This window comes from Flavobacterium koreense (genome assembly GCF_054776075.1).
In genome coordinates this window covers 57,672-115,342 of sequence record NZ_BAAHCF010000029.1, presented here as the reverse complement: position 1 = coordinate 115,342, position 57,671 = coordinate 57,672, and the positions used below count along the sequence as shown (strand labels likewise).

General features: G+C 30.7%; 59 protein-coding genes, 3 tRNA genes and 1 riboswitch (2 of these 63 cut by a window edge). Of the genes, 47 read left to right on the top strand and 15 right to left on the bottom strand.

Annotated elements, in window-relative coordinates; translation table 11 throughout:
* Together ACYU7A_RS08715 and ACYU7A_RS08710 are read left to right on the top strand one after the other, a co-directional pair.
* Window positions 1-2,732, top strand: partial view of a PKD domain-containing protein gene (locus tag ACYU7A_RS08715; protein ID WP_460575803.1) — the 3' portion only. The gene continues 2,155 nt to the left of window position 1, outside the view; 2,732 of the gene's 4,887 nt are visible here — the last part of the coding sequence; its start codon lies off the left edge, out of view; the stop codon is at window positions 2,730-2,732.
* A gap of 5 nt (window positions 2,733-2,737) precedes the next feature.
* Entirely contained in the window at window positions 2,738-4,438 is a 1,701-nt protein-coding gene (locus ACYU7A_RS08710) for a T9SS type A sorting domain-containing protein (RefSeq protein ID WP_460575801.1), read from the top strand.
* Between the two features lie 79 nt (window positions 4,439-4,517).
* Here the strand turns inward: ACYU7A_RS08710 and ACYU7A_RS08705 are convergent, their stop codons facing one another.
* Together ACYU7A_RS08705 and ACYU7A_RS08700 are read right to left on the bottom strand one after the other, a co-directional pair.
* Window positions 4,518-5,213: an OmpA family protein gene (locus ACYU7A_RS08705; RefSeq protein WP_396144121.1), complete on the bottom strand. Its 696-nt coding sequence runs from the start codon at window positions 5,211-5,213 to the stop codon at window positions 4,518-4,520.
* 19 nt (window positions 5,214-5,232) lie between these two features.
* Entirely contained in the window at window positions 5,233-5,706 is a 474-nt protein-coding gene (locus ACYU7A_RS08700; RefSeq protein ID WP_460575799.1) for a lipocalin family protein, read from the bottom strand.
* 175 nt (window positions 5,707-5,881) lie between these two features.
* On the opposite strand from ACYU7A_RS08700, the gene htpG reads away from it, so the two are divergent.
* The 9 genes from htpG to ACYU7A_RS08655 all read left to right on the top strand — a co-directional run bounded on the left by htpG (window position 5,882) and on the right by ACYU7A_RS08655 (window position 14,245).
* Window positions 5,882-7,768 carry a molecular chaperone HtpG gene (htpG, locus tag ACYU7A_RS08695; protein ID WP_460575797.1) on the top strand — a complete coding sequence of 629 codons (1,887 nt, stop codon included), beginning with the start codon at window positions 5,882-5,884 and terminating at the stop codon, window positions 7,766-7,768.
* Window positions 7,769-7,862: 94 nt separating this feature from the next.
* Window positions 7,863-8,630 (top strand): hypothetical protein, encoded by a 768-nt coding sequence (locus ACYU7A_RS08690; protein ID WP_460575795.1) that lies wholly within the window; start codon window positions 7,863-7,865, stop codon window positions 8,628-8,630.
* 50 nt (window positions 8,631-8,680) lie between these two features.
* Window positions 8,681-9,481, top strand: coding sequence for a hypothetical protein (locus tag ACYU7A_RS08685; protein ID WP_460575793.1), 801 nt, complete (start codon window positions 8,681-8,683; stop codon window positions 9,479-9,481).
* 2 nt (window positions 9,482-9,483) lie between these two features.
* Window positions 9,484-9,891: a DUF2721 domain-containing protein gene (locus tag ACYU7A_RS08680; RefSeq protein ID WP_460575791.1), complete on the top strand. Its 408-nt coding sequence runs from the start codon at window positions 9,484-9,486 to the stop codon at window positions 9,889-9,891.
* Window positions 9,892-10,002: 111 nt separating this feature from the next.
* Complete coding sequence (locus ACYU7A_RS08675) at window positions 10,003-10,491, top strand: hypothetical protein (protein WP_460575789.1); 489 nt, start codon at window positions 10,003-10,005, stop codon at window positions 10,489-10,491.
* On the top strand, window positions 10,492-12,300 hold the full coding sequence (locus ACYU7A_RS08670; protein WP_460575787.1) for a tetratricopeptide repeat-containing sensor histidine kinase: 1,809 nt from the start codon (window positions 10,492-10,494) through the stop codon (window positions 12,298-12,300).
* Entirely contained in the window at window positions 12,297-12,908 is a 612-nt protein-coding gene (locus ACYU7A_RS08665) for a response regulator transcription factor (protein ID WP_460575785.1), read from the top strand. The genes ACYU7A_RS08670 and ACYU7A_RS08665 overlap by 4 nt, the downstream gene beginning before the upstream one ends.
* A 119-nt stretch (window positions 12,909-13,027) precedes the next feature.
* On the top strand, window positions 13,028-13,327 hold the full coding sequence (locus ACYU7A_RS08660; protein ID WP_460575783.1) for a hypothetical protein: 300 nt from the start codon (window positions 13,028-13,030) through the stop codon (window positions 13,325-13,327).
* Window positions 13,328-13,381: 54 nt separating this feature from the next.
* Entirely contained in the window at window positions 13,382-14,245 is an 864-nt protein-coding gene (locus ACYU7A_RS08655; protein ID WP_460575781.1) for a hypothetical protein, read from the top strand.
* A gap of 60 nt (window positions 14,246-14,305) precedes the next feature.
* Here the strand turns inward: ACYU7A_RS08655 and ACYU7A_RS08650 are convergent, their stop codons facing one another.
* Window positions 14,306-14,899 carry a murein L,D-transpeptidase catalytic domain-containing protein gene (locus ACYU7A_RS08650; protein ID WP_460575779.1) on the bottom strand — a complete coding sequence of 198 codons (594 nt, stop codon included), beginning with the start codon at window positions 14,897-14,899 and terminating at the stop codon, window positions 14,306-14,308.
* Between the two features lie 101 nt (window positions 14,900-15,000).
* Between ACYU7A_RS08650 and ACYU7A_RS08645 the strand changes: the two genes are divergently transcribed.
* From ACYU7A_RS08645 to ACYU7A_RS08585, 13 genes are all read left to right on the top strand, one after another.
* Window positions 15,001-16,398 carry a DUF1800 domain-containing protein gene (locus tag ACYU7A_RS08645; RefSeq protein WP_460575777.1) on the top strand — a complete coding sequence of 466 codons (1,398 nt, stop codon included), beginning with the start codon at window positions 15,001-15,003 and terminating at the stop codon, window positions 16,396-16,398.
* A 10-nt stretch (window positions 16,399-16,408) separates the two neighbouring features.
* Window positions 16,409-17,575 (top strand): DUF1501 domain-containing protein, encoded by a 1,167-nt coding sequence (locus tag ACYU7A_RS08640; protein ID WP_460575775.1) that lies wholly within the window; start codon window positions 16,409-16,411, stop codon window positions 17,573-17,575.
* A 70-nt stretch (window positions 17,576-17,645) separates the two neighbouring features.
* Entirely contained in the window at window positions 17,646-18,551 is a 906-nt protein-coding gene (locus ACYU7A_RS08635; protein ID WP_460575773.1) for a DMT family transporter, read from the top strand.
* A 77-nt stretch (window positions 18,552-18,628) separates the two neighbouring features.
* Window positions 18,629-19,000, top strand: a complete 372-nt coding sequence (locus ACYU7A_RS08630) for a DoxX family protein (protein WP_460575771.1) — start codon at window positions 18,629-18,631, stop codon at window positions 18,998-19,000.
* A 28-nt stretch (window positions 19,001-19,028) separates the two neighbouring features.
* Window positions 19,029-19,751, top strand: coding sequence for an aquaporin Z (gene aqpZ / locus ACYU7A_RS08625; RefSeq protein ID WP_460575769.1), 723 nt, complete (start codon window positions 19,029-19,031; stop codon window positions 19,749-19,751).
* Between the two features lie 65 nt (window positions 19,752-19,816).
* Window positions 19,817-20,419: an alpha-ketoglutarate-dependent dioxygenase AlkB family protein gene (locus tag ACYU7A_RS08620; RefSeq protein ID WP_460575767.1), complete on the top strand. Its 603-nt coding sequence runs from the start codon at window positions 19,817-19,819 to the stop codon at window positions 20,417-20,419.
* Window positions 20,420-20,453: 34 nt separating this feature from the next.
* On the top strand, window positions 20,454-21,281 hold the full coding sequence (locus ACYU7A_RS08615; RefSeq protein ID WP_460575765.1) for a sterol desaturase family protein: 828 nt from the start codon (window positions 20,454-20,456) through the stop codon (window positions 21,279-21,281).
* Window positions 21,282-21,384: 103 nt separating this feature from the next.
* On the top strand, window positions 21,385-21,660 hold the full coding sequence (locus ACYU7A_RS08610) for a TIGR03643 family protein (RefSeq protein WP_298306501.1): 276 nt from the start codon (window positions 21,385-21,387) through the stop codon (window positions 21,658-21,660).
* Between the two features lie 171 nt (window positions 21,661-21,831).
* Window positions 21,832-22,110: a DUF2089 family protein gene (locus ACYU7A_RS08605; RefSeq protein WP_460575763.1), complete on the top strand. Its 279-nt coding sequence runs from the start codon at window positions 21,832-21,834 to the stop codon at window positions 22,108-22,110.
* A gap of 2 nt (window positions 22,111-22,112) precedes the next feature.
* On the top strand, window positions 22,113-22,697 hold the full coding sequence (locus tag ACYU7A_RS08600; protein WP_460575761.1) for a YIP1 family protein: 585 nt from the start codon (window positions 22,113-22,115) through the stop codon (window positions 22,695-22,697).
* 5 nt (window positions 22,698-22,702) lie between these two features.
* Window positions 22,703-24,100 carry an alpha/beta hydrolase family protein gene (locus tag ACYU7A_RS08595; RefSeq protein WP_460575759.1) on the top strand — a complete coding sequence of 466 codons (1,398 nt, stop codon included), beginning with the start codon at window positions 22,703-22,705 and terminating at the stop codon, window positions 24,098-24,100.
* A 62-nt stretch (window positions 24,101-24,162) separates the two neighbouring features.
* Entirely contained in the window at window positions 24,163-26,022 is a 1,860-nt protein-coding gene (locus ACYU7A_RS08590; RefSeq protein WP_460575756.1) for a M61 family metallopeptidase, read from the top strand.
* 85 nt (window positions 26,023-26,107) lie between these two features.
* The gene (locus ACYU7A_RS08585; protein WP_460575755.1) at window positions 26,108-26,827 is read left to right on the top strand and encodes a DUF4369 domain-containing protein; all 720 of its coding nucleotides are present in this window, start codon (window positions 26,108-26,110) and stop codon (window positions 26,825-26,827) included.
* Between the two features lie 39 nt (window positions 26,828-26,866).
* Here the strand turns inward: ACYU7A_RS08585 and ACYU7A_RS08580 are convergent, their stop codons facing one another.
* On the bottom strand, window positions 26,867-28,006 hold the full coding sequence (locus ACYU7A_RS08580; RefSeq protein ID WP_460575753.1) for an FKBP-type peptidyl-prolyl cis-trans isomerase: 1,140 nt from the start codon (window positions 28,004-28,006) through the stop codon (window positions 26,867-26,869).
* 79 nt (window positions 28,007-28,085) lie between these two features.
* On the opposite strand from ACYU7A_RS08580, the gene ACYU7A_RS08575 reads away from it, so the two are divergent.
* The 3 genes from ACYU7A_RS08575 to ACYU7A_RS08565 are packed head-to-tail and all read left to right on the top strand — an operon-like array spanning window position 28,086 to window position 29,542.
* Window positions 28,086-28,472, top strand: coding sequence for an RNA-binding S4 domain-containing protein (locus ACYU7A_RS08575; protein ID WP_344815116.1), 387 nt, complete (start codon window positions 28,086-28,088; stop codon window positions 28,470-28,472).
* Entirely contained in the window at window positions 28,459-29,040 is a 582-nt protein-coding gene (locus ACYU7A_RS08570) for a methyltransferase domain-containing protein (protein WP_344815117.1), read from the top strand. Before ACYU7A_RS08575 ends, ACYU7A_RS08570 begins: the two co-directional genes overlap by 14 nt.
* A gap of 4 nt (window positions 29,041-29,044) precedes the next feature.
* The gene (locus ACYU7A_RS08565) at window positions 29,045-29,542 is read left to right on the top strand and encodes a phosphoribosyltransferase family protein (RefSeq protein WP_460575751.1); all 498 of its coding nucleotides are present in this window, start codon (window positions 29,045-29,047) and stop codon (window positions 29,540-29,542) included.
* Here ACYU7A_RS08565 and ACYU7A_RS08560 read toward each other — a convergent pair.
* Complete coding sequence (locus ACYU7A_RS08560; RefSeq protein WP_460575749.1) at window positions 29,534-30,052, bottom strand: shikimate kinase; 519 nt, start codon at window positions 30,050-30,052, stop codon at window positions 29,534-29,536. The two genes, ACYU7A_RS08565 and ACYU7A_RS08560, sit on opposite strands and share 9 nt — an antisense overlap.
* A 125-nt stretch (window positions 30,053-30,177) precedes the next feature.
* Between ACYU7A_RS08560 and ACYU7A_RS08555 the strand changes: the two genes are divergently transcribed.
* From ACYU7A_RS08555 to ACYU7A_RS08520, 8 genes are all read left to right on the top strand, one after another.
* Window positions 30,178-30,250 (top strand) — tRNA-Lys (locus ACYU7A_RS08555).
* A 29-nt stretch (window positions 30,251-30,279) separates the two neighbouring features.
* Window positions 30,280-30,352 (top strand) — tRNA-Lys (locus ACYU7A_RS08550).
* A 41-nt stretch (window positions 30,353-30,393) separates the two neighbouring features.
* Window positions 30,394-30,475, top strand: a tRNA-Leu gene (locus ACYU7A_RS08545).
* A 163-nt stretch (window positions 30,476-30,638) separates the two neighbouring features.
* Window positions 30,639-31,319, top strand: coding sequence for a hypothetical protein (locus tag ACYU7A_RS08540; RefSeq protein ID WP_460575747.1), 681 nt, complete (start codon window positions 30,639-30,641; stop codon window positions 31,317-31,319).
* A 243-nt stretch (window positions 31,320-31,562) separates the two neighbouring features.
* Entirely contained in the window at window positions 31,563-32,459 is an 897-nt protein-coding gene (locus ACYU7A_RS08535) for a MerR family transcriptional regulator (protein ID WP_460575745.1), read from the top strand.
* Between the two features lie 54 nt (window positions 32,460-32,513).
* Window positions 32,514-33,974, top strand: a complete 1,461-nt coding sequence (locus ACYU7A_RS08530; RefSeq protein WP_460575743.1) for a phytoene desaturase family protein — start codon at window positions 32,514-32,516, stop codon at window positions 33,972-33,974.
* 11 nt (window positions 33,975-33,985) lie between these two features.
* A complete protein-coding gene (locus ACYU7A_RS08525) occupies window positions 33,986-34,825 on the top strand; it encodes a phytoene/squalene synthase family protein (RefSeq protein ID WP_460575741.1) in 840 nt (279 codons plus the stop codon).
* 3 nt (window positions 34,826-34,828) lie between these two features.
* Window positions 34,829-35,275 (top strand): sterol desaturase family protein, encoded by a 447-nt coding sequence (locus ACYU7A_RS08520; protein WP_345089942.1) that lies wholly within the window; start codon window positions 34,829-34,831, stop codon window positions 35,273-35,275.
* 68 nt (window positions 35,276-35,343) lie between these two features.
* Here ACYU7A_RS08520 and ACYU7A_RS08515 read toward each other — a convergent pair whose 3' ends face one another.
* The 5 genes from ACYU7A_RS08515 to ACYU7A_RS08495 form a co-directional block, all read right to left on the bottom strand.
* Complete coding sequence (locus tag ACYU7A_RS08515; protein ID WP_460575739.1) at window positions 35,344-35,880, bottom strand: DUF4252 domain-containing protein; 537 nt, start codon at window positions 35,878-35,880, stop codon at window positions 35,344-35,346.
* Window positions 35,881-35,884: 4 nt separating this feature from the next.
* Window positions 35,885-36,400, bottom strand: a complete 516-nt coding sequence (locus tag ACYU7A_RS08510) for a DUF4252 domain-containing protein (RefSeq protein ID WP_345089949.1) — start codon at window positions 36,398-36,400, stop codon at window positions 35,885-35,887.
* Window positions 36,401-36,424: 24 nt separating this feature from the next.
* The gene (locus tag ACYU7A_RS08505; RefSeq protein WP_345089952.1) at window positions 36,425-36,877 is read right to left on the bottom strand and encodes a hypothetical protein; all 453 of its coding nucleotides are present in this window, start codon (window positions 36,875-36,877) and stop codon (window positions 36,425-36,427) included.
* Window positions 36,864-37,373, bottom strand: a complete 510-nt coding sequence (locus ACYU7A_RS08500; protein WP_460575736.1) for an RNA polymerase sigma factor — start codon at window positions 37,371-37,373, stop codon at window positions 36,864-36,866. The genes ACYU7A_RS08505 and ACYU7A_RS08500 overlap by 14 nt, the downstream gene beginning before the upstream one ends.
* A 136-nt stretch (window positions 37,374-37,509) precedes the next feature.
* Window positions 37,510-39,462, bottom strand: coding sequence for a TonB-dependent receptor plug domain-containing protein (locus tag ACYU7A_RS08495; RefSeq protein ID WP_460575734.1), 1,953 nt, complete (start codon window positions 39,460-39,462; stop codon window positions 37,510-37,512).
* 81 nt (window positions 39,463-39,543) lie between these two features.
* Window positions 39,544-39,883: riboswitch (cobalamin riboswitch) on the bottom strand.
* 175 nt (window positions 39,884-40,058) lie between these two features.
* Here ACYU7A_RS08495 and ACYU7A_RS08490 point away from each other — a divergent pair.
* The 5 genes from ACYU7A_RS08490 (at window position 40,059) to ACYU7A_RS08470 (ending at window position 44,945) form a co-directional block, all read left to right on the top strand.
* Window positions 40,059-40,925, top strand: a complete 867-nt coding sequence (locus tag ACYU7A_RS08490) for a T9SS type A sorting domain-containing protein (protein ID WP_460575732.1) — start codon at window positions 40,059-40,061, stop codon at window positions 40,923-40,925.
* A 228-nt stretch (window positions 40,926-41,153) separates the two neighbouring features.
* On the top strand, window positions 41,154-42,290 hold the full coding sequence (locus ACYU7A_RS08485) for an ABC transporter substrate-binding protein (RefSeq protein ID WP_460575730.1): 1,137 nt from the start codon (window positions 41,154-41,156) through the stop codon (window positions 42,288-42,290).
* A 1-nt stretch (window position 42,291) separates the two neighbouring features.
* Window positions 42,292-43,320, top strand: coding sequence for an iron chelate uptake ABC transporter family permease subunit (locus ACYU7A_RS08480; RefSeq protein ID WP_460575728.1), 1,029 nt, complete (start codon window positions 42,292-42,294; stop codon window positions 43,318-43,320).
* 15 nt (window positions 43,321-43,335) lie between these two features.
* Window positions 43,336-44,121: an ABC transporter ATP-binding protein gene (locus ACYU7A_RS08475; RefSeq protein WP_298306571.1), complete on the top strand. Its 786-nt coding sequence runs from the start codon at window positions 43,336-43,338 to the stop codon at window positions 44,119-44,121.
* Window positions 44,122-44,183: 62 nt separating this feature from the next.
* Window positions 44,184-44,945: a dienelactone hydrolase family protein gene (locus ACYU7A_RS08470; protein ID WP_460575725.1), complete on the top strand. Its 762-nt coding sequence runs from the start codon at window positions 44,184-44,186 to the stop codon at window positions 44,943-44,945.
* Here ACYU7A_RS08470 and ACYU7A_RS08465 read toward each other — a convergent pair whose 3' ends face one another.
* The 4 genes from ACYU7A_RS08465 to ACYU7A_RS08450 are packed head-to-tail and all read right to left on the bottom strand — an operon-like array spanning window position 44,946 to window position 47,342.
* The gene (locus ACYU7A_RS08465) at window positions 44,946-45,773 is read right to left on the bottom strand and encodes a hypothetical protein (protein WP_460575723.1); all 828 of its coding nucleotides are present in this window, start codon (window positions 45,771-45,773) and stop codon (window positions 44,946-44,948) included. It abuts the gene before it with no gap.
* Between the two features lie 21 nt (window positions 45,774-45,794).
* Entirely contained in the window at window positions 45,795-46,277 is a 483-nt protein-coding gene (locus ACYU7A_RS08460; protein WP_460575721.1) for a hypothetical protein, read from the bottom strand.
* Between the two features lie 3 nt (window positions 46,278-46,280).
* Window positions 46,281-46,733, bottom strand: a complete 453-nt coding sequence (locus ACYU7A_RS08455) for a tRNA (cytidine(34)-2'-O)-methyltransferase (protein ID WP_298306582.1) — start codon at window positions 46,731-46,733, stop codon at window positions 46,281-46,283.
* Between the two features lie 36 nt (window positions 46,734-46,769).
* Complete coding sequence (locus ACYU7A_RS08450) at window positions 46,770-47,342, bottom strand: pseudouridine synthase (RefSeq protein ID WP_460575719.1); 573 nt, start codon at window positions 47,340-47,342, stop codon at window positions 46,770-46,772.
* 89 nt (window positions 47,343-47,431) lie between these two features.
* Between ACYU7A_RS08450 and ACYU7A_RS08445 the strand changes: the two genes are divergently transcribed.
* The 7 genes from ACYU7A_RS08445 to ACYU7A_RS08415 all read left to right on the top strand — a co-directional run bounded on the left by ACYU7A_RS08445 (window position 47,432) and on the right by ACYU7A_RS08415 (window position 57,210).
* Window positions 47,432-48,814, top strand: a complete 1,383-nt coding sequence (locus ACYU7A_RS08445) for a DNA recombination protein RmuC (protein WP_460575717.1) — start codon at window positions 47,432-47,434, stop codon at window positions 48,812-48,814.
* A 12-nt stretch (window positions 48,815-48,826) separates the two neighbouring features.
* A complete protein-coding gene (locus ACYU7A_RS08440) occupies window positions 48,827-49,195 on the top strand; it encodes a 6-phosphogluconate dehydrogenase (protein WP_460575716.1) in 369 nt (122 codons plus the stop codon).
* A 1-nt stretch (window position 49,196) separates the two neighbouring features.
* Window positions 49,197-49,745, top strand: coding sequence for an acyl-CoA thioesterase (locus tag ACYU7A_RS08435; protein ID WP_298306634.1), 549 nt, complete (start codon window positions 49,197-49,199; stop codon window positions 49,743-49,745).
* 109 nt (window positions 49,746-49,854) lie between these two features.
* A complete protein-coding gene (locus tag ACYU7A_RS08430; RefSeq protein ID WP_460575714.1) occupies window positions 49,855-50,955 on the top strand; it encodes a hypothetical protein in 1,101 nt (366 codons plus the stop codon).
* A 32-nt stretch (window positions 50,956-50,987) separates the two neighbouring features.
* Window positions 50,988-53,036 carry an FG-GAP-like repeat-containing protein gene (locus ACYU7A_RS08425; protein ID WP_460575712.1) on the top strand — a complete coding sequence of 683 codons (2,049 nt, stop codon included), beginning with the start codon at window positions 50,988-50,990 and terminating at the stop codon, window positions 53,034-53,036.
* A 92-nt stretch (window positions 53,037-53,128) separates the two neighbouring features.
* Window positions 53,129-55,048 carry a transglutaminase-like domain-containing protein gene (locus tag ACYU7A_RS08420; protein WP_460575710.1) on the top strand — a complete coding sequence of 640 codons (1,920 nt, stop codon included), beginning with the start codon at window positions 53,129-53,131 and terminating at the stop codon, window positions 55,046-55,048.
* An 8-nt stretch (window positions 55,049-55,056) separates the two neighbouring features.
* Complete coding sequence (locus tag ACYU7A_RS08415; RefSeq protein WP_460575708.1) at window positions 55,057-57,210, top strand: hypothetical protein; 2,154 nt, start codon at window positions 55,057-55,059, stop codon at window positions 57,208-57,210.
* 40 nt (window positions 57,211-57,250) lie between these two features.
* Here the strand turns inward: ACYU7A_RS08415 and ACYU7A_RS08410 are convergent, their stop codons facing one another.
* A protein-coding gene (locus ACYU7A_RS08410; protein ID WP_460575706.1) for an ion channel crosses the window boundary here: on the bottom strand, window positions 57,251-57,671 show its 3' portion. Its footprint extends 536 nt past the window's final position; the window shows 421 of its 957 coding nt (coding positions 537-957); its start codon lies off the right edge, out of view; it ends in the stop codon at window positions 57,251-57,253.

Genomic DNA, 57,671 nt, shown 5'->3' with positions numbered 1-57,671 from the left:
CAGCTACAATTTTTGGTGCAAATGGATGTTTGTCACCAACTACAGCAATATTTAGTATAAATATTTTAGACAATTCAAAACCAACAGTTGCTCCAACAACTATTGATGTTGGCTGTGGTGGTATCAATACTACTCCAGTCGTAGTAACTATTCCGCAACCTGTTACTACTATCGATTATATAGATTGGTACTATGGAAATACTATTGTACATTCTAGCCCAGCTATGTCATATATTCCAACCTCTATTGGAACATATACCGTAGTTGTTCATTACACCAATGGTTGTGCCTCGCAAGAAGCTTATTTTAGTATTGGTCAAAATTGTCCAACTGGGAGTTGTGAACTTGTAGGTAATCCTGTTATAAGCAGTATGAGTGCCGCTTTGACCTCGTGCTATACTGGTGCTGCAAATGTAAGTTATACACCAACACCTATAAGCTCTGGTTGGACTTATAATGGTCCTAATAACGCTACTATTACAAGTCAAACCGCAAATAATTGTACGTTAGATTTTGTGCATGCAGGAATTTACAGAGTAATATTTAGTGCAGAATACCCTGCCGTTGGCGGTGGTACTTGCTTTGTAACTAAAAGTAAATTAATTACTGTTCCTTATGTACCCAAAATTAGATATAATGTTGAATGTAACGGTACTAATTATGCAGTTTCTTTAATTAGTGATTCTGAGATTGAAGTAGCACCGCAACTTATTGAATATTATATCGATGGAACATGGTTTAATGCAGGAACAGCAACAACTTATTTAGCAAATTTAGCACCAGGAAACCACACTATTGGTATTCGTTTGAGCCATAATAGTTATTTTACATGCGACACTACGCAAACCATAAATTTACAACCGCTACCAAACCCAACTTTTACTGTAGCAACTACTACTTGCCAAGGTAACGAAATACAATTTATACCCAATGATACAACACCAGGCAACCAATATCTTTGGAGCTTTGGTGATACATCATTTAATTTTCAATCTAACCCATATAAAGTATATGAAAATCCAAGTAATCCTCTCTATAGTGTAACTTTAACTATTACTAGTGTTTTAGGTTGTACGGCAACTACCACAGTGCCTATTTTAATCGATGTTAAAAAAAATAATTTGAATGGAACAGTAAGTACCAATCAATCTAACATAAATGTATGTCAAGGAACTAATGTTATATTTGAATACACAATGGGACAAGACACAGACCAACCCAACCATTATTATTGGTACAATGGTGAGGATGAATTGGTATTTGATGCAACATCACCACAATTTTTACCAACTGTTTCGGGTTATTATTGGGTCATGGTTACCGATGTAAATGGTTGTTTTACCAATATCACTAGTGGTCAATCGGTAGTATTTATAAAACCGCCAACACCTATTATCAAAGCTCCAAGTTATGTATGTGTTAACAACACGGTCAAACTCGATGGTTATGTGGGATTTTCACCTCCAGTAACTTACAGTTGGTCTGTAAATGGTAATTCGTTTAGTAATTTACCTGTTGTTGAATATCCTTTTTTTACTACTGGCACTTACGTTTTTAGTTTAACCACCAGTATATCTAATGGTTCTGGAGGTTTTTGTTCAGCCACAACACAGCACACTATAACCGTTTTAGATGTACCACTACAACCAACAATTACTATAGATACCACTAGTCCAGATTTTAGTTGCAATTCATATACAATCCCACTTGTGGCAACTGCTAGTGAGCAAGGTTTCTTTTCTTGGAGCAATGGAATGACAGGCGACACCATTTATGTAAATCAAGGTGGTGCTTATCAAGTAACTTTTACCAATTTAGCAGGTTGTACTTCAACTGCTGAACTATATGTACCAAAAGCACCATCTATGTTTATGTGGATTGTACCACATGGTTGTTATAATTTGTGCAATTCACCCAATTTAAGTTCCTTAATAGGTCCAATGTTACCAATGACGGAGTGGAATTGGCAAATAGATGATCAAATAGTTCTTGAAGGAACTAACAGTCAAGTATCAGAATTAGTTGTAGATGACTCTGGTACCTATGCACTATCATTTAATACAGGTTTATGCAGTGAAACTAGTGATGCCTTTAGTATAGATTTAGGTGAGTGTGATGAATGTAATCTTGAGGTGGCTTTAATAGCAATGACTATTTTACCCGGAGAATTTGATGGAACATGTAAATATAAATTTGAGATTACTATTAACAACCCAACTAATTTATTTTTACCCACAACAATAAGCGTTCCAGCTGCTGGTGGAAGTCTTTCGCCATCAACATTCACGATTCAACCCGGTTCAGCTAATTATACCTTTATTTTTACGCCTCCTCTCGGTTTTATCATTGGTAATTATTCGGTCGTATTAACATCACAATTGGGTGAATTGTTTTGTAATACCAACTTTGATGTTAACTTTTTTAGTTGTGTTGCCGAGTCTCCTAATCCAAGAACTACAAACAATTTTATTAGTTCAACCATCATTCTAAAAGCTATTCCTAACCCAATTGGCGATAAAACTGTTGTTTATTATGATTTTGGCAGTACACCTTACGAATCAAAAACAATAGAATTGTATGATGTTTTAGGAAGATTGATTTACTCGCAATCTATAAAGGATTCGCGAGGAGAAGTAGCTCTTGATAGTAGTAGTTTTAGTGCTGGTTATTTTATTATGGTCATGAAAGGCAACCAAGAACCGTTGGCACAGATAAAAATCAATAAAAACTAAAAGATATGAAAAAGATAATTACACTTTTAGTGCTTTTGATTTTAAACGGAGCAGAAGCACAATCATGGCAATGGGGAAAACGATTGGGTAGTGATGATAGTGTTCCCATAACAGGTGAATTTATTGTATCACTGCAAATTGACAGCAACAGAAACACCTATGTTTTGGCTAAAGTTGCTACTACCAACATTGATGTAAATGGCACTTCCTTACCCAGCTATGGTGGTGATAACGATTTTGTTTTAACCAGTTTTAGTTGTGATGGTACTTACAGGTGGGCAACAGTAATAGGTGGTTATGGTGCTGATGATTGCTTAGATATGCGAATTGATGGTAATGGTGATGTATATGTTTTAATCTCACCTGTTTACGGAGGTCAGTTTGACGAAGTTTTTCATTTTGATGCAACTACGATAATTCCTTATAGTTTTGAAAATAGAAAAAAGTTATATTTAGCAAAATATAATGGATTAACAGGAAATGTAATTTGGTACCAATCTCCACAACCGGATGGTTGGACGGAGCAACAATATAATAGTGGGTTGAAAGCTTTACACGTAGATGCTGATGGCACCAGTTATATGTTATGTGTAGTTAAACCGGGCGTTTATGGTGGAATTTACACATCTACCCAATCTCCAACGAGTTATGTAATATTCAAATATAGTTCTGGTGGAGTTGTCTTACAAGCAATACCAATTGTTATGGATGTGACATCAAATAATTCAAGAGGAAGAGAAATTACATTACGAAAAGGTAGTAATAATCAGTTATACATAAGCGGACACATAACTAATAGCACTTATCCACTTTCATTTAATGGTCAACTTATAACTGGAATAATTTATGTTGCAGCATTTTCTGATACTGGTCAGTTTTTATGGGTAAAATCAACTGATAGTAAAACTCTTGGCGGCAGAGTGCCAGACTTTTGTATTGATAATCAAGATAATATTTATATCACCGGAAGTGCTGGTGGTGGACAAACTTTTTTAGGTTATTCTATTAATGGTAATAATGGCGTAACAGGTCGTCCTTATTGTTTTAAATTAAATAGTAATGGCGATTTACTTTGGGGTTCTCACGCAACAGAAGTTGGTGGTCAAACACCTTCAAATGGAATTACGTTCAGCGATAATGAAGTGGTTGTAGCTCCTACAATTTTTAGTGGTATCACATGGGGTTCAATGAATTTTCCTTTAGTAATGAATAATGGTAGTGATGCCGGCATTTTAAGGTTAAACAAAGCTACAGGATCTGTTTTGGGTTATAGTATTCCGCAAGTTACTAATGGTATTAGTGAAAGTGGTAGTTATGTAGTTGCTGATAGTAGCAATAATTATTATTTATCAGGTACTTTTACCGGTAATTACACCATTAATGGTAACACATTAGTCAATGATGGTTCTGGTGTAGACATGTTTATTGCAAAATATGGTGCTGCAACTTGCAATTTAGATACACCTGAAAATAATACTCAAAGCACCGTTCTATATCCAAATCCTGCTCAAGGAAAAGTCAATGTATCTGTTACATCAAAAACGAAATATACCATTTTTAATGTTTTAGGTAGTAAAGTCAGTGACGGTGTAATTGATGAAGTCAACAATGAGATAAATACGCAATCACTAGCAATAGGAAACTATACCTTTTTTCTTCAAAAAGACGATGGAACATCACAAACCATAAAGTTTATGAAACGATAGAAAAAACTTTCTGAAATTGAAAATGCCCCAAAAGTTAAACACTATTTGGGGCATTTTTTTTCAAAAAAAACTCTAAAATTTAGTTTCCTGCTTGTTTTTTTGCGTCTTCAACCATTTTTTCATTTGCTGTAATTGCAAACTCAACTCTACGGTTTTGTGAACGACCTTCTGGAGTATCGTTAGTTGCAATAGGATCAGCAATTCCCATTCCGACCATTTTAAATCTTGACATATTTAAACCTTTAGATTCTAAATATTTTTCTACAGAAATTGCTCTCTGTTCAGATAATGTCAAGTTATATTCTGGTTTACCTGTAATATCAGTATATCCATAAATAACGATATCTGTATCAGCATAACTTTGAAAAACTGGAACTAATTTGTCTAAATTTGCTTTAGCTGCAGCAGTCAATGTAGATTTATTAGTGTCAAAGCGTACAGAATTTTCACCTAAAACCAATCTGATTCCTTCTCCTACTCTCTCAACTTGAGCTCCAGGCAAAGCTGTTTGAATTTCTCTAGCTTGTTTATCCATTTTATTTCCAATAACGCCACCTGCAACACCACCAATTACTCCACCAAGAACAGCACCAATTGCACCATTACCACCTTTTCCGATGTTATTTCCTAAAACTGCTCCAAGAACACCTCCAGCTACAGCACCAATAGCAGCACCACGTTGTGTTTTGTTTGTGTTTTTAACCGACTCACAACTTGTAAAAAGTGAACCAATACTTAAAACTCCTATCAATAAATAAATTGTAATCTTTTTCATTTTCTTATATTTTAATTATTTAATTTTTCTGAAACTGATATACCACATCAATAGATTTTCCACCAACATTAGCTTTATCTATTAACTGAAATGATGTTTCTGTTTGATTAGCTACAGTTAAAATGTAACCTTCAGCAACTTTTTTTGCTTTAGTTTCGTTTATAATTTTCATGACAAAATTTCCATTATCATTGATAAACCAAGTTATTGGCGAAGTGAAACTAGTACAACTAGAATTATTCAGAGCCATTTCACCTTTATTGTTATTTGAAATAAATTTCCAAGTACTTCCAACAAAACATTTAGAATCTGCAATATCAAATGAAGTAACCTTGATATAATCTGAACCTGGATAAGTAACAGAACTTATTGTCCAAGTTCCTTTTACTAAAACTTGAGAACTTTTATCAAGTCTTGTATTTGTTACATTTTGCTTTGGTTTACAACCAATTACAAAAGAAACCAATAGTAATAGAAGAATACCTTTTTTCATATTTTTTTTAAATTTAGTTTAATGTACAAAGGTAATTATAAATCAATTGGAAAATTTACATGATTTCAAAAATAACTTATAGAATTACTTCTACGTCATTTTGTCAGATTAAAGCCTTTGGTACTGAATTTGAATAGTAATAAAGCATAAATTGTTTAACTTAAAAGTTCAAAATATGTCAACAGGAAAAATTAATGTTTCAGTAGAAAACATTTTCCCTTTAATCAAGAAATTTCTTTACAATGACCACGAAATTTTTCTTCGTGAATTGGTTTCAAATGCTACAGATGCAACTTTAAAATTAAAACATTTAACTAGTATTGGTGAGGCTAAAGTAGAATATGGCAATCCGATTATCGAAGTAAAAATCGATAAAGAAGCCAAAAAACTTCACATCATCGACCAAGGTTTAGGAATGACTGCCGACGAAGTTGAAAAATACATCAATCAAGTGGCTTTTTCTGGTGCTGAAGAATTTCTTGAAAAATATAAAGATTCTGCCAAAGATTCAGGAATTATTGGTCATTTTGGTTTAGGATTTTATTCGGCATTTATGGTTGCTGAAAAAGTTGAAATCATTACTAAATCATTTAAAGATGAACCTGCTGCACATTGGACATGCGATGGAAGTCCAGAATTTACTCTTGAAGCATCAGACAAAACGTCTCGTGGAACAGAAATTATTCTTCACATTGCCGAAGATTCTCTAGAATTTTTAGAACAATATAAAATCAGAGAATTACTTACAAAATATAACAAGTTCATGCCTATTCCAATTAAATTTGGAACACGCAAAGAAACTTTACCAAAGCCAGAAGATGCTGCAGAAGATTTTGTTGCAGAAACTATTGAAGTAGACAATATCATCAATAATCCAACTCCAGCTTGGACAAAATTACCAACAGATTTAACGGATGAAGATTACAAAAGCTTTTACCACGAATTGTATCCAATGCAATTTGAAGAACCTTTATTCAATATTCATTTGAATGTGGATTATCCTTTTAATTTGACTGGTATTTTGTATTTCCCAAAACTGTCTAACGACATGCAAATGCAAAAAGACAGAATTCAAATGTATCAAAATCAGGTTTTTGTAACCGATAATGTTGAAGGAATTGTTCCGGAATTTTTAGGAATGTTGAAAGGTGTAATTGATTCCCCAGATATTCCTTTGAATGTTTCGCGTTCTGGATTACAAGCAGATAGTAACGTAAAGAAAATATCGAATTATATCACAAGAAAAGTTGCTGATAAACTAAAAGGTTTATTCAATGAAAATCGTGAAGACTTCGAGAAAAAATGGAATGACATCAAAATCGTTTTAGAATACGGAATGTTATCGGAACCAAAATTCTACGAAAAAGCAGGCGATTTTGTTTTGTATCCTTCAGTTGATGATAAATATTATACTTTATCAGAATTGAAAGAAGCCATTACTGCAAATCAAACTGACAAAAACGGAAAATTAGTAGTTTTATATGCTTCTAATAAAGATACGCAACATGGTTATGTTGAAATTGCAAAAGAAAAAGGATATGAAGTTTTATTTTTAGATTCTCCAATTGTTTCGCATTTGATTCAAAAATTAGAGTCTGATAACGAAAACCTAACTTTTGTTCGTGTTGATTCTGACCATATTGACAAATTGATTCAAAAAGAAGAAACTCAAATTTCTAAATTATCGGAAGATGAGGCTACAAATTTGAAAACAGTTTTAGAAGAAATTGTTCCAAAAACTAACTATTCTGTTCAATTAGAACCAATGGATAGTTCGGCTGCACCATTCATGATTACACAACCAGAATTCATGAGAAGAATGAAAGAAATGAGTCAAACTGGCGGTGGCGGAATGTTCGGAATGGGTAATTTCCCAGAAATGTATAATTTGGTTGTAAATACCAATTCTGAATTAGCAACAACCATTTTAAATACCTCTGACAAATCGGCTCAAGAAAGTTTAGTAAAACAAGCATTAGATTTAGCCAAAATCTCACAAGGATTATTAAAAGGTGAAGAATTAACAGCTTTTGTGAAAAGAAGTTTTGAGTTGATTAAATAAGTATTAAGACGAAAGTATTAAGAATTAAGATTAACCTGTGAGTGAAAACTTGCAGGTTTTTTTTTGTAGATTTGGTTATTAAAATCTTTTCAAGGTGAAAATCATATTTCATATTGTTCTGTTCATTTTTATAAACTTCACTATTGCTCAAAACAATAATGAACAAGAGCTTTTGAAAAAATATAGTAGCTATGAATTAATTAAAAATCCAAAATCAAAATATGGGTGTTGGACTTATAAATTTAAATTAGATAATGGAAAGATTATAACTCAAGAAAATTTTGAAAGAAAAACTCTGGCTTACAAGTCAAAATTCACTTATGATACCATTAATAATATCAAATATGAAATTAAACTTTATGATAGAAATGATGGTCATAAAATTGACACAGTTACTATTGAACAAAAAATATATAATAATAAAAAAGAATTAATTCAACTTTTGCATAAAGGCGAATCTTTTATAAGATACAGTAATCATGATTTAAATGGTTTTCCGCAGTTAGAAGAATATGAAAATCATTTAATTTATGACAAAAGAGAATTCAAATATGATTCAAAAAACAATATCATTGTAGAGAAAATTTATTCAAAATATTTTGACGAAATCAATAATAAAGAATCAGATTCTACTCAAATTGAAACTATTACTTACGAATACAACATAAATAATGATATAATAAGTTTAAATAGACATTTCAAATATCCAGTTAAATTTCCAATTATTTATGGTGGTGGATGGTCTCATTATGAAAACGAAAAATTTCGCTATGAGTATAACAATAGTGGATTATGGACGAAAAAGTATTGGATAATAAATGAAAGAGAAATATTAATTGAAAAAAGAAAGTTTTATCATTAACTTGTAATTTCTTTTAATTAAACATTAAAATATAAATTTAAAAAAAATTCATGAAAAAAAACACAATACTTCTGTTTGTATATTTATTAATAATAAGTTGCAGTAATAACAACGAACCAATAATAAGCTGCAAACTGACTAAAGTCAATACTAATACCTTAATTTATGATGATATATCGCCAATTTCGTATAGTAATACTTTCTCAGGCAACATAATTTTGAATTATGAAGATAATAAAGTTTCAAGAGTTTACGGTGCTTTTCTTAACTATCCTAATGGTTCATCACTTACAAATTGGGTGCTTAATGACAATACGTATGATGAAATGACTTATAATGGGAATATAGTTACTGTAAATCACTCTGCAAATACAAATTCTAAACCATATATAAAAGAATTTAGTATATCAGATAATGGTCAGCTAATTAGTAAAAAAATAACCAATCTATATCCTATATTGAGTTCTCCCATAATTTTTTCATATGAATATATTGGAGAAACAATAATTGAAAAACATAATGGTGTCATACTTAGGACATTTTATTTTTCCAATGGTAATTTACAAAGAATTGAGCAAATTTTGACTAATTTTAGTGGTCAAATCTCAGGGAAAAATGAATATACCTTTGAAAACTATGACAATACTCCTAATCTTTTAAAAGGAATGTATTATGTAAATGGCGCTTTTTTTAAAGCATTTTCGAACAATAATTTTCAAAAATATTCTTATCATAGTTATAATTATGTAAATAATGAATTTGTGTCTAATGGTAACTTTTATTCTATAAACTTCACATTAACATATAACACAGAAAATATTGCGAAAATTTTCGAACAAACTTGTAATTAATTATGAACTTATCCATAGAAACTCCAGCATTATTATTTTCTGCAACTTCATTAATACTTTTGGCTTACACCAATCGATTTTTAACCATTGCACAAATCGTTCGAGGCTTGAAGAAAACCTACGATGAAAAAGAGAACAAAAGCATTTTGATAGAAATCAAAAACCTCAACTTGCGATTGACATTAATTCGATACATGCAACTTTTTGGTGTGCTGAGTTTGTTTCTTTCCGTATTCGGAATGTTAGTTTTGTTTATGGAATGGAAGGTTGTTGGTATTTATATTTTTGGTGCAAGCTTGCTTAGTTTACTTATTTCACTTGGCATATCCTTTTGGGAAATTAGTATTTCTGTCAAAGCTTTACGTGTCCACTTAAGCGATTTAATTGATGATGAAATTGCAAAAGATTAATTATCAAAACGTTATTTTTAATTATATCTCCTTAAAATCCCTATTTGTAGGGATTTTTTTTATAATTTAATACCAGAATTTTGAACTATTAAACCCTTAAAACTAAAAAATATGAGAATTTACGAAACTTGTGGTGAAATAAACTTAGAAAACAAAACAATGAAAGCTTATACTTTTCTACCAGATTTAGAAGACATGGATTATAAATTTGAAAGATATTTCAATATTTCTAATGATAATGAATATGGAGTTTTTGGTGTTTTAACAGCAAAAGGTGACGATTATGATTTACGTGTACATTCAACAGGTAAAAGAACATTAGTTTCACAACCAATTGATTTAGAGTTTATAAATTCCAATTTTGCTACAAGAACTTTTGAAGATATTGATGAAGATAGTCGCATTTACTTTTTTTGTTTTCACGATGATAATTTTGACATGAAATTGTTAAGTGAAATTAAAGATGGAGAAATTAGCCTTGAAGAGTTTTTGGCATACCTAAGAGCTCAAGCATACAATGAAGAAAAATTCCCAAAATTAAATTTTGTACAACCAAAAGTAGGAAATGGTGGAATTCTAACAGTTGATGGTTCTTGCTAAATGACATTAAAAAAAATCAAAATATTTTTTATAAAAGCAACACTTTTGTTTAGTGTTGCTTTTACTTATTCGCAATCAAACGCTTTAAAAAAACTTGAATTACAAATAAAAAATCAGGATTTTGAACAAGCAAAAATTATTAATGAAAAGATAAATACAAAAAAGTTCAATGCATTTGAACTAGCACAATACAACTATTTATTAGCCATTATAAACGTTCAAGAAAACAAAGACGACTTGGCTTTCAATCACTACATTGAGTCAAAAAAACTATTTAAATCAATTGATAGTGTTGATAAAGTTGCTAAAATTAACATTGAAATTGTTTCGCTTTTATTAGCAATTAATAGAAATAAAGTTGATTATAAAAAGTTTTTAAAAGAGTATAATGACTATGCTGAACAGAAAAAAGATCCGAAAATATTAACGGAGTTTTATATTCAAATTGGAAAGTCATTTTATGATACCATTCCAAAAACGGCATTAGATTATTTCAAAAAAGCAGAAAAAGAGAATCTAAAAACAAATGATGAAATTACACAGGTCAGAATTCTTCAAAACATAGGAGCTACTTTTTCACATGACAGAATAAACAAAATTGATTCTGCTCTTTACTCCTATCAAAAAGCTTTAAAAATTTTAAGAAAAAATCAAAAGAATAGTAATCAACAAAAAATTACAGGATTTTTCTTCAACATTTATACAAACACAGGACTAGCATATAGTAAAAAAAAGGATTTTGAAAAGGCACTTTATTATTTTAACAAAGCAGATTCTATTCCGCTGAAAGATTATTTAAATAAAAATAAAGAAATTTTATATGGCTACTTATCCGATTTATATAAAGAAAAAGGAGACTACATAAAATGTATTGAATACATCGAAAAACAAAAAGTTCTAACTAATACATTGAATGAAAATGAGCAAAAAATTGCTATTACAGAAATTGATACAAAGTACAAAACTGAAGAAACAAAACTTCAAAATCTAACCCTAAAAAACAAGCTTAAAACCAACAAAGTAATACAATTTATAGGGCTAATTTTGCTGTTAACAATCACAACAATAGGAGTTCTAGCTTACAAAAACGTTTCAAAAAAGAAAACCATTGCCGAGCAAGAAAAACTTATCCAAACGCAAAAACTTGAAACCTCACTTAAAGAACAAGAGCTACATGAAATTGACATAATGCTTGAGAGTCAGGAAAAAGAACGCCAAAGAATAGCAAATGAATTACATGATAATCTAGGTAGTTTATTAGCAACTTTAAAGTTTAATTTTCAAAACCTTAAACGCCAAAAAGAAGTTGTGGAAGACAAAGAAAATCAATTGTTTGAAAAAACTGATTCACTTATTGATGAAGCTTATCAGGAAGTAAGAAATATTTCACACCTAAAAAACCTTGGAGTTATTGGAAGTCATGGTTTGGAAATTGCCGTAAAAAAAATGGCAGAAAAAATGAGTATTCTTAAAAAGTTGACCATAAACGTAATTCCATTCGGATTAAACGAAAGATTGGAAAATCAAAAGGAAATAACAATTTTTAGAATGATTCAAGAATTGTGCACCAATATCATCAAACATTCTCATGCCACAGAAGTTAATATTTATCTTACACAGCATAATAAAACCGATATCAATATTATTATTGAAGATAATGGGAAAGGATTTGATATTAAAAAAATTGCTACAAAAGACGGAATTGGTCTTAAAAGTATAGAAAAAAAAGTGGAACAAATGGAAGGAACTTTCACCATAGATTCAGTAATAAATAAAGGAACAACCATAATTATAGACCTACCAATATGATAACATTAGTAATTGCAGAAGATCATCAAGCTCTAATTGATGGCATCCGTTCTTTTTTGGAATATGAAGAAGATATTACCGTTTTGGGTGAAGCAAATGATGGTGAAATGTTAATCGATTTGGTTAGAAAAAAGCAACCACAAATTGTTTTAACCGATATAAGAATGCCCAAATGCGATGGAATTTGTGCTACAAAAACAATAAAGAAAGAGTTTCCAAATACCAAGATAATTGCTTTTAGCATGTTTGACCAAGCAGAAGCTATTCATCAAATGAAAGATGCTGGAGTTTCTGGTTATATTATGAAAAACTCTTCCCTTAAAAAAGTTCTAGAAGCCATAAGAATTGTTGCTAAAAATGGAGACTATTTTGATGATTCCATAACAACTACAGATATAACAAGCAAAGAAGAGATTGTATTAAGTTCTCGAGAAAAAGAAATACTAAGACTTATTGGTGAAGGCAAAACTTCTCAAGAAATTGCTGATATTCTATTCATTGGTAAAAGCACTGTTGACACGCACAGAAAAAATATTCTGAAGAAAATGAACATTCAGGGAAAAACGGATTTAATAAGATTTGCCGTTGAAAGAAAATATGATTTTTAGGAAATAATCTTCCATTCAAAAATTAAAAATAGCATTTCATAAACTAAAAAGGCTGTTTCATAAAAAAAATAAATATCTCTCAATTTTTGACTTACCTTACAAAGAAATAAAACTAAAAAATGATAACTTTCACTAAAGACGATTTATTTTATTCAGATTATGAATGGTCGTCCTATATGCCTTCTGATTCTAAAATTTCTGGTAAAATAGATGAAACCCGATTTAATAAAAATCAAGGTATGGAAGTTTTGTATCTTATTAACAAACTAGTCGATTTGTGGGATTTTAGCAAAATTGAAAGTTGTATTAAAATTGAACGCTGCATTAGAGAAAAACTACCTCCTAAAATAACCAAACAAGAAGAAGTAGCAACATGGGTTCAGTTAAATTGGAAAACTATTGAATTCAAAAAAAAATAAAAAAAATTAAACCTTTTATTAATTTCATAGTCTTATGCATAAACTTATTTGATTATGAAAAAAATAACCACACTTTTACTTATCCTTCTTGCAACATCTGTAGGATTTAGTCAAGAAGACGAAAGACCAGATAATACTGGCGACAACTTCAGCTTAGAAGGTGCTTTGGCATTATTCAAAAAATCAAACTCTTTAGAAGAATTTGAAAAATTACTCAACGAAGAAAATAACAATGTAAATAACCTTGATCTAAATGATGATAATGATATTGATTACATTATGGTGGACGACATTCGTGAAGGTGATACACATGCAATCGTTTTGAGTACTTATGTAAACGATAAAGAAAAACAAGACATCGCCATAATTGGAATTGAAAAAACTGGAAATGAAAGTGCAACGCTTCAAATTGAAGGTGATGCTGATTTATATGCAGAAAATACTTTCGTAGAGCCAAATGAAGTTGTAGAATCTTCAACTGGTGGAAAAGGTGGACCAAGTGTTAGCGAATTATACACTAAACAAGTAATTATAAATGTTTGGTTTTGGCCAAGTGTAAGATTTCTTTACGCTCCAACCTATGTAGTATGGCATTCTCCATGGAGATGGGGTTTTTATCCAAAATGGTGGAGACCTTGGCGTCCTTATAAATATCATGTTTTTTACAACAGATGTGCTCCTCATAGAGTTCACTATCATCGCGTTCCTACAAGAAGAGTTGTTGTAGCTCACAAAATATATGCACCAAGAAGAAATCATTCAACTGTAGTCGTTCATAATAATAGAAGAACAACTGTAGTGAAAAGCAATAATCGTAAAACAACCGTTGTAACAAAAAATAAAAGAGGAGAGGTAAAAGCTGTAAGAGTTAAAAAATCAAATCCAAACAGAGTTAGAACTTCTGGAGGAAGAAGATAAAAGTTAGTTAGTTTGATAAATGTTTGAATTAATCTCATGATTTTTTTTCATGGGATTTTTTTATTCAATTATCCAAAGTAAAACTGGCTTTTTTGTTTGCTTCAATTTAGCATCTAATTTCCTCATAAATGCATCTGAAACTGCAGGACAACCCCAACTTAAAGGTGAAACTTTAGGATATATTTCTTCATTTGAAACTGCATTCCAAGAATGTAAAACCACTACTCTTTTCACTGCATTTTCATTGGTTTTTTCTAATCCATGCAACCAATATTTTACATTTATTCCCCAAGAACTATAATCTCTCTTTCCAATTTTATACTTTCCTTTCATGGAACAATGACTATCGGTTTTATTACTAAATTTAGCCTTTTCCCATTTATCTGGATTTTCTTCAAATTGATCGCAACTTCCATGCGTTACCAAGCTCTTATCAGAAATTTTATTTTCCTTGAAATCATAAACAAAAAATCGATTCTTTCCAGGATGAATACTTAAATCCAAAAGAAAATAGTACTCTTCATTAAATCCGTTCTTCTTACAATATTCTAAGGCTTCTGAATTATTCGATTTATAATCTTTTGTTGGAGTTTCAACTTTTGCATTGTTACAACAGATAAAACCTAAACATAGAATAAGGAAAATGTTTTTCATGAAGAAGATAATTTAATTCTTATTCTCAACGTTAAAATTTGAATTATATTTAAACCTTTTGTGTTAAATAAAGTCTAAATTTATATTTCAATTTTTTGATTATGAACAAAAGCAATCTTTGGTCGCTACGATTAGGTTTTTCTGGAAAACAAGCGCAACTTATAGAAGAATTAGGATTTGAAAAATTCCTAAATCAATCTTATGCAACTACATTCGAAAAAACACTTCCAACATTTCTTGACGACGAGCCAAAAACCATTGCTGAGTTGAAAGAACTTCGTCAATCAATTAAAAACGGAACTGCAGATGACCAAAAGAAAGTTATCAAAAAGCAAATCAAAAATGCTACCGAATTGAAAAAATGGTGGATTGATAAATTTCTAACAGAAAAATTTCCGTTGAGAGAAAAGATGACCTGCTTTTGGCACAATCATTTTGTGGCAACTTCTCAAAAAGTAAAATCTACCTACTGGATTTACCAACACAATATGATTTTGAGAGAAAATGCCTTTGGAAACTTCAAAGAAATCACCAAACTGATTGTAAAATCGAATGCAATGGTTCGTTATTTGGATAATGTTGACAATCGAAAAGATAAAATCAATGAGAATTTAAGTAGAGAATTATTGGAACTTTTCACCATTGGAATTGGAAATTACACAGAAAATGATATTAAAGAAGGTGCAAAAGCATTGGCTGGATTAAATCTTGGCGAAGAAAGTGCCGTTTACAGAAGATTTTTTGAAGATAATTCCACCAAAACCTATTTTGGGAAAAAAGGAAATTTTAAAGCTGATGATTTAGTCGATATCATATTTGAACAAAAAAACACTCCTTATTTAATAACCAGAAAAATATTAAAATGGTTTATTTATGATAATCCATTAGAAGATTTAGTAGTTTATTATGGTGATTATTTCAGAAAAATGAATTTTGAAATCAAACCACTTTTAACCAAAATTTTTACCGAAGAATATGCAAAAGAGAATTCTGGAAGCAAAATAAAAGATCCATTAACCTATCTATTTCAATTAACAGACGAGTTAAATATTACAAATTCAAATAGTAATTTAATTAGTTTTTTCTTGAAACAACAAGGAATGGATTTATTCAACCAACCTAATGTTAAAGGTTGGGATGGCGGAAATTCATGGTTAACATCACAAATCTATTTACAAAGAAATAATGCCAGCGATTTACTTTGCAACGGAAGAAACATAAGCCGAAAAGTATTTGACAAAATTCCTGAAGAAGGTGACGAACCTGAAATTAAGTTAGAAAAAATCAACATCAGCATAGATTTTAATAAAAATGGAAATAATAAACAGATAATTTCAGAATTGTCAAACAGATTGCTTTTTCGAGTAGATGAAAATTTGCAAAAAGATATGGAAAATCTTTTGAAATACGATTTTGATGCCAAAGACGCCAATGCTAATTTCGCTGTTTTAAGACTATTCAATTACATTACAAAAACTCCTGAATACCAACTGATTTAAAGCAAAAATTATGAACAGAAGAAACTTTTTATCGCTCACAGGAACGTTCACCGGAGGAATGCTTTTGCTTCCTGATTTTTTACATGCTTTTGGTTCTCAAAATAATTTGGTAATCGGAGAGCAATGTTTGGTTTTTATTCAATTAAATGGTGGAAATGATGGTTTGAATACTTTCATTCCATACGAGAACCCTTTATATTATGACCTTCGAACTAAAATTGCCATCAATAAAAATGATGTAATTGGAAAAAATAAAGGAATGGCTTTTCATCCGGCTTTGAAAGATTTTGCTCAAATGCAACAAAACGGAGATTTGTCAGTAATTCAAAATGTAGGTTATCCAGAACCAGTTCGTTCTCATTTTAGAAGTCAAGAAATTTGGCAAACAGCTACCGATTCTAATAAATATTTGAATGAAGGTTGGCTTGGTCGTTATTTAGATTTGCAATGTAAAGAACACCAACCAACAGCTGGAATTAATTTAGATTCTATTGACAATTTAGCTTTAAAAGGTGTCGAACCCAATTCAATCACAGTAAAAGATCCAAAACGATTTAAAATTAGAAGCGAAAAAGAAGAAAATGTAAAATTATCTGACAATCCACAATTGGATTTTGTTAGAAAAATTGCCAACTCCGTTACAGAAGGTTCAGATGATATTCAAAAAGCATTATCTAAATCAACTGCAGAAATTAGTTATCCAAAAACAGGTTTGGCAAAAAATCTAGAATGGATTTCTCGATTAGTCAAAGGAAATTTGAACTCAAAAGTATATTACACTTCACTTGGCGGATTTGATACACATGACAATCAATTGGACATTCACAAAAGAAAATTAACCGAATTGAACGATGCCATTTTTAGTTTTTATACCGATTTGAAAAAAGCGCAATTACTTCAAAATGTGACGATTGTAGTCTTTTCAGAATTTGGAAGAAGAGTCAAAGACAATGGCAATGGAACCGATCACGGAACAGCAGCACCAATGTTTATTATTGGAGGAAATAACAAATCTAAAATAATAGGAAACAATCCAAATTTATCTGATTTAGACAATGGGGATTTGAAACATCAAATTGATTTTAGAAGTGTTTATGCAACTTTGTTAAAACAAAAAATGAATTTTGATTACTCTAAAATCGGCATCAACAATAAACCACTCGAAGGATTATTCTAAACTTTAAGTAGATAAACTTTTGAACTCATTAACAAAGGACTATCTTTGTCGGCTTTTTAAAAAATAAAAAATGTTAAAGAATAGTGTCCTTAAAGGTGTGATTTTAGTAGGTCTTGGTGCGTCAAGTTACGGAATGCTAGCCACTTTTGTAAAACTTGCTTATCAAGAAAATTATACAACAGCTGAAGTTACCATATCGCAATTCATTTACGGAATTCTCGGAATGCTATTGATTAATGCCTTTCAAAAATCGACTTCTAAAACTGCTGTTGAAAAAGCAACTCCAAAGAACATTTTTCAGTTAATGTTGGCTGGAACTTCTTTAGGAATGACAAGTGTTTTCTACTATTTATGTGTACGCTATATTGATGTATCAATTGCTATTGTCTTATTAATGCAAACTGTTTGGATGGGTGTTTTATTAGAATGGTTTCTTGAAAAAAGAAAACCATCTACTCAAAAAACTATTGCTGTATTGATAGTACTATTAGGTACCATTTTAGCTACAAATATTTTAAATAGTAAAGTAGCCATAGACTGGAGAGGTATTTTTTGGGGATTACTAGCTGCTGCTTCATTTACAACAACGATGTTCACCGCCAATAGAATTGCTTTAGGAATCTCATCTGCGCAAAGAAGTTTATATATGCTATTGGGCGGAGCGATTATCGTTTTTGGATTCGCATTATTTACACAAAATACACCTTTCAATTTTGATATTTTCTTAAAATGGGGAATCTTCTTAGCCTTATTTGGAACTATCATTCCTCCTATTCTTATGAATGCTGGATTTCCTATTACTGGAATTGGTCTTGGCAGTATTGTTTCTGCACTCGAACTACCTGTTTCTGTGCTAATGGCCTATATTATACTAAGTGAAACAGTAGTTTTCATTCAATGGATTGGTATAATTTTAATCATTATTGCCATTATTATTATGAATATTAAATCTAATTTTTTGTCAAAAAACCAATAAGTTTGTCAAACTAATTCTACAAGTTCATTTTTTTTGTTAATTTTTATTTACATTCGTAAAACAAAACAACAAACTAAATGGACAAACCTTGGCACCTTTATGTCATGGCAGTGTTTTACATACTCGCCGGAATCAATCATTTTAGAAAGCCTGAAGTATATTATAAAATAATTCCTCCTTTCTTAACAAATAAAAAATTCATAAACGAATTAAGTGGTTTATTAGCAATAATGTTTGGAATATACTTATGTATACCTATTTTTTCAAACTTGGCAGCAATTTCAATAATAATACTTTTACTACTTATTTTTCCTGCTAATATCTATATGCTAATTAACCCAAAAGCTAGTTTAGGTCTTCCTAAATGGCTATTGTACTTGAGAATACCATTACAATTTATTCTCATGCTTTGGGCATATCAATATGCAGATTTCACAAGAATTATATAGAAATAAATAATAACTAAACTAAATAAATATGAAAAAACTATTAGCAGAATTTTTTGGAACTTATTGGCTTGTTTTTGGCGGATGCGGTAGCGCATTATTTGCAGCAGGATACGTAACTCCTACTGGTGTCCATTTAGGTATTGGATTCTTAGGTGTAGCTTTGGCTTTTGGACTTACTGTGTTAACAATGGCTTATGCTGTTGGTCATATCTCTGGCGGACATTTTAATCCAGCTGTATCATTTGGACTTTGGGCTAGCGGACGTTTTTCTGCAAAAGACTTAATACCATACATTGTTGCGCAATGTGTTGGAGCTATTGCAGCTGCTGGATCACTTTTTTATATTTGGTCGGGTAAAACTGGAAATGTTATAGACAACACTAGTGCTGGTGCTTTTGCATCTAATGGTTTTGGTAAGTTTTCTCCGGATGGATACTCAATGATTTCATGCTTTACTGCCGAATTTTTGTTAACTATGTTTTTCTTATTAGTAATTCTTGGAGCAACAGATAAATTTGCTAACGGAAAATTTGCCGGAATTGCTATTGGTTTAGCTTTAACTTTAATACATTTAATTAGTATTCCAATTACAAATACTTCTGTAAATCCAGCTCGTTCTCTATCTCAAGCATTGTTTACACAAGGAGAACCTTTAGGACAAGTATGGTTGTTTTGGGTAGCTCCAATATTAGGAGCCATTGTCGGTGGGCTTATATATAAAAATCTTCTTCAAAAAACAGATAACGAATAATTAATTCATCTTAATTAAATTGAAACGACGGAAAATATTCCGTCGTTTTTTTTTATTTTTGAAAGATGAATTCATTATTCCCTTCCGAAAAAATAATTTTTGATTTACCCAATGCAGATATTGCATATTACCCTAATTTCTTTGATGCAGAAAAATCTAAAATGCTTTTTGAAAAACTATTAAATGAAATTCCATGGCAACAAGACAACATTACCGTTTTTGGCAAAACACACCCACAACCTAGATTAACTTGTCTTTTTGGAAACGAAGGTAAGCCCTACTCCTATTCCAATATTGTGATGCAACCTCATCATTGGAATCCATTATTGATGTTTATTAAAAATGAAATTGAAGAAGTTTGTTTTGAAAATTTCACAACTGTATTACTCAATTTATATCGAGATGGTAAAGATAGTAATGGATGGCATGCCGATAATGAAAAGGAATTAGGTCGAAATCCAGTAATTGCCTCTGTAAGTTTTGGAGCCGAACGAAGTTTTCACTTACAACATAATACTATCAGTGATGCTAAACTTAAAATCACTCTAGAAAATGGAAGTCTATTACTTATGAAAGGAGAAACACAACATTTTTGGAAACATCAAATTCCGAAGACTGCCAAAACTTTACAACCAAGAATTAATTTAACCTTTCGCATTATCAAATAATATTTTGATTATTTTTGATAAAAATCAAATTTCTATGAATGACATAATACATTATTTTGAAAGCATTCCCTCTTTACACAGAGCTTTAATTCTTGCTGGTGGAATTGCTATATTTTGGTTGATTGAAAGCGCAATTCCTTTTTTTAAATTTCAATATAATAAATGGCAACATGCCGGAATTAATATCTTTTTTACAATAACTACAATTATAGTAAATTTTGCATTGGCTTTTATTTTATTAAAAACAGCTGATTATACAACTATTAAAGAATTCGGAATATTAAACTGGTTACCAAAAATGAATCCAATAGCTTTTACTGTAGTTGGAATACTTTTATTGGATTTTATTGGAGCTTATTTGGCACATTTTACTGAACACAAAGTAAAATTATTGTGGCGTTTTCATTTAATTCATCATTCAGATACCTACATTGATACCACATCTGGAAATCGTCATCATCCTGGAGAAAGTGTAATTCGATTTGTTTTTACAACTTTAGGAGTTCTTATTGTAGGTAGTCCAATGTGGATGGTATTTATGTACCAAACACTATCAGTTGTTGCAACTCAATTTACTCATGCCAATATTTGTTTGCCAAAAAAATTAGATAAAGTCATGAGTTACATATTAGTTTCACCAGATATGCATAAAATTCATCATCATTACAAACTTCCTTATACTGATAGTAATTATGGAAATATCTTCTCAATTTGGGATAGAATTTTTGGGACATTTAGCTATATGGAAAGAGAAACTATCATTTATGGAGTTGACACACACATGGATCCAAATGAGAATAATAAACTTGTTAGTTTGTTGAAAATTCCATTTCAGAAAACTCGTATACCACAAGAAGAATAAAATTTTTATAAACAAATTAAAAAGTAATTATTTTTTTTCTTAATATTGGTATATAAATTGATTGATAAAAAAGAACTAACATTAAAATTGTGCTTTTCGACTAATGAAAAAAAGTAAAAGAGTAGAACTTGACGACGAACAATTAGAGCGAGTTGTAAGTATGGCTCAAGAGGAGAGAAAACCTTTTGAAGTATTAAAAGCTGAATTTGGAATAACTGAAAATGAAGTTACCGAATTGATGCGAAAAAGATTATCCAAAGACAATTTTGAACTTTGGAAGAAAAAAGTTGCAGCAAGTAAACCAAAGCCAAAACCAATGGTTGATGATGACTTTGACGATTTAGATGGTAAATATTACATGAAAAATAAATTTGATTAAGACATAATCAGATAACTTCCAAGCGATAAGAAATTATCGCTTTTTTTATTTTATAACATTCTTTATTTACTGACTTAAAAAACATTTTAATAAATTTATTTAAAATAAATATTAATTTTATTAATTATTAATTAAATATAATTTAATTTTGTTTATTATAATTTCAATATTATGCAACCAAAACTTCCAGTTCAATGTCCAAGTTGTGAAAGTTCTCTTTCAGTAACACAATTAAGTTGTAGCAATTGCGCTACATCTGTTTCTGGTAATTATTCCCTTCCATTACTGCTTCAAATTACCGAAGAAGAGCAGAATTTTATCTTACAATTTTTTCTAACCAGCGGTAGTTTAAAAGAAATGGCTACTCAAATGGGAAATAGTTATCCAACTGTAAGAAACAAATTGGATGATATTATCAACAAAATAAATCACTTAAAATCCAAACAATAAGTATGAAAAAAATAATATTTAATCCTTTTCAAAACTATTCCGAAAAGCAATTAATAACATTTGGAATTTTAGCAGGTATCATCGGATGCTTTCTAGCACTTGCCTTTAATGGACGATTCGATGGTGTTCTTGATTTACATTTTATAGAAAAAACATCTATTGCAACAACAGCAATTGATTTAACAATAAATATTTTTATTCTATCAGCACTTTTATTTCTTGTTGGCAAAATAGTAAATAAAAAAACACGCTTTATTGACATTATAGCAACAAGCCTAATTGCAAAAATTCCTTTTTACTTCCTATTATTTTTCAATGTAAACAACAAAATGTATTTGGTTACTGAAAAACTAATAAATATGGTTTCAAAAAACAAACAAATCAATATTGAAAATTCAGAAATGGCTCTACTTGTATTTTCTGGAATTGCAACATTTGCCTGCTTAATTTGGTCAATAATCCTTCTTTTCAATGGATTCAAAACTGCAACCAACTCAAAAGAAGCAAAACATATTTTACTTTTTGCTTTAGCAATAATTCTAGCTGAAGTGATATCAAAAATTATAATACTAAAACTAAACTATTAGATAAAATGAAAAAAGCATCAATAACAATCGTTATATTCTTCTTGTCGTTAACAACTTTCGGACAAGATATTACAGGTAAATGGTATGGATTATTAAAAGTTCCAGGAGCTCAATTACCTATTGAAATTAATGTTACCAAAACTGAAAATGGTTATAAATCAACAATGGACAGTCCTGAGCAAAAAGCATTTGGCATACCAATTACAACAACAAGTTTTGAAAATGCTACTTTCAAATTTGCAATTCCAGCAGGTAGAATTGAATATGAAGGAACTTTTGAAAACAATAAAATAAAAGGAATTTTCAAACAAGTTGGACAAAGTTTCCCAATGGAATTATCTAGAGAAAAAGTGGTAAAAGTGGCTTTGGTTAGACCACAAGAACCAAAAAAACCTTATCCTTACTATACTGAAGAAGTTACTTTTGAAAACAAAAAAGACGGAGTAACACTTGCTGGAACTTTAACACTACCTAGCAAAGAAGGAAACTTTCCAGTAGTAATACTAATTACGGGAAGTAGTCCACAAAATCGTGATGAAGAACTTCTTGGGCATAAACCTTTTTTAGTAATTTCAGATTATTTAACAAGAAACGGAATTGGCGTTTTACGATACGACGACAGAGGAACTGCTTCATCTAAAGGAAATTATGCCTCTTCAACAACTTTAGACTTTTCTTATGATACAGAAGCAGCAGTAAACTATTTACTTAGCAGAAAAGAAATAAACAAAAAAAGTATTGGTCTTATTGGTCATAGTGAAGGAGGCGTTGTAGCTCCAATGGTAGCTAGTAGAAACAAGAATGTAAGTTTTATTGTATTACTTGCAGGAACTGGGTTGAGAGGCGATAAATTACTTTTATTACAACAAGAATTAATTTCAAGAGCTGATGGTACAACTGAAGAAAACATAAACGAGGGAAAACTTTTCAATGAAAAAATATTTGATTTAATAATTAAATCTACTGATGATTCTATACTTAATGCTGATTTAACCAATCTTTTTGAAGAGGCAATTAGTAAAACTCCTAATATAAAATATCCTGAAGGAATGACTAAAGATCAATACATTAAATTTCAAATAAATCAATATACAGAAACATGGATAAAATATTTTATAAAACTAGATCCAAGTATTGCCTTAGAAAAAGTAAAATGTCCAGTTCTTGCACTTAATGGATTAAAAGATTTGCAAGTTCCAGCAAAAGAAAATTTGGAAGCCATAAAAAATGCTTTAGCTAAAGCTAAAAACAAAAAAGTTACAATCAAAGAACTTCCTAATCTAAATCATTTGTTTCAAGAATGTACAACAGGTGCTCCAAGTGAATATGATAAAATTGAACAAACCATTTCACCAATAGCTTTGACTGAAATATTAAATTGGATAAAAATTCAGGTAAAATAATTTAAATACTTTGTAACAAATCTATTAGATTAGCTACCTATTGTTAGAAATTTTGATACTTTATGAAAAAAATAATCCTATCCTTAGCAGTTGCTACTTTACTTTTCGGTTGTAAACCAACTTCGACAGCAGTTTCTTCTGAAAAATCTGAAGTTGTAGTAAGCATCAACTTAAACGACGTAAAAGATGATAAACTTTTAGTTTCTATTAGTGCACCAACTATCACAACCGATGAAGTTGTATATCACCTACCAAAAATAATTCCGGGAACATATTCTGAGGATGATTATGGGAAATTCATTGATGATATGAAAGCTTTTGATAGTAAAGGAAATGCTTTACAAGTTGAAAAACTAAGCACTAACTCTTGGACTATAAAAGAAGCTAAAAAATTAGATAAAATTACCTATTTAGTTAATGACACTTATGATATTGAAGGCGGAGGTGGATTTGGAAGTGGTGTATTCTCTCCTGCAGGAACAAACATCTTAGAAGGTAAAAATTTCATGCTAAACAATCATGGATTTGTAGGCTATTTTGAAGACAAAAAAGATTTGACTTATAAGCTAAATATTACCCATTCTGAAAATCTTTTTGGAGCTACATCATTAGTCGATTCTGACAGCAGTAATTTATCAGATACTTTTGTTGTTTCAAGATATAATGACTTAGTAGATAATCCTATAATGTATTCTAAACCTGATTACATTACTTTCAATGTAGACGGAATGGAAATCCTTTTTAGCGTTTATTCACCAAATGAAAAACATACTGCTAAAGCACTTTCTGCTGATTTAGAAAAATGTATGCGTGCTCAAAAGAAATTTTTAGGAGCTGTAAATAGTAATAAAAAATATACTGTCCTTCTTTATCTTTCTGAAATGAAAAAGACTGATGCAAAAGGTTTTGGAGCTTTAGAACATAACAGTTCTACAACAGTAGTTTTTCCAGAAATGATGCCAACTGGTGTATTAGGAAAACAAATTATTGATGTAGTATCGCACGAGTTCTTTCATATTGTAACACCACTTGGAGTTCACTCTAATGAAATTCATTACTTCGATTTTAATTCACCTAAAATGTCACAACATTTATGGATGTATGAAGGTGTTACCGAATATTTTGCAAACTTATTTCAAGTAAACCAAGGTTTAATTACTGAAGATGCATTTTACAGAAGAATGGATGATAAAATAAAGGGTGCAAAACGTATGAATGACACCATGCCTTTTACAACCATGAGTCAAAATGTTCTTGTTGACCCATACAAAGGTCAATATCTAAACGTTTATGAAAAAGGAGCCTTAATTGGAATGTGCATTGACATCATTATCCGTGAAAAAAGTAATGGACAAAGAGGAATCTTAGATATGATGCAAAAACTTACTAATGAATTTGGTCCAACAAAACCATTTAATGACAATGAACTTTTTGCTAGAATAACCGAAATGACTTATCCAGAAGTAGGTGAATTTTTAAATACCTATGTTGCTGGTCCTACTCCAATTCCATATGAAGTTTATTTTGCTAAAGTTGGAATTGCAAAAGGGAAAATTAAAAAAGCGGTAAATCCATTCTTAAACAGTTCTAAATCGGCTGGAATTTCTGGAAACCCAACAACCAAAGAAATCATAGTTAGAAACAATACAGAATTAAGTACTTTTATGACCAATATCGGATTGAAAGCGGATGATGTCATTCTTTCATTAAATGGTACTAACTACAATCTTGATACTTTGTCTGAAATGATGACTGCTTCTCAAAACTGGAAAGACGGTGAGAATGTAACTATAAAAGTAAAACGAGATGGTAAAGAACAAACATTGACTGGTAAAGCAATCTTGTCTTACCAAGAGTCTGAAGGCTATCAAGTAGTGGAACCAGCAAAACAAACTTTAAAAGAAGCTTGGTTAAAAGGATAAACTTGAATATATCCATTTTTTAAATCCTCAATTTATGCAATAGATTGAGGATTTTTTTATTATTTTGCCGAAAATAAAATAAACCATGCAAAAAATAATTATTGCTTTACTAGCACTTGTAGTAATCACTTCATGTTCTGAAAAAAAATCAGACAAAAACCTTCAAATAACCGGTAATATTAAAGGTTTAAAAAAAGGAACTTTATACATTCAAAGAATTAAAGACACTACTCTTGTAGCTATTGATACCATTATTATTGATGGTGACTCTCATTTTACAAGCGAAATGAATATTGATTCACCAGAAATGCTTTACCTTTTCTTAGATAGAGGAGTTTCTAATTCTGTTGACAACAATCTTCCGTTCTTTGTTGAACCAGGAAAAATTAATATTGAATCATCTTTAGAATTTTTTACTGCTGACGCAAAAATTACAGGTTCTAAAAATCAAGAGTTATATGACGAATACAAAAAAGTAGTATCGCGTTACGTAGATGAAAATTTAGAATTAGTTAAAAAAAGGTTTACTGCGTTTAAAAATAAAAACACTGCAGAATTAGCCAAAATTCAAGTAGAACAAGATAATATCTTAAAGAGAAAATATCTTTACACAACAAATTTTGCTGTTAACAATGCAAGTCATGCTGTTGCTCCTTATGTAGCCGTTGCAGAAATCTACGATATCAATTTAAAATATCTTGATACCATTCAAAAATCACTTACGCCAGAAATTTCAAAATCGATTTACGGAAAACAATTAAAACAATTAATTGAAGAAAGAAAGAAGTTAGAAGAAACTAAATAAAAAAAATGCCGTTCAAAATTTTGAACGGCATTTTTTTTATTAATCTTCTCCATAAGGAGGTTTACATGTTGGATCTAAATGTCTTCTTAATCTTTCTGGATCAGTAAAATCTGCTTGTACTCCTTGAATCGTGTTAGTAGAAGTATTAAATCCAGTAAACTTTCTCGGAATACCTCTTCTTTCATCTATAGGAGTTGCAGTATTATCAACTGCAGCGCCATTAAATGGATAATAATAAGTATTAACAATTATATTTGGAGCAACTCCTGAAGTTATGGTATATTTTCTTTCAAGCTTAGTAGGAATACCATCAGCATCATCATCTATATCTAACATATTTGGTGTTCCATCTCCATCAGTATCGTAAATTTCTACGTCTCCATCTCCATCATAATCATATCCTAAAAATGGATTCTCTCTCCATCTAAATTTTACATTATTCGGCGATAAAAGATCAGCAGGATTAGAAGGTGCATTAGAACTTAACCATCTTTCATCTTTAGATAAAATTCCATCTCTATCATGATCACGATATCTTAATTCATATAATTTAAAGCTAAAAATTATTGGAGCGTAAGAAGGAATGGAACCAGCACCATTATTATAATATGCTAAACCAGATGGCAAAAACATAACACCTGCACCAAAATTGTTAAATGTAATCGGGTTTGAACCAGAAGCTACGGTATAAGTCCCTGTTTTAAAACGTGGCATAATATGCGTCCAACCAGTAATGACATCTTGCAAACCAAACCAAACAGGGTTTGTAGCTTCATCAAATTGATCGTCGGTCAATCTAGTTCCTCTATAAGAAACGTAAACAGAATCTACTTGTGTTGGTCGTCTACCATTTACAGCATCACCTTCTCTAAACTTAATATAATATACTTTATACTCAATACCATCCTCTTTTACAAGAGTATCTTTAAGTGGATATAATGTTTGCGCTCTAATAGATTGTTGAGTTCCACCAGTAGGAATTTCAGTAAAAGTCACATCAAAATTTGTTGGATCAACTGTCATGTAATGCGTATCGATGTAATCATCAATTGAGTCAATATCAGCTGCATATTGTTCTGCATAATCTCTTAATGGCGTTACTGGGTCATCACTCTTGCTACAAGATGCTAAAAGACCACAAAATACTACTGCTGAAAGTATTTTAAAAATATTATTCATTATTAATCAATTTTAAGTGCGCAAGATACAATATTGATTTATTTTTGTAAACTATTTAACGTTGATTTTAGATATTTTTATGAGAGTAGATAAATACCTATGGTGTGTTCGATATTATAAAACCCGAAATATGGTTACTGAAGCTTGTAAAAAGAACCATATAACTGTGAATGGTCAAGTTGCCAAAGCATCTAAAGAGGTTTTCCCGAGCGATAAAATTACCTTTAGAAAAGACCAAATTACTCATATAATTTCTGTTTTGGATGTTCCTGCCAATCGTGTTGGCGCAAAACTTGTTGATGTTTATCGAAAAGATGAAACTCCAGCCGAATCTTTTGCTCATTTAGAATTATTAAAATTATCAAAAGAACATTACAGAAAAACTGGAACTGGTCGACCAACTAAAAAAGACCGACGCGATTTGGATGACATAGAATTTAGTACTGATATTGATGAAACTGAATAGCAACTATTGGGAAGAACGTTATCAGAATAACGAAATTGGTTGGGATATTGGCACTATCTCAACTCCTTTAAAAGAATACATCGACCAAATTGAAGACAAATCCATCAAGATTTTAATTCCAGGAGCAGGAAATAGTCATGAATTTGATTACTTAATGGACAATGGTTTTCAAAATGTTTTTGTGTTAGATTTTGCCCAATCTCCTTTGGATAACATTCAAAAAAGAGTACCTAATTGTAATCCAAATCAACTAATAAAATCAGATTTTTTTGAACATGAAAACAACTATGATTTAATTATTGAACAAACCTTCTTTTGTGCCTTAGAACCTTCTTTAAGAAAAGATTATGTCCAAAAAATGAAAGAGTTATTAAATCCAAATGGAAAATTAGCAGGATTGTTATTTCAATTTCCTTTAACCGAAGTTGGTCCGCCTTTTGGTGGTTCGAAAGAAGAATATAGTTCTTTATTTGAAAATGATTTCTATTTAAAAACATTAGAAACTGCACATAATTCAATAAAACCTAGACAAGGAAACGAACTCTTTTTTATATTTACAAAAAAATAAAACCATGAGCCAAAATATCATTCTTACACATCAAGAAATTGAACATAAAATTAAGAGAATTGCTTATCAAATTTATGAAACTTTCGTAGAGGAAGAAAGCATTGTTTTGGCAGGAATAGCTTCCAATGGTTATGTTTTAGCAGAAAAACTAGCGGTTTCTTTACATTCAATTTCACCAATCAAAGTAATTTTATGCGAAGTAAAAATCGATAAAACAAATCTAAATTCAGAAATAACTACCTCAATCTCAAAAGAAGAATATCAAAATAAAGGCATTGTTTTAGTTGATGATGTATTGAATTCAGGTTCAACGTTAATGTATGGCGTGAAGCATTTCTTGGATGTTCCTTTAAAGAAATTCAAAACTGCGGTTTTAGTAGATAGAAACCATAAAAAATATCCAATAAAAGTTGATTTTAAAGGAATTTCGCTTTCAACATCTTCACATGAACATGTTTCTGTTGTATTTGAAGACAATAATAGTTTTGCCGAATTAAGCTAATAAACTTGCAATTTCAGCAACGATTTCATCAATATTTTTACCATCAACATTTACTTTTAAAGTCGCTTGATTGTAGTAAAAACTTCTATCAAAAAGATGTTTTGCTATGAATTCTTTAATTTCATTATCATCTAAATTGGCTATCAAAGGACGCTTTTGTTTTCCTTTTAAAAGACGATTATATAATGTATCAATCGATGCTTTTAAATAGATAGAAACCACGTTATCTCCATTCAATAACTCATGATTATTGAAATAACAAGGTGTTCCTCCACCGGTACTTATGACGCTATTTTTCTCATCTGAAAGTAATTCTAAAAAAAGTTGGTGTTCTTGTTTTCTAAAAAATAATTCGCCTTTGGTAGAAAAAAGTGCTTCGATAGACATTTCGCATTTTTCTTCGATCATTTCATCCAATTCCACGACGGAAAATCCAATCTGTTGTGCTAATTTTTTAGACACAACCGACTTACCGCTTCCCATATAACCTATTAAAACAACTTTTTTCATAAAATAAAACCTTATAAATTAAGGCATTAAGAGATAATATTAAAAAAAGGTAAATTTAAAACAAAATTGCTTTGAAAAATAAATAATATCGCCTTATATTTGCACCCGCATTGAGGAAATGCAATGACTTGGTAGCTCAGTTGGTAGAGCACATCACTTTTAATGATGGGGTCCTGGGTTCGAGCCCCAGCCAGGTCACTTTTTTTTATAAAATTTCTTCAAGCAATGACTTGGTAGCTCAGTTGGTAGAGCACATCACTTTTAATGATGGGGTCCTGGGTTCGAGCCCCAGCCAGGTCACAAAATAAAGTCGAGCATTTTGCTTGGCTTTTTTTATTTACGGCTTCGTGGAGAAATTGGTAGACTTGCTACTTTGAGGTGGTAGTGCTGAAAGGCGTGTGGGTTCGAATCCCATCGAAGTCACGGATGAATGAAATTCCAAGTTAAAATTTAAAGTTATTTAAGTTTTGGCTTGGATTTTTTTGTTTTTAATGAGGTTTGTTTTTAGTATATTTGATTTTTATTAATACTGTAGCTGCTATTTATAAGTTAGTGGCAACCGCTCAAAAAACTTACCGCAAACAATATGAAAAGAAACATTGTACTTTTATTATCAATATGCATATTGCTGCTCAACTGTAAAAAGAAGAATTCTACTGTAACAGAAAATAGTTTAAAGAAGGATTCCGCTGTAATAGAAAATAAAGTTGTTACCGAATCTGATTCCGAAAAATATTGGGACGCTGATACTTTACTTATTCAAAAATATAAATCCGACTCAGAAAATGAAATCGAATTGCGAGGAAGTCAATCAAAAGATTTATACTATTTGAATATCAAGACTAAATCTGGAAAAATATACAGATATCAAATTGCAGATAATCCTTATGCAGCTTCACATTCACTCATTGAATGGGACAATTCCGACTATGTGTTTGTTCGTCAAGGTTGCGGCACAATGTGCTGGAATGGAAAGCTCTTAAATATAAGTGGTAAAGAAAAGGTTAGTGACTTTCTATTTTATCTTTATTCCGATAGTATCAAAAATTATATAGCTTTTGCTGATTCAATTGACACAAAGAAAATAATTCTGCAAAATCTAAAAACATTAAAGAAGAGAGAAATCAGTTTAGATTTATGTGAAGAAGCAGTGATGCCCAATTTAACAATAGACACTATTTATGAAACGGGAAACAAAAGTTTACTTATTAGGTATACGAAAGGAAACTGTAAAGATAAAAGTGAAACTCAGATAAAGTTACCATAGCGGCAGCCACTAACAGCGGTTTCAAGAGACTGCGAAATATCCGGTAAATTCATATTTTTCTATCGCAGGAATTTTTATCTTAGCCGAAAGTACGCGGTTACGAAGTTCGCAGCCTCTTGAAGCCGCGGAACGTTAAAACCTTCAAAAATTTCCTAATTCCCAACCCAATTTCCCAAATAATTCCAAAATTTTATCATTTGTTTAATTTTTTTAGTACTTTTGTTTAACAAAAATATTAAAACAATGAACAGTGTTAAAAATACTTTCAGCATAAAAGACTTAGAAAACCTATCTGGAATCAAGGCGCACACCATTAGAATATGGGAAAAACGATATAATGTTTTGGAACCAATGCGTACGGATACCAACATTCGTTTTTATGATTTGAATGCGTTGCAAAAACTTTTGAATATTACATTGTTGCACGATTATGGCTATAAAATTTCGAAAATTTCAAAAATGTCTCAAGAAAAAATTCCTGAATTAGTTCGCGATATTGTTTCTGCTAAAAGTGCTAAAAGTCATGCTATAAGTTCTTTTAAATTGGCTATGATGAATTTTGATCAAACGCTATTTTTCAATACTTACGACACTTTACTTTCTGAAAAATCATTTAGAGAAGTTTTCTTTGAAGTCTTCATTCCATTGATGGAAGAAATTGGTTTTCTTTGGCAATCTGATACGATTACGCCAGCGCACGAACATTTTATTAGTTATCTAATAAAATTGAAATTACTTACTAATACAGAGAAAATTCAGACACAAAAACCAACCAAAGAAGACAGATTATTCGTACTATATCTACCTATGAATGAAATTCATGAATTGGGATTGATGTATTTGAATTATGACATTCTTTTGAATGGTTACAAAACCATTTACCTTGGCGAAAGTGTTCCCATGGAAAGTTTAAAAGATTTAAAAAAATACTTCAATAACATCACTTACATTTGTTACATGACGGTTGAGCCCGAAAAAGCTAATGTAAATAATTACATCAAAGAATTAAAAGAGCAAATTCTAGACGATACTTCTGAACTATGGTTGATGGGAAGAATGACAGAACACGTTGACCAAAAGAACTTAAATAACAAGATTAGACAGTTTAAAACAATAAATGAACTAGTTGAAAACTTATAAAATTTTCATAAAAATTTTTTATTGTTTAACTTTTTACTATTTTTGTTAAACAATATGAGAAAAAATATAAAAATAATAGGTTCAGGATTTTCAGCTTTGGCTGCAGCTTGCTATTTGGCAAAAGAAGGCAACAAAGTAACTATCTATGAAAAAAACAGCACCATTGGTGGTAGAGCTAGACAACTAAAGAAAGATGGTTTCACTTTTGACATTGGACCAACTTGGTATTGGATGCCCGATGTTTTTGAAAGATTCTTCAATGATTTCGGCAAAAACCCTTCTGATTATTACGAATTAATAAAACTTTCTCCAGCATACCAAGTGTATTTTGGAGTGAATGAATTTGTAACCATTGCAGATAATCTTCCAGAAATTATTACAACTTTCGAGTCTATCGAAAAAGGTAGTGGTGAAAAATTGGCCTCTTTTATGAAAGAAGCGCAAAGCAACTACGAAATTGCCATCAAAGATTTAGTTTATCGTCCAGGAGTTTCTCCTTTGGAATTAATTACAGTTGAAACTGCCTTAAAAGTAAACCAGTTTTTCGGGAATATTTCTAAAGACATTAGACGCCGATTTAAAAACAAAAAGTTAGTTCAAATATTAGAATTTCCTGTTTTGTTTTTGGGTGCAAAACCATCTGACACACCATCTTTCTATAACTTTATGAACTTTGCCGATTTCGGATTGGGAACTTGGCATCCAAAAAACGGAATGTATTCAGTAGTTCTTGCGATGGAACAATTGGCTAAAGAACTTGGTGTTACTATCAATGTGAATTCCAATATTGAAAAAATTGAAGTTACTGATGGAAAAGCGACCGCATTGGTTGTAAATGGCGAAAGAGTTACTGCAGATATTATTTTATCAGGAGCAGATTATCATCATTCAGAAACTTTATTGGATGAAAAACACCGTGCTTATTCAGAAAAATATTGGGAAAAGAAAACTTTCGCACCTTCTTCTCTCCTATTTTACGTAGGTTTTGATAAAAAAATTGCAAATGTAGAACACCATTCATTATTTTTTGACGTAGATTTTGATGTTCATGCACAAGATATTTATGATAATCCGAGATGGCCGAAAGATCCATTGTTTTATGCAAGTTTTCCTTCTAAAACCGATTCAAATTCGGCTCCAGAAGGCAAAGAAGCTGCTATATTTTTGATTCCCTTAGCACCAGGATTGAACGATACAAATGAGTTGCGTGAAATGTATTTTGAAAAAATTATGACACGTTTAGAAAAATTAACAGCGCAAAGTCTAAAAAATAATGTTATCTTTAAGGAGTCCTTCTGTGTAAATGATTTTATAAAAGATTATAATTCTTATAAAGGAAATGCCTACGGAATGGCAAACACGTTATTACAAACAGCATTTTTGAGACCAAAATTGAAAAGTAAAAAAGTTAAAAGTTTATACTTTACAGGACAATTAACAGTTCCTGGACCAGGAGTTCCGCCAGCATTAATTTCGGGAAAACTTGTTGCAGATTTAATAAAAAAACACCGCTAAAATTTAAATAGATGAAATCACTTTTTGACACCGTATCTTTTGAATGTAGCAAGAATGTAACCAAGTCGTACAGCACTTCGTTCTCCTCTGCTGTAAAAATGTTGGCTCCAAGTATCCGACAAGATATTTATAATATTTATGGATTTGTGCGCTTTGCTGACGAAATTGTTGATTCCTTTCACGATTACAACAAAGAAGAGTTATTCAATTTATTTGAAAAAGATTTGGAAGCCGCTTTACAAAGTAAAATCAGTTTGAATCCGATATTAAATTCGTTTCAGCACACGGTTCACAAATATGAAATTCCAAATGATCTGATCGATGCTTTTATGAAAAGTATGAAACTTGATTTGGTTAAATCGGAATACAAAACAAAAGAAGAATACAACGAATACATTTACGGTTCGGCAGATGTTGTAGGTTTGATGTGTTTGAAGGTTTTTGTAAACGGAAACGAAGCAAAATATGAAGAGCTTAAACATTCGGCAATGCGATTGGGTTCGGCTTTTCAAAAAGTAAACTTTCTTAGAGATTTAAAAGCCGATTTTGAAGATTTAAGTCGTACTTATTTTCCGAATACCGATTTAACAAAATTAGACGAAGCTTCAAAAAATGAAATCATTAGAGAAATAGAAGCCGATTTTGAAGCAGGTTACCAAGGAATTGTTGGATTGCCATTGGAAGCTAAATTTGGTGTTTATACAGCTTATATTTATTATAAAAAATTACTTTCAAAATTAAAGAAAACACCTTCAACAGAAATTAAAAATACTAGAATTAGAGTTCATGATTATCAAAAATATGGTCTTTTTGCAAAATGTTATTTCTCTTATAAATTAAATATTATATAAATTATGTGGTTACATATCTTAGTTTTTTTTGTTACTTTTTCCGTCATGGAGTTCATGGCTTGGTTTAGTCACAAATACATTATGCACGGATTTCTTTGGAATCTTCATGCAGACCATCACAACAAAGATCACGATTCGTGGTTTGAAAGAAATGATGCGTTTTTCATCTTTTATGCTGTAGTTAGTATTGGTTTTTTCTTGCTTTGGCAAAATGACATCTTAGAAATAGGTTTAGCTATTGGTTTAGGAATTTTCGCTTATGGATTGGCTTACTTCACAGTTCATGATATTTTTATTCACCAACGCTTTAAAATGTTTAGAAATGCCAATAATCGTTATGCTAAAGCCGTGAGAAGAGCTCACAAAATGCACCACAAACATATTGGAAAAGAACATGGAGAATGTTTTGGAATGTTAGTAGTTCCTTTTAAATATTTCAAACAAAAATAAAAAAATCCGATTCGTAATGAATCGGATTTTGTTTTACAACTAACCTCAATTTTATAATTATTAAATAACTATTTCATTAATCCTTTTAATGCTTCTAATTGCTTCATATCGATATTAGATTCTTTCAAAACCGATAGAAAAGTCATTGCGTCTGCAGGATTCATATCTTTTCCTAAAATTCTAACTACTGCAAATCCGTTATCGCTTTTAGCTCCGTAAAGGATGAATTCATCTATATGGTCTTCATCACCAACAAAACTTATTGAAGCTCCATCTTTACCAGAACCAAATTTCATTAATTGCTGATAATTGGTAGTATCTTTCAAAATCTCATTGATTTTCTTTCTTTCTACATCAAACTCCGATTTATTTTTATCGTTAATTTGATAAGCCAAAATATTCATTTTTTCAAAAGATGACAATGCTTTACTTTGATCTGCTGTTAACTTAGTTTTATCTAAATTCAATATACTTGGAGAAACATCTACAACCACAAAACCAGGTTTTTCTTGATTGTCAACAAAATATTTCTGTAAACTTGGCTCCGAATTACAACTGAATAAAAGTAAACTCAAAGCGATAGCTAAAAAGGTGATTACTCTCATGATATTATTTTTTACCAGCTTTTTTCAACTCGGCACCACCAGGTAAATTCATTTTATCTGTAAGTGCAGAAAGCTCATCTAAATCAAAGTTTCCTGTTAAAGACATCAATACAGACTCTTCTTTTCCTGAACCTTCAATGAACATTAAAAGTTCTTTTACTTGAGATTCGGTTGCACCAGATTTAACATAAATTCTTACTGTTTTACCTTTTTCATTTATTCTCATTAACTCTTCTAATCCAACAGACTTGACATATTTATCAGCAACTGCTTTCATATCGTCACTCTTTTTGTCATTAGCAGTTACAAACACTTTTAAGTTGTCTAACTTCTTGATTAAGTTGATGTATTGTTGTGATTGCTTGTCTTTAGCATCTACTTTACTCAACATGGTAAACATTTTTTTGTTTACAATAATAGTAGTGATATCGTCTTGATTATCAAATTTATCAAAGACTGATTGTGCAAATAATGTATTAGAAACTAATACTAAAGCGATAATTAAAATTAATTTTCTCATGATTTCTATTCGTTTTTTGACTGATTATTTTTTAAAAATTCTGTTTTTTGATTGCTCATATTCATTAATATAACTTACACTTTCTATGCCAGTATTTAAATGTTCTGAAACTAATGCTAAAGCTTTCTCTGTTTGTTGAAGTGCCAACTCCGGATTGTCTTCTGGAGAACAAGCTACAAATTGTTCTTCTTTATCATTATTAAAGTACATCATCGTACCAACACCAAGCATTACCACAACTGATGCTGCAATAGATAACCACAATACGACATTTCGTTTTTTAGTTTGTAGTGGAATTTCTTGCGTAAACTGTTGCTCTTTTGCTTGAGAGAAATAACCAAAAATGGTTTGGTATTGTTTCAAATGCTGCGCAACATCTGTGGAAGAAAAATAAACTTTTAATTCATTTTCTTCGGCAATACTTGTTTCTCCTTCAAAGTATTTGTCTATTAAATTTTCTATTCTATCCAATGCCATAATTATGTGTTTTGGTCATTATTTCTCTAATCGTTTTTCTAGCTCGTGAAAGTGATACTCTAATAGTTGCCTCACTCATGTCTAGTATTTTTGCAATATCTTCAAATTCGTATTGCTCAATGTCTCTCATTTGAATAATCAACTTTTGCTGTTCTGGCAAATCGTTAATTATTTTTTCAACCCAACTCAAACTATCTTCATCCTCTAACTTTTGTTGCAAACTCGCCTGATTGTCAGCGTAATTATTGTGAACAATCGTCATATTACTTGCTCGTTTCGACTTTAATTGATCTAGACAATAATTCTTTGTCATGGTCATTGCCATAGCTTCAACACTTTTCAATTCTGATAGTGTTTCGTTTTTAGTCCACAATTTCACAAGAACTTCCTGAGTTGCATCTTCTGCTTCTTCTGTGCTTACGAGTAGTCGTTTTGCCAATCTAAAGAGTTTATCTTTAAATGGTGAAACTATCTTTATGAACTCGTTTTGTTGCATTTGTTTGGTTGGTTATATAGTGAAGACGAGTCACTATTTATTTTGTTACAAGATACTTTAATTTTTTTACAAAAAAAATAACGCTTTCAAAGAAAATCCTCTGAAAGCGTTATAAAAAAAACAATTTAAAAAAATCTTATAAACTGATATTCAATCCCAATCGGAAGTTTCGACCACGTGTTGAATAACCAATATTTTCTGTAAAGTCTTCATTTAAAATATTAGTAGCTGCGCCAAAAATTGACAATCTATTTTTTATCAATTTATATTTTACTAAAGCATTAACCAATTGATAGGAACCTAGTTTTACAGAAGCAGTTCCAAAAGTGTTTCCATCAAAGTAAACATCTTTTCTACCATCTAAGTATTGATAATTTACATTAAAAAATAATCTTTCAGAAGCAAAATAATCAACTGAAGCATTAGCTTTATGCTTTGGTATCAATCGATCTAAATTTTTATCTACTTGAGTAAAGGTATAATTTGCGTTTAGTTTAAACTTACTATTTAAAGTATAACTCAACTCAGTCTCTACTCCTTTTGCTTTATTAATTCCTTCAATATTAACATAATAGGAATCAAAAGTTACATTATCAAAATAAAATCCGAAACTATTATTTTGTTCTCTATGAAAAGCTACTGCATTAAAAATTAATTTCTTATTCAATAATCCAACTTCAAATCCAGCTTCGATAGTTGCATTTTTTTCTGGTGTTAATTTAGTATTTCCAAATTCTGAATACAATTGATATAAACTTGGAGTTACATAAGCTGTACTATATGAAGCTAACAATTTTACCGGAACTTCTTTTCCAAAACTAAACGATGGATTGATGTTATAAACTACTTGATTTCCATATTCACTATGAACGTTTAGTCTTGCACCAGCATTAATATTTAATCCAAATTTAGAAGTATAAACTCCTGTTAAATAAGGATCAATCATATTGAATTTTGTTGATTCCCTAGTGATATTAGCATAAGGAGTTTCACTAAACATATCGTAAAATTGATAATTTACACCTGTTACTAAAAAGAAATCATTTGTAACTTTATATTTATTGAAAGCATCCAAATTAATACCTCTTGATTCATAAAGAGAATTTTCTATAACACTTGTCCAAGAATTAAACTCCGAATAATCACGTTGCAGCTTTGTAAAACTCGAATTAATTACAAACTCACCTCGATTGTATTTATATTTTGGTGAAAATCCGAAACGAAATTGTTCAGTATTACTTTTATTCAAATCGGTGTCATTAAAACCTGTATTATCAAACGAAAAATCATAATCGTTTTTTAGCACATCATAATTTCCGAAGAAATCTAAAGTCAACTTCTCTGATGCTTTAAAACCAATTTTAGACATATAATTGACTCTTGAAAATCGGTCGTTTTCATAGGTTTGATTTTCTAGAGCAGCAATTTGAGACATTCCATCTGATTCTGTACTATTGATTGACGCTAAATAATTCACTTTTTTTACTGTTCCATTTACAGAAAAACCTTGATTAAAATCTTGACCATTGTATTTACTATTAGTAGAAGTATTATTGGAACCAATATTTAGATAAGCGTTAGCTTGAAGTGGCTTTTTGCTTGATTTTTTAAGAATAATATTGATAACAGCAGTGGCTGCACCAGTTCCATACAATGTACTAGCAGCACCTTTCATGATTTCGATACTCTCTACTTGATCAACCGGAAGTAAACGCAAGTCATATTCGAAACTAATTCCGGATGCATCTGTTACAGGATTTCCGTCTATCAAAACTAAAACTTGTTGATTTTTTCCACCACGAATGTAATAACCTAAGTTCTTTCCGTTGGCAGATTGATTTCCGTTAATTTCTACTCCTGCAACCGAACTTAAAACAGTAGCTAAAGATTGTCCCGATTTTTTCTGAAGTTCTTCGGCAGAAATTTTGGTGATTACTTTTCCAGATTTTTCTTTGCTTTGTGCAAATTTGGTATCCGAAATTACCAATTCTTGAAGTTGATTCACTTTAGTGGAATCTTTTTCTTGGGCATAGCCACAAGTTGACATCAATGCTACAATTGCACTGATACGAATGAAATTCTTGTTCATTTTTTTTGTTAAACAATAATTTAATAATAATGGGAGAAAAGCACAGAATTACCCATACCCAAACCTTTTTTCCCGAAAGTTTGATACTCAGTGTATATGGCAGGTCTCCTGGCTTGCGTCTTGATGTTTACCTTCTCATTTTAGATTTAGGATTTAGGATTTTTAGATTTAGGATTTTAAAGTCTTAATCAAAAATTCTTCGTTCCAAAATATTCAAACAATGGTTTTGTAGATAACAACAAGCTTTGTAGCATACAGTTGCGGGTACAGCGTAAGATTTTTGAATTTTGAAGATGATTTTTGAATTTTGATTTTACATCTAAAATCAGAAATCGCTAATCTTCAATCTTCAATTACTTCCTTCCCTTTTAATGTTTCTCTGAAAAAATTCAAAGTCACAACCGAAATACGAGTGCAAATGTAATTTTTTAAAAACCATTTGACAAACTAATTAATTACAAATAAATTATCGTAACTTCGTAATTGATTTAATCATCTGATTATGAAATCGCAATCAACAAAACGTTTGTGTAAACAAACACAAATAAATAAATGTGATACCATATATGATTGCTAAAAAATAAAATTTTACATATATGAAAAAACTATTACTCATATTATTATTTTCTAACATTGGCTTTACACAAAACAATGTTGTTGAAATTAGATTAGCTAATCAAAATATTGGAGCACCAGCCTTCAATTTTACTACAAATAATACAACTGAATCAAATGATATTGGTTTAAATCAGATTTTACAAGCACATAATGTATTTCAATATATATCAAAAGAAGGCCACCTTTATCCTCCATTTAATGGAAGACATGTAGAAATATGGTGTAACAATTGCAATTATTCTCAACTAGCATCTGACCTTTTGGCCTATTCAAGTGTGATTCAAAAAGCAAGGGTAACAAATTATGCAAGCCCATTTAAGGATAACTTACTAGCTCAAATTTCAAATATAAATATTGGTGTTCCAATTGGAGTAAATAATGGAATCATTGTAACAAACGATGCAGGATTGAATCAAATATTTCAAACTTACAACGTATATTATTATGTACAGTATTCACCAAATTCAACGAATAATGACTTATTAAGATATTACAATGTTGTTTGTGATTGTGATAATGTTTTACTTAAAAATGCTTTAGATAATTATAACTCTGTAATTAGTCAAACTGAATACCCATCGCCTGCCTATCTACTAAAAACAACTGAGTTTGAAAAATATAATATCTCAATTTCTCCAAATCCATTTTCAAGTGATTTTGATATTCAGACAGAAGAAACTATTTTAAACTATTCTCTTGTAGATATATCTGGAAAACTGTTAATTGCAACAACTTCAAAAAATGAACTTGACACTATTGCATCACAACTAAATTCTGGAATTTATTTTTTAAACCTTGAATTAGAAAATGGTAAAAGCGGAAATTTTAAATTAATTAAAAAGTAAATTATTTATCGTCTTTCTTTTTAGAAAATTTAAAAATCAACCAAACAAATCCAACGACAAAGTGAAGTAGAATTATTCCACCTACGACGTACATAAAAGTATTTGAATTATCTCTCATGATTTAATTTTCATCAAAGTTACTTTACTTTAAATTTAGATTTTGCATCAAATGTTACACAAAAGTCAATTTGTAAAAACATTGTTTTACTTTTGCAAAAAAAATAATCAATGTCGCGTTTTTTAAAATCCTTCTTTTCGTTACTAATTGTTTTCAGCTTTGTTCAATGCAAAAAAGAAGTTAGCAATGCCGATGTAATAATTCCTGTAAACGAAGTAAAATATGCCAAAGGATTTTCGATTATAAACTATGAAGGGTTTTCTATTGTTAAGGTTTCTAATCCTTGGCCAGAGGCAAACAAAATCTACACTTACATTCTTAAAGAAAAAAATGGAATTGTTCCAGATTCTTTAAAAAACAATCTTACAATAAATGTTCCTATAAAAAATATTGTGGTTACTTCTACCACTCATATTCCTTCATTGGAAATGCTTGGAGAAGAAAATTCTTTAATTGGTTTTCCAAATTTGAAGTATATTTCATCGCAAAAAGTTCGTGCATTAATCGATGCAAAAAAAGTAAAAGAATTAGGAACCAATCAATCCTTAAATACCGAAGTTCTAATTGATTTACAACCTGAAGTCATTATTGGATATGGATTAGATAACAGCAATCCGACCTTAGACAATTTAGAAAAAAATGGTTTAAAAGTGTTACTTAATGGCGATTGGAACGAACAAACTCCTTTAGGAAAAGCAGAATGGATTAAGTTTTTTGGAGCATTATATGGGAAACAAGAATTGGCTAATAAAATATTTACTAAAATTGAAAAGGACTATTTAAAAACATTAGAAATTGCTAAAAAAGCAACCTCTAATCCAACAATATTAGCTGGTGATATGTTTGAAGATAAATGGTATTTACCACAAGGTACAAGTTGGGGTTGTCAATTATTAAAAGAAGCTAAAGGCAACTATTTGTGGGCAGAGACAACTGGTACAGGAAGTTTATCGTTATCATTTGAAACTGTTTTAGAAAAGGCAAAAGAAGCCGATTTATGGATTACATCAGGACAATTTTCTACTTTGAAGGAAATGACAGACGCTAATCCACATTACGCACAATTTAGTGCATTTAAAAATAAAAATGTATATTCGTTTAGTGGAAGAAAAGGTAAAACTGGTGGTATTTTATACTATGAATTAGCTCCAAATCGACCAGATATTGTCCTAAAAGATATTGTCAAAATACTACATCCCGAATTATTGACTGGTTACAAACCATTCTTTTTTGAAAAATTAAAATAATTTGAAAACACAAAAACGAAATTCTTTACTCTTTATATCACTTTCATTGCTATTGCTTTTAGCACTGTTATTGAACATCAGTTTAGGACAAGTTGCTATTCCTTTTAAAGAAGTTATCAAGAGTCTTTTTGGTTCTCATGCAAGCAAAGAAACTTGGGAATATATCATTGTAAACTTTAGACTTCCAAAAGCAATAACTGCTATTTTAGTGGGAATAGGATTATCCATTTCGGGTTTATTGATGCAAACATTATTCAGAAATCCACTAGCTGGTCCTTATGTTTTGGGATTGAGTTCTGGTTCGAGTTTGGGAGTAGCTTTTGTAATTCTTGGAGCCGGAATTTTACCCTTATCATTAGCAGATTTTTTATTGTCTTCCTACGGAATTATTTTGGCTTCTTGCTTAGGAAGTTTTATGGTATTATTATTGGTTTTAACCATCTCCAAATTCTTGCGCGACACCATGACTATTTTGATTGCTGGATTGATGTTCAGCAGTTTTGCAAGTGCTATTGTTTCGATTTTAACCTATTTTAGTTCTGCAGAAAAACTACAAAAATTTACTTTTTGGAGCATGGGAAGTATTGGAAATATTTCATGGCCAAACATCCTTATTTTATTTATTGCAATTTGTATTGGATTGTTAATCAGTTTGTTTTCTATTAAATCATTAGATGGTTTACTATTAGGTGAAAATTATGCCAAGAGTTTAGGCTTAAAAATCAAAAAATCAAGAAGAATGATTATTCTTGCTACAAGTATTTTAGCAGGAAGTATCACGGCTTTTGCAGGACCAATTGCCTTTATTGGATTAGCAGTGCCACATTTGTCAAAACTTATTTTTCAAACCAGTAATCATTTAGTTTTGTTTTGGGGAACAATAATAATCGGTGCAATTATTATGCTTTTTTGTGATATGGTTTCACAAATGCCAGGATTTGACTTTACATTACCGATAAATGCTATAACTTCAATCATTGGTGCGCCAATTGTGATTTGGTTATTGGTTAGGAAAAATCGACTGATTTAAAATGATATCATAAAAATGAGTAATAACAATAACATACTTACAACCACAAATCTTTCGATTGGATACAAGTCTAAATCGACAGAAAATGTTATTGCTAAAAACCTCAACTTGAAACTACAAGAAGGAAAACTAATTTCTTTAATTGGCGAAAATGGAATTGGAAAATCAACTCTTTTAAGAACGCTTTCAGGACTTAAAAAACCATTAGATGGTTCAATTCATTTAAATGATATAAACCTCAATAACTTCAATCAAGTTGATTTAGCCAAAAGTTTGAGTTTAGTTTTAACAGAAAAATTACCTCCAAGCAACTTGACTGTTTTTGAACTAATCGCTCTAGGCAGACAACCTTACACCAATTGGATAGGAAAATTAACTTCTGAAGACTTTGAAAAAGTAAATGAGGCAATTCATTTAACTCAAATTGAACATTTAGCTACTAAAAAGTATTACGAAATCAGTGATGGACAATTTCAAAATGTACTTGTAGCAAGAGCTTTAGCTCAAGACACACCTCTAATTATTCTTGACGAACCTTCAACCCATTTAGACTTATTTCATAAAGTATCGTTGTTCAAATTATTAAAAAAGCTTGCTACTGAGTCGAATAAATGTATTTTGTTTTCAACTCATGATATTGATTTAGCGATTCAATTATCTGATGAAATGATAGTTATGACAGAGAATTTAGTTATTCAAGATCAACCTTGTAATTTAATTTCAAAAGGCGTTTTTGATACACTTTTTAAAGATGAAAACATAAAATTTGATAGCGAACGAGGAAAGTTTATTATCAAATAATTATGATTTGTTTTAATTCATAAACTAATTCGAAAATTTACTTTTGCTTAAAATAATCAACCATGAAAAATCTATCTATATTTCTTTTTGCTCTTACAATGATTAATTCACAAGCACAACAAGCGATTTCTTATAATGATGAAAATCAAAAATTAGAAGGAATAGTTGCTGTTCCTGAAAAGAAAATTGCTAATGGTAATGCCGTTTTACTTCTACCTGCATGGATGGGAATTGATAACAATGCAAAAGAGAATGCTGCTGAATTAGCAAAACTAGGATATCTAACATTCGTTGCAGACATATACGGAATTGATAAAAGACCCACAAATCCGAGCGAGGCTGGAAAATTAGCCGGTTTTTACAAAACAAATATCAAAGAATACCAAAAAAGAATTCAATTAGCTTTGAACGAACTAATAAAACAAGGCGCAAATCCTGATAAAATTGCAGTTATTGGTTATTGCTTTGGAGGAACAGGTGCTATTGAAGCAGCAAGAACAAACATGAATATAAGAGGTGTTGTATCATTTCATGGAGGATTAGGCAGAGATGCTTCAAGAACAATTGAACCAATCAAAACTAAAGTTCTAGTACTTCATGGTGCAGATGATTTTTATGTTCCTGAAACAGAAATCAAAGCTTTTCAAGACGAAATGAGAACTGCAAAAGCCGATTGGCAAATGGTTTATTATGCAAACTCAGTTCATGCATTCACTCATAAAGATGCAGGAAATGACAACAGCAAAGGCGCTGCATACAACGAAAAAGCAGCAATGCGTTCTTGGGAAGCAATGAAAGTGTTTTTTGAAGAAATATTTAGATAATTAGAAACTACTCTTTTCAAATCTAACTCGGTAAACACGCATAAGTTGCTCTAATTTTTCTGGAGTAATTGCCAATTCATCTATGTGATATTCCTGATGTTTATTGCGGTATTTGAAAACCAAATAATAGTTAACGTGTTTACCACTTCGTCTCATATCAACATATTCATTGTCAATAAATTCCCATTCCATTAAACTTGATTTATAGAATTGAATTCCTTTAGAGTTGACACTAATTTGAGGTTGATTGTTAATCAATTTAGGAATTGAATTGTAGAAAAAGTATAGTCCTAATCCTAGAAAAAACAAGTAATAATAATCTTTCGAATTCTCCATTAGAACATAAATACCAACAGATAAAAATAAAAGTCCAAAAACAATTCCGAACGCAATAGTAGCTTTAGAATAATGAATGAGCGTTTCTTTCGGAACATTTATATCATCATGATATACATCTTTTTCAAGAAATTTTCTTTCAAGAAGTTTTAATTTTTGCTTTTGTTCATAATTGATGATTTCGGTTTTATTAAACCAGCTATCATCTTTCCAAATCAAATTATTTTGAATCGCTTTTCGTTTTAACTCGTGAACATTTCTAACATTTTCAAAAGCCCAAATTTTCCATTCAACAACAAAATAACTCCAAGCTAGCCAAGCTAATAAAAATCCTCCTACAGCAAAAACTGCCATCATCCAATCTTCAATTAATTCGATAGTTTTTAGATAAACTCCTACTCCAATAAAAACTAAAATAAGAAATAAAGGAAGGTAAACCAACTTGATTTTACCTTTGCTTAATGCTTGCTGAACGGTTATATTTTCTCGCATATTATAATTTATTAAATATCGTTAAGAATCTTTTATTGTATTGTTTCTATTAAATCGTTCTCTATGGATTTTAGCAGATTTCATTAATTCAAAAAAACCAAAACTTAATATATCGGTTCGAAATCGCCTTTCCCTATTCTGAATTTTATCATTGAAAACAAAGTCATGTCGTGAATTTTTTCTCTTTCCAATTCTTATAATTCGCTCGTTTTCTATATTATCCCAACTAATTATTGGTTCATTTTTAACTTTTATTCCATAAGAGTTAATAGTCAACTGAATTTCGTTCCTTTCAATAAATAATTTCTTTATTTTTTTAACTAAAAAGTATGTTGGAATTAGTAATAAAATTGAAACTATATAATTGTTATTTATTATAGAAAAGTAAAACAATACAAGAATTAAGATTTGTATAAAACATCCACCAATTATCTCAAATCTAGACACGTAAACTATCGTTTCCTCAGAACTCCATGTGTTATTTAAGTCGATAATTGGTCGCATAAACTATTTCAAATTAATTTGCCTTTTCGCCTCACCAACTACAAATGCTACCGAATTAGCAATATTATAACTTCTAATTAAATTGGACATAGGAATCGTTAAATGATTTTCAAATTTAGCTAAAACTTCTTGAGATAAACCAACACTTTCTTTTCCGAATACTAACCAATCTTCATCTTGAAATTCGACTTCGTAAATAGATTTTGAAGCATGAGAACTCATTAAAAAAACTCTCGATTTATCTTTTATTTGAGTCATCCATTCCTCAACGTTTTGGTATTCTGTAACGTCCAAATGTACCCAATAATCTAATCCGGAACGCTTCAAATTTTTGTCGTTAATAACAAATCCAAATGGATGAATTAAATGTAAACGACTTTCGGTTCCAACGCTCAAACGTCCGATATTACCTGTGTTATTTGGGATTTCTGGTTCTACTAAAACTATGTTTAACATTAAATTAGATTGTTAGATTTTTAGACAATTAGATTTTTAGACATTAAAATTTTCAACTTCTAGAACTTCTCCTGGATTTAAATCACTTAAATAGATGTTTCCAACTCGAACTCTGACCAACCTTAAAGTTGGAAATCCAACAGCCGAGGTCATTTTTCTAACTTGTCGAAATTTGCCTTCGTTAATGGTTATTGAAAGCCAAGATGTTGGTCCGTGGCGTTCATCTCGAATTTTTTTTGCTCGCTCAGGAAAGTTTGGAATTTCGTTTAAAATTTTGGCTTCACACTTTTTGGTTAAATATTTCTTTCCGTTAAAACCAATTAAAACACCATTTTTCAAAGTTTCAATTGCATCTTGTGTTACAATTCCATCAACTTGAACGTAATATTCTTTTTCAACTTTTTTACTGCGAACAATTTCACTCATCATTCCATCAGTAGTCAACAAAAGTAGTCCTTCTGAATCTTCATCTAATCTGCCAATAGCCATTGTATTCTCTGGAAAATTATACAACTCTCCGAGTAACTTTTTTGGCCTTTTGAGTTCGTAAATAAACTGCGACAAATAGCCGTAAGGTTTGTAAATTAAAAAGTGTTGGTGATTAGACATGAATTTATTTTGTGGCAAAAATACTATTTAATCTGATAAACAACTATTACATTTTTTAGTACATTTACATTCTTATAATATTCAATACCATGAACGCAGTTTTACCCTTTTTATTAATATTTATCGTCGCCTTAGCCATTGGACTTTTCCTTGGTAAACAATTATTTTCAGCCAATTCTAAATCGGAAAAAGCTTCGTTAGATGAAAAAATTAATGGATTAATTTCACAAATCAACCAACAAAAAGAGCAAACTGTCTTAGAACGAAATCAATTTGAAAAACAATTATTTACCTCTAATCAAGAAAAAGAAACCATCCGTTCAGAAAAAGAAGCATTAGCCATTCAATTGTCTAAAAAAGAAACCGATTTTGAAAATCTTTGGCAACGCAACAAAGAGCAAAAGCAAGAAGTAGAACAACTTCAAGAAAAATTTACCAAAGAATTTGAAAATTTGGCCAACAAAATATTAGAAGAAAAAACAACCAAGTTCACTGAACAAAATAAAGAAAACCTAAAAAATATTCTTTCGCCATTGCAAGATAAAATTCAACTCTTTGAAAAGAAAGTTGAAGATACTCATAAAGAAAGTATAGATTATCATGCCGCTTTACGTCAGCAAATATTAGGCTTGCGCGAAATGAATGAGCAAATGAGTAAAGAAACACTTAACTTAACTAAAGCTTTAAAAGGTGATAGTAAAATGCAAGGTAATTGGGGTGAATTGGTATTAGAACGTGTTTTAGAAAAATCTGGTTTAGAAAAAGATAGAGAATATTTTGTACAACAAAGTTTTGTGACAGAAGAAGGTAATCGAGTTTTCCCTGATGTTATTATCAATCTTCCTGATGGAAAGAAAATGATTGTCGACTCAAAAGTAACACTGACGGCTTATGAGCGATACATCAATGAAGAAGACGATAATTTGAAAACTCAATTTCTAAAAGAACATGTTATTTCTATAAATCGCCATGTAGAACAATTGGGAAATAAAAATTACCACGATTTGTATCAAATGGAAAGTCCAGATTTTGTATTGTTATTTATACCTATCGAATCGGCCTTTGCTCTAGCATTAAATGAAGATACAAGCTTGTACAACAAAGCATTTGAAAAAAATATTGTGATTGTTACTCCTTCTACTCTATTGGCAACTTTGCGAACAATTGATAGCATGTGGACCAACCAAAAGCAACAAGAAAATGCTTTAGAAATTGCTCGTCAAGCAGGAGCTTTGTATGATAAATTTAATGGATTTGTTGAAGATTTAATTCTTGTAGGAAAGAGAATGGATGAAGGAAAAAAAGCCTATGAAGAATCAATGAAAAAACTTTACACAGGAAATGGAAACTTGATAACAAGTGTAGAAAAATTGAAAAAGATGGGAGCAAAAGCTAAAAAATCACTTCCAGAGAATATTATAAATAGAGCAAGTAGTTCTGACAATTCATTAACAGAATCTGAAATAAATTAAAACAAAAAAATCATGTTACGTAAAATTATTATTTACCTAGTAGTATCAATTGCAATATTTGCAACTGCTTATTTTTCATTTGTTTATTATGCCACTTATAGCGAAGGTGTTCGTTCAGGCGAGTTAATCAAAATAAGCAGCAAAGGAGTGTTATTCAAAACTTGGGAAGGTGAAATTAGTCAAGGAATTTCTGGTGCTCAAATTTTCAAATTTTCGGTATTAGACAAAGACGAGAAAGTTATAGAACAACTTAAAGAATTTCAAGGAAAGTATGTAAAAGTTACTTATGTAGAACGTTACAGAACTTTTCCGTGGTGGGGTGATACCAATTATTTTATTACTGAAGTTCAGCAAGATCAGTCTCCTTTTAAAATGAAGTAACATTATGAGTGAATTTAAATCCGTTAAGTCTTCTCGAGTAACAATTTCACAATTGATGTTGCCTTCACATACCAATTTCAGTGGTAAAATTCATGGTGGTTATTTGTTGTCATTATTAGACCAAATTGCCTTTGCTTGTGCTTCAAAATACTCAGGAAACTATTGTGTTACTGCATCTGTAGATACTGTAGATTTCTTAAATCCAATAGAGGTTGGCGAATTGGTTACACTCAAGGCAAGTGTGAATTATGTTGGAAATAGCTCCATGATTATTGGAATTCGTGTTGAAGCAGAAAACATTCAAACCGGCAAAGTAAAACATTGTAATTCTTCATATTTCACAATGGTTGCCAAAGATGAATTAGGTAAAAACACAAAAGTTCCAGGATTGTTACTTTCCAATTATGAAGAAGTGAGACGTTTTTATAATTGTATCAAACAAATTGCACTGAAAAAGGAAAGAAACTTGCACGAAGAGATTTTTGATTATAAATCAGAAGAAGCATTGTTGACATTGAAAAACTACAATGTAAAACTTGAATTAAATTAAGACTATTATTTAATAATTCATTTTTTTATCCACAATTTTATAAGTTAACTAAATAAAAATTAGGAATTTGTAATATTTTTTATATTTTTGGTTGCAACAAACTATACCTATGAAAAAATATTACGCATTAACATTATTATTTACCGCATTAACTACAATAATCATCTCATGTTCAAAATCTGACGATGAAGAATACATAGAAGTTTCACCAGTTAGAGTAGACTTGACTCAAGTTCCTTATGCAAAATTATCGGATTATCATTTTTTTGATGGTCCAATGAAAAATCAAAAACCAGCATTAGATGTTTTGATTTACGAACCTGCTTCTGCTCTTTTTACGGATTACGCTCACAAAAAAAGATTTGTTTGGATGCCAAAGGGTACAAAAGCTATCTATGAAGGTGATGGTAAAGTTTTAAATCTACCTGTTGGTTCTGCAATTATTAAAAATTTTTATTACGATAATGTTCAAAATGTAACTCCAGTTGGTTCAACAAGAATCATTGAAACTAGAATTATGATTCGTAAAACTACTGGCTGGATATTCGCAGAATATGTTTGGAATGCAGCACAAACCGAAGCATATCTAGACATGGCTGGAAGTAATACAACAGTTGAATGGAAAGATGAAAACAACATTACTCGTGTTGTTGATAGCTACAGAATACCTTCCGATCAACAATGTATGACTTGTCATAAATCTAATGAACTGCCTATTCCAATTGGAATTAAACCTCAAAACTTAAATAATAATTTCACATTTACAACAGGATTAAAAAATCAGTTGGCTAAATGGATTGAAGTTGGCTATTTAGATAATAACTTACCATCTACAATTACATCAACTGTAAATTATAATGACACTTCAAAATCTTTAGACTTGAGAGTAAGATCCTATTTAGATATAAATTGTGCACATTGTCATCAAACCAATAGCCATTGTGATTACAGACCGATGCGTTTTGCATTCAGTGAAACAACAAATTTAGCTAACATGGGAGTATGTGTTGATACACAAGATATGGCAGATTTTCCGCCTGCATTAGGCAAAATAGTTAATCCAAACAACATCAATCGCTCAATGTTGCATTATAGATTGAATACAGATAATGAAAGTTTCAGAATGCCCTTGATTGGTAGAACAGAAATACATACTGAAGGAGTTGCATTGATAGAACAATGGATTAACTCTCTTTCTCCTTGTCCATAATTAATTTTAAACAAAACTAAAACTCTGAATAAATGAAAAAAATTACTTTAATTTTAACCCTATGCCTTTTTTCAAGTTGGTCATTTGCTCAAGACACTTGTGCTTCGGCATTACCAATAACTGCAGGTTTACATATAGTAGCAGCTGTTAATGGAACAGATATTCCTTCTCCAATTTGCGCAGACAATGGTGTTATAGCAGGAACAAATGGTAAAGGAGAATGGTATACTTACACTCCAACACAAAATTACACAGTTACAATTTCAACAAATATTTCACAAAACAATCCGTTGGTAGATACAAGATTTCATGTATATACCGGAACTTGTGGAAATCTAACTTGTTATGCAGGTGATGATGATTCAGGTGCAAACTACTCCTCTGTTGATGTATTTAACGTTATTGCAGGAACAACTTACATAATTGCATTTGATAATAGATGGTCTTCTAATGGATTTACATTCCAACTTAGCGAAGGACCATTTGTACCAACAACTCCTCAAAGAATTACTTACACTACTCAAAATATAGCGACTATTAATAGTACTTACAATTTGTGTGTAGTTGATATGAATGGTGACAGAAAAGATGACATTGCTGGTGTAAGTGCTAACAACCTTAGAATTCATTATCAAGGAACTGGAGGAACATTTACTAATACAGATTTTCCAATTGCAAACACAAGTAATATGCCATCATGGAGTTTGGCTGCAGGTGACTACAACAAAGACGGATATAACGATTTAATTTTAGGTGGAGGAAGTGCTGTTACTTTTTGGAAATCAAATAGTACTGGTACAGCTTATACAAACGAAACATTTTCACAATATGTTTTTTGTCAAAGAACCAACTTTGTTGATTTAAATAATGATGGAAATCTAGACGCTTTTTCTTGTCACGATGTTGATCCAAACGTATATTTCATGAATAATGGTCTAGGTGTATTAACATTTTATCAATCAGGTATAACTCCTGGTGCAACTACTATGGGAATACATCCAGAAGGCGGAAATTATGGTTCTATTTTTGTTGATTATGACAATGATGGAGATCAAGATTTGTTTATTGCAAAATGTCGTGGTGGTGCAGGAACTGCAAAGTTTAATGAATTACACAAAAATAACGGTAACGGAACATTTGCTGACGTATCTGTAGCTGCAAATCTATATGACCCAATTCAAACATGGTCTTCTGCTTGGGCTGATTATGATAATGATGGTGATTTAGACATTGTTGTTGGTGCAAGTTCAACAGCAGATGGAAATCATAAATACATGAGAAACAATGGTGATGCAACATTTACTGATATAACATCTGGATCTGGTTGGGATACCAATACAAGTACAAGCATTGAGCACGTAGCTCATGATTTTGACAATGACGGTTTTGTTGACGTTTTAGGTGGTGGAAACAAAATCATGTTCAATTTGGGTAACGGAACTTTTGCTCCTGCAAACTATAGCGGAATAGCAGTTGGAGGAATTGGAGACTTAAACGATGATGGTTTTCTAGATTTCTTAAACGGAAGCACAATTCGTTACGCTGTACCAAATACAAACAATTGGGTAAAAGTATCACTTCAAGGAATTGCTAGTAATAGCTATGGTATTGGAGCAAGAGTTGAAATCTATGGTGCATTTGGAAAACAAATTAGAGAAATTCATAGTGGAGACGGATTTAAATACATGAGTTCATTAAATGCTCATTTTGGAATTGGTGCTGCAACTGCAATTACACAAATTATCATCAGATGGCCATCTGGAACAGTTGACACAATAAACAATCCAACTATCAATTCAAGAGTTAATGTGGTTGAAGGATCTACTTTAGCAGTTGGAACATTTGCAAACTCAGAATTTAGTGTTTATCCAAATCCTGCTAAAAATGTATTAAACATTAAATCAAATGATTCTATCACAATGAAGAATGCTTCTGTATATGACTTAAATGGTAAACTAATATTATCAAGTTCAATAGTAAATGATAGCATTAATGTTGATTCTCTTTCAACTGGTTCTTATATCTTAATTTTAAAAGATAACAACGAAAAAGAATACACTCAAAAATTCTTAAAAGAATAGATATTATTACATACTAAATCACTAAAACTTCTGTTATAAATAAAAATATAACAGAAGTTTTTTTTTGTATATTTCGAAAAAATTGAAAATCAATGAAAATCACTACTCGATTTGCACTTCTATCTTTGATTATTCCAACAATGGTAGTTGCTCAAAAAAATATCGATCCTACTCCAGAAGATGTTGTTTTAGCTAAAAAAATTAGAACTACCTATGATAAAGACGATGTTGCTATCTTAGAAAGTACAGAAAACGTAACCTTCGATTTAAACAAAACTGAATCAAAAGTTATTGTTAATCATTCTATCAACGAGAAGTTAATGAATATCAATCATAGAGCCGCCATTCAGAAATATGAATTTTATGATAGCGAATCTAAAATTGAAACTTTCAATCTTAAATATAGAAATGACAAAAGTGTAGGAAGTTATGTTGTAGATGAATTTTACAAAGACAATGACCTTTTCTACAATGACGCACGAGTAAAACATATGGTAGTAAATTTTCCAGTACAAGGATACATTTACAACTATGAACTTGAAAAAAAATATGAAGATGTTAAGTATTTTACTTCTTTGTATTTCAATGACGAATTCCCAGTCTTAAAAAAACAAATTGTAGTTACAGTTCCTGAATGGCTAAATGCAGAATTAAAAGAATTTAATTTTGATGGTGCAAAAATCACTAAATCTCAAACTAAAGATTCTAAAAACAACACTATTTATACTTATACAATTAACGATGTTCCTGCATTATATAAAGAAGAAGATGCACCAGGACGAAGCTACTTGTATCCACATATTTTAGTTATTGCAAAGTCATACAAACTAAAAGGTAAAGATGTTGCTCTATTTGGCTCAACGGCCGATTTATACAAATGGTACAAGTCGTTGGTAGATTTAATGAAAGATGATACTTCCGTTTTAAAAAGCAAAGTAACAGAACTCACTGCATCAGCAAAAACCGATGAAGAGAAAATAAAAAACATTTATTATTGGGTTCAAGATAACATCAGATATATAGCTTTCGAAGATGGAATTGCTGGTTTCAAGCCAGATGAATCTAATCATGTTTTTGAAAAACGTTATGGCGATTGTAAAGGAATGGCTAATCTTATCAAGCAAATGCTAAAATTAGCAGGTTTTGATGCCAGACTTACATGGATTGGAACCAAACATATTGCTTATGACTACAAAACTCCATCATTAGCAGTAGACAATCACATGATTTGTACTCTATTTCACAAAGGCAAAAAGTACTTTTTAGATGGTACAGAAAAATTCAATTCCTTTGGTGAATATGCAGAACGAATTCAAAACAAAGAAGTAATGATTGAAGATGGTGACAAGTTTATTATAGATAAAGTTCCAACAGCTTCTCACGAAAGCAATAAAGAAATTTTTAAAGCCAATCTTTCTATAGAAAACGAAAAACTTCAAGGAACTTGTTCTAAAAGTTATTTAGGAGAAAGCCGTGCACAATTCTTATACATTTACAGTACTTTCAAAAATGATAAAAAGAACGAAACACTCGACAACTACTTATCAAAAAGCGAAAAAAATACTTTGGTATCCAACATCAAAACATCTGATTTAAAAAATCGTGATGCCAAACTTACTATCGATTATAATGTAAATGTTGCTAATAAAGTTTCAAGTTTTGATAACGAAATGTATGTAGATTTAGAATACATGAATGAGTTTAAAGGATTTGAATTAAAAGATAGAAAAACCGATTATCAATTTGATTTCAAGAAAAATTACGAATCAACGGTTTCATTAGCTATTCCTGCAGGTTATTCTGTAACCAAAATTCCAACAGATTTAGTTGTTAAAGAAGGTAATTTTGATATTGCTCTTACTTTTCAAAAAACAGACAAAGAAATCATTTACAAAAAATCATTCATCTTTAAAAACGGAGAAATAAAAGCTTCTGAAATGACAAAATGGAATGATTTTATCAAAAATCTAATCGCCAATTATAACCAACAAATTACCTTCACAAAACAATAAAATTACTAATGAAAAAACTATTTCTTTACTTATTCCTAATAATAAGTAGTGCATCTTTTGCCCAAGACAAAGCCGAAATCAAAGAATTTTTCTGGGGAAAATCAGACAAGTACAAAACAGCAACAACAATTCCTGAAAAATGGAAAAATGAATCAGCTGTAATTATTTATAAATATGAATATTACAATTACCATAAATTTGGAGCAAGTGTAACCTACACTTCTGCCATTAGAAAAAGAATTAAATTACAAGATCAAGCTGCAGTTACTGAGTTTTCTGAGTTTTCTTATAAAGATAAATTTTATTCTAACAAAGGAATGCGCTCTTTAGGAAGAGGAACCAATGTTGTAGGAATCAAAATTGTAAAATCAACAGGAAAAGAAATTGATGTTGACATTGAAAAAAATGCCAAAGAAGTTGATAAAGAAAAGAAAATAGCTATCGCAAATCTTGAAATTGGTGATATTATTGACTTCTATTACTACAGCGTTGAGCCTTTCAAATCTATCTATGAATTTGGATTCGAACCAGAAGAATCTCCACTTGGTGATGTTTATCCTACTATGGATATGAAACTGGCTTTCGATACAGAAAATGACTTTTTTGTAAATTTCAACACTTACAATGGAGCACCAGAATTAAAAGAAATTCCAACTAAAAATAGTGGTGAAAGAAAATACGAATTAAACGCTAAAGACATTGAAAAGAATGAATTTCCGCGTTGGTTTTTACCTTTAGCTGAATTACCTTGTTATAAATTTCAAGTGTTTTTTGCACGTTCAGGAAAATTTGAAAAACGTGCTGACGCCTTTTTATCAAATTCTGAAAAAGTTATAAAGAAAACCGTTTCTAAAGAAGATATTTTCAATTACTACGACGAGAAATTTCGCCCAGACGGAAGTTTAGGTGTAATAAACGATTTCCTTAAAGGTAAAACATTTGCTAGTGATGAAGAAAAAATTAGAGAAGTCTATTACTACACTAGACACATGTTCTTCACACAATTTATTGAAGCATTTATTATTAGTGATGCAACAAAGTTCTACGCGTTAAGTGTGTATAGCAATCCAATCTTTTTTAGAACCGAAGAATCGTTTGTAAACTACTTCATGGAATTTCTTAAAAAGAACAACTATGATTATGATATTATAGTAGCTACACCAAAATATAATGGTTCAATAGATGATTTATTGATTCAGAAAAACGTAAATGTATTATTGAGAGTAAATACAAAAACACCAATGTATTTAGAATATTTCTCTCCATATACTAGCGCTGACCAATTCAATTACAATTTAGAAAACAGCAAAGCTTATGCGCTTCAAGTTGCTAAAGGAAAGAAAGTGGTAGATGCTGTAAACGTAAATTTACCAGCGAGTACAATGCAAGACAACGTTTCAAAAATCAACTCTTTGGTAAGTATCTCAGATGATTTTTCTGGACTTAAAGTCAAAAAAGAATCTTCTTATTTCGGACATTTGAAAGAAAACGAACAAAGCGACAAATTTTACTACTTTGATTATGCTTTTGAAGACTATGCTAAATACGGAACGAAGTCGGTAATCGAATATGTAAAAAACAAAAAAGATAAAGAACGCTATGGTAAAGAAATTGACGCTGTTGTAAATAAATTGAAAGAACAACAAAAAGAAGCGTTCAAAAAAGCTACAGCCGAAGAATATGATTTTGAAATAGACGACCACAAATTTACCATCAAAAGTACAGGACGTTTCGGAAAAAAATCTCCATTAATCTACGAAGAGGATTTTGCAATTAAAAACAACCTTATCAAAAAAGCTGGTGAAAACTACCTTATCGAAATTGGAAAACTAATCACGTCTCAAGTAGAAATTGACAAAAAAGAAAAAGAACGTAAAAACAACGTTTATATGGTTTACCCACGTTCATTCGAAAACGAAATTACTTTAGACATTCCTGCTGGTTACACCGTTGCCGGATTAGACAAACTAAACAAAAAAGTAGAAAACGAAACTGGCGGATTTGTAAGTTCAGCAACAGTTAGCGGTAACAAACTTACTATCAAAGCCGTTAAATATTACAAAAACTACTACGAACCAAACAGCAATTGGAACAAAATGATTCAGTTCTTAGATGCTGCTTATCAGTTCACACAAGAAAAAGTTTTATTAAAGAAAAACTAAACCAAAAAAAACGCTCGAAATATAATCGAGCGTTTTTTTTTTATAACCTTACTTTCTCAAAAAGATTGAGTTTATCAATATGCAAAATAGTCTTGTTTTCATCTTCACTTCTAGTAAACATAGGCAAATATTTAGCACCATAAACCACTTCGTCAAACGTATAAGAAGTTCGTTTTACAACCGCTGTACTATACATATCGTCAAACAATTTGATGAAAACAATAACTTCACCAATCGTGTTCTTTATATCATCGGCTGTCATTTGGTATAACGGACTATCCTCAGTTATAGGATGAACCAAAGTCCAACTTAATGTCAACGCATTTACCTTTTCTAATTCTAATTTCAATTGGTAAAACTTATTAACCATTTTGCCATTTTCCTCAACATGAAGACCAAGCGTTACTTTAGCTTCAGCTTCAGTCAAGTTAGCATTTTTATATGGCGCCAATCTTAACATT

Bases quoted from the DNA above. Each gene is read 5' to 3' on its own strand.
- ACYU7A_RS08710 (WP_460575801.1), top strand. From the start codon at position 2,738: ATGAAAAAGATAATTACACTTTTAGTGCTTTTGATTTTAAACGGAGCA.
- ACYU7A_RS08705 (WP_396144121.1), bottom strand. From the start codon at position 5,213: ATGAAAAAGATTACAATTTATTTATTGATAGGAGTTTTAAGTATTGGT.
- ACYU7A_RS08700 (WP_460575799.1), bottom strand. From the start codon at position 5,706: ATGAAAAAAGGTATTCTTCTATTACTATTGGTTTCTTTTGTAATTGGT.
- htpG (WP_460575797.1), top strand. From the start codon at position 5,882: ATGTCAACAGGAAAAATTAATGTTTCAGTAGAAAACATTTTCCCTTTA.
- ACYU7A_RS08685 (WP_460575793.1), top strand. From the start codon at position 8,681: ATGAAAAAAAACACAATACTTCTGTTTGTATATTTATTAATAATAAGT.
- ACYU7A_RS08680 (WP_460575791.1), top strand. From the start codon at position 9,484: ATGAACTTATCCATAGAAACTCCAGCATTATTATTTTCTGCAACTTCA.
- ACYU7A_RS08675 (WP_460575789.1), top strand. From the start codon at position 10,003: ATGAGAATTTACGAAACTTGTGGTGAAATAAACTTAGAAAACAAAACA.
- ACYU7A_RS08670 (WP_460575787.1), top strand. From the start codon at position 10,492: ATGACATTAAAAAAAATCAAAATATTTTTTATAAAAGCAACACTTTTG.
- ACYU7A_RS08665 (WP_460575785.1), top strand. From the start codon at position 12,297: ATGATAACATTAGTAATTGCAGAAGATCATCAAGCTCTAATTGATGGC.
- ACYU7A_RS08660 (WP_460575783.1), top strand. From the start codon at position 13,028: ATGATAACTTTCACTAAAGACGATTTATTTTATTCAGATTATGAATGG.
- ACYU7A_RS08655 (WP_460575781.1), top strand. From the start codon at position 13,382: ATGAAAAAAATAACCACACTTTTACTTATCCTTCTTGCAACATCTGTA.
- ACYU7A_RS08650 (WP_460575779.1), bottom strand. From the start codon at position 14,899: ATGAAAAACATTTTCCTTATTCTATGTTTAGGTTTTATCTGTTGTAAC.
- ACYU7A_RS08645 (WP_460575777.1), top strand. From the start codon at position 15,001: ATGAACAAAAGCAATCTTTGGTCGCTACGATTAGGTTTTTCTGGAAAA.
- ACYU7A_RS08640 (WP_460575775.1), top strand. From the start codon at position 16,409: ATGAACAGAAGAAACTTTTTATCGCTCACAGGAACGTTCACCGGAGGA.
- ACYU7A_RS08635 (WP_460575773.1), top strand. From the start codon at position 17,646: ATGTTAAAGAATAGTGTCCTTAAAGGTGTGATTTTAGTAGGTCTTGGT.
- ACYU7A_RS08630 (WP_460575771.1), top strand. From the start codon at position 18,629: ATGGACAAACCTTGGCACCTTTATGTCATGGCAGTGTTTTACATACTC.
- aqpZ (WP_460575769.1), top strand. From the start codon at position 19,029: ATGAAAAAACTATTAGCAGAATTTTTTGGAACTTATTGGCTTGTTTTT.
- ACYU7A_RS08620 (WP_460575767.1), top strand. From the start codon at position 19,817: ATGAATTCATTATTCCCTTCCGAAAAAATAATTTTTGATTTACCCAAT.
- ACYU7A_RS08615 (WP_460575765.1), top strand. From the start codon at position 20,454: ATGAATGACATAATACATTATTTTGAAAGCATTCCCTCTTTACACAGA.
- ACYU7A_RS08610 (WP_298306501.1), top strand. From the start codon at position 21,385: ATGAAAAAAAGTAAAAGAGTAGAACTTGACGACGAACAATTAGAGCGA.
- ACYU7A_RS08605 (WP_460575763.1), top strand. From the start codon at position 21,832: ATGCAACCAAAACTTCCAGTTCAATGTCCAAGTTGTGAAAGTTCTCTT.
- ACYU7A_RS08600 (WP_460575761.1), top strand. From the start codon at position 22,113: ATGAAAAAAATAATATTTAATCCTTTTCAAAACTATTCCGAAAAGCAA.
- ACYU7A_RS08595 (WP_460575759.1), top strand. From the start codon at position 22,703: ATGAAAAAAGCATCAATAACAATCGTTATATTCTTCTTGTCGTTAACA.
- ACYU7A_RS08590 (WP_460575756.1), top strand. From the start codon at position 24,163: ATGAAAAAAATAATCCTATCCTTAGCAGTTGCTACTTTACTTTTCGGT.
- ACYU7A_RS08585 (WP_460575755.1), top strand. From the start codon at position 26,108: ATGCAAAAAATAATTATTGCTTTACTAGCACTTGTAGTAATCACTTCA.
- ACYU7A_RS08580 (WP_460575753.1), bottom strand. From the start codon at position 28,006: ATGAATAATATTTTTAAAATACTTTCAGCAGTAGTATTTTGTGGTCTT.
- ACYU7A_RS08575 (WP_344815116.1), top strand. From the start codon at position 28,086: ATGAGAGTAGATAAATACCTATGGTGTGTTCGATATTATAAAACCCGA.
- ACYU7A_RS08570 (WP_344815117.1), top strand. From the start codon at position 28,459: ATGAAACTGAATAGCAACTATTGGGAAGAACGTTATCAGAATAACGAA.
- ACYU7A_RS08565 (WP_460575751.1), top strand. From the start codon at position 29,045: ATGAGCCAAAATATCATTCTTACACATCAAGAAATTGAACATAAAATT.
- ACYU7A_RS08560 (WP_460575749.1), bottom strand. From the start codon at position 30,052: ATGAAAAAAGTTGTTTTAATAGGTTATATGGGAAGCGGTAAGTCGGTT.
- ACYU7A_RS08540 (WP_460575747.1), top strand. From the start codon at position 30,639: ATGAAAAGAAACATTGTACTTTTATTATCAATATGCATATTGCTGCTC.
- ACYU7A_RS08535 (WP_460575745.1), top strand. From the start codon at position 31,563: ATGAACAGTGTTAAAAATACTTTCAGCATAAAAGACTTAGAAAACCTA.
- ACYU7A_RS08530 (WP_460575743.1), top strand. From the start codon at position 32,514: ATGAGAAAAAATATAAAAATAATAGGTTCAGGATTTTCAGCTTTGGCT.
- ACYU7A_RS08525 (WP_460575741.1), top strand. From the start codon at position 33,986: ATGAAATCACTTTTTGACACCGTATCTTTTGAATGTAGCAAGAATGTA.
- ACYU7A_RS08520 (WP_345089942.1), top strand. From the start codon at position 34,829: ATGTGGTTACATATCTTAGTTTTTTTTGTTACTTTTTCCGTCATGGAG.
- ACYU7A_RS08515 (WP_460575739.1), bottom strand. From the start codon at position 35,880: ATGAGAGTAATCACCTTTTTAGCTATCGCTTTGAGTTTACTTTTATTC.
- ACYU7A_RS08510 (WP_345089949.1), bottom strand. From the start codon at position 36,400: ATGAGAAAATTAATTTTAATTATCGCTTTAGTATTAGTTTCTAATACA.
- ACYU7A_RS08505 (WP_345089952.1), bottom strand. From the start codon at position 36,877: ATGGCATTGGATAGAATAGAAAATTTAATAGACAAATACTTTGAAGGA.
- ACYU7A_RS08500 (WP_460575736.1), bottom strand. From the start codon at position 37,373: ATGCAACAAAACGAGTTCATAAAGATAGTTTCACCATTTAAAGATAAA.
- ACYU7A_RS08495 (WP_460575734.1), bottom strand. From the start codon at position 39,462: ATGAACAAGAATTTCATTCGTATCAGTGCAATTGTAGCATTGATGTCA.
- ACYU7A_RS08490 (WP_460575732.1), top strand. From the start codon at position 40,059: ATGAAAAAACTATTACTCATATTATTATTTTCTAACATTGGCTTTACA.
- ACYU7A_RS08485 (WP_460575730.1), top strand. From the start codon at position 41,154: ATGTCGCGTTTTTTAAAATCCTTCTTTTCGTTACTAATTGTTTTCAGC.
- ACYU7A_RS08475 (WP_298306571.1), top strand. From the start codon at position 43,336: ATGAGTAATAACAATAACATACTTACAACCACAAATCTTTCGATTGGA.
- ACYU7A_RS08470 (WP_460575725.1), top strand. From the start codon at position 44,184: ATGAAAAATCTATCTATATTTCTTTTTGCTCTTACAATGATTAATTCA.
- ACYU7A_RS08465 (WP_460575723.1), bottom strand. From the start codon at position 45,773: ATGCGAGAAAATATAACCGTTCAGCAAGCATTAAGCAAAGGTAAAATC.
- ACYU7A_RS08460 (WP_460575721.1), bottom strand. From the start codon at position 46,277: ATGCGACCAATTATCGACTTAAATAACACATGGAGTTCTGAGGAAACG.
- ACYU7A_RS08455 (WP_298306582.1), bottom strand. From the start codon at position 46,733: ATGTTAAACATAGTTTTAGTAGAACCAGAAATCCCAAATAACACAGGT.
- ACYU7A_RS08450 (WP_460575719.1), bottom strand. From the start codon at position 47,342: ATGTCTAATCACCAACACTTTTTAATTTACAAACCTTACGGCTATTTG.
- ACYU7A_RS08445 (WP_460575717.1), top strand. From the start codon at position 47,432: ATGAACGCAGTTTTACCCTTTTTATTAATATTTATCGTCGCCTTAGCC.
- ACYU7A_RS08440 (WP_460575716.1), top strand. From the start codon at position 48,827: ATGTTACGTAAAATTATTATTTACCTAGTAGTATCAATTGCAATATTT.
- ACYU7A_RS08430 (WP_460575714.1), top strand. From the start codon at position 49,855: ATGAAAAAATATTACGCATTAACATTATTATTTACCGCATTAACTACA.
- ACYU7A_RS08425 (WP_460575712.1), top strand. From the start codon at position 50,988: ATGAAAAAAATTACTTTAATTTTAACCCTATGCCTTTTTTCAAGTTGG.
- ACYU7A_RS08420 (WP_460575710.1), top strand. From the start codon at position 53,129: ATGAAAATCACTACTCGATTTGCACTTCTATCTTTGATTATTCCAACA.
- ACYU7A_RS08415 (WP_460575708.1), top strand. From the start codon at position 55,057: ATGAAAAAACTATTTCTTTACTTATTCCTAATAATAAGTAGTGCATCT.